Consider the following 56540-nt stretch of genomic DNA (forward strand, 5'->3'; position numbering starts at 1 on the left):
TCCTTGGCTGGACGACCGGCGAAGCACAGCAGGCGCGCGTCGTCGCCCAGGCCCAGCTGTTTCAGCAGCCACTGGCGGTCGCGACGTTCCGGCCGGAAGGTGTCGATCTCCACGCCCAGCGGCCGAATGACGATGTTGTTCACACCGGCCTCCTCCAGACGCCGCGCGATGAAGCGGCTGGGCGACACAACCCGGTCGAACTGGGAAAAGAGCTTGGCCCAGCGCTTCTCCACCGGCTTCTTGGCCCATTCACCGAAGTGCAGCGCCGCCAGCCCAGCCGGGTCGGAGTGGCAGAAACCGACGACCGGGCATCCGACTCGCTGCCCGGCCTCCAAAGCCCCCTGCCCCGGCGTGTAAGGGTCGCCGGCCTCGATGATTGACGGCTTCATCGCCGCCACCCAGGCGCTCCAGCGTTTGACTGAACTGGGCCAGCGATAGCCGTCGCCGAACGGCAGCTTGGTCGCCCGCAGTTGCACGATGCCGTCGGCCCTCGCCTTATGACGGGCGCCGGGCACGATCAGGGAGTGACTGACCCCCGGCCGATTGGCCTCGATCCACGCCTTCTTGGACAGGATATAGCGCTTCACCCCGCCCGAGCGCGGCGCATAGAGCATTGTGGTGTCCACCAGCCGGGGCCGCTCGTCCATCGCCGCCGCCTTCAGGGCCCGCAGCGTATCGGCGACTTCCACGTCCAGCCCCGGAATCAGTCGGAGTTCGCTTTCCTGGACGTCGAGGTCTGTCATGCTCATGGAGTGTTCTCGCCTGGTCTGGGCTGTCGAACGCCGGAGGGGTTCGATGGATGCGTCCACGGGACGCAGCCTCTAAGACCGTTCGACGCCCGTAAACCCGGGCGCGGCAAAGCTCAAGTGCACGCCGTCGCGATTTCCTCCGCATTCGGCCTATGAGGCATCGACGAGCGAACGCGGGTCGCATTACAGGATTACTTAAGGACCTTCGCGGCCTTGCATTCGCCTCAAATTCGATAAACTTGGAACGCTGGCGCGGACCCTGCTAAGGGGTCTCCCGTAACGTGACGCGTGACCACCAGGGGTTTCTACCGAATGCGTATTTTGCTCGCGACCGCCGTGGCGATCGCCCCCTTGATGGTCGCCACCGGATCCCAGGCCGAGATCGTCATCTCGAACGCCCAGACCACGCCGATCCAGACGTCCAATGCGACCGGCGCCGCCGCCGACAACATCCGCATCGCCAGCGGCGGCAGCGTCGCCGTCGCCTCGGGCGCGGCGGTTACGCTCAACAGCAACAACACGGTCGATCTGGACAGCGGCAGCTCGATCACGATGGACAAGTCGGCTGACGGCTCGACGGGTCTTCTGGTCAACGGGGGCAACACCGGCTCGGTGATCGTCGGCGGCTCGATCACGGTCAACGATACGCTGGAGACAGCGGACATCAAGGACACCGACGGCGACGGCGATTTGGACGGCCCGTTCGCCACCGGAACCGGTCGCTATGGCGTACGGGTCACCGGCGCCTCGCCCTTCACTGGCAACATCCTGGTCGAGGGCACGGGCGCGATCGCGGTCGAGGGCAACAACTCGTACGGCCTGTCCGTCGAATCCGCCTTGAACGGCAAGCTTCAGAGCCTGGGCACGGTGCGTGTGACCGGTAACGACAGCGCCGCCATCCGCACCACAGGCCCGATTTCCGGCAACGTTGACCTTGCCGGCTCCATCTCGGCGCTAGGCGCCAATGCGACGGGTGTGTCCATCGAGGGCGATGTCGGCGGTGCGCTCAAAATCCATTCCTCCGTGGTGGCCACGGGCTATCGCTACACCACCCCGCCGCCCGCGCGTCCGACGACCGGCACGTTTGACAACGCCACGACCCTGTTCCTCGACGAACTCGACGCCGACGATCTGCTGCAAGGCGGACCGGCCGTGCGCGTCGGCGCCAATGTCGCCGGCGGCGTGCTGCTGGACAAGGCGCTCGCCTATTCCGAGGCTGGCATCGAGGGCGACGACGACAAGGACGGCGTCAAGAACGGCGACGAGGACGATGACGGCGACGGCATCAAGAACCGCGACGATCCGGACCGTGACGGCGACGGCATCCCGGACGCCAGCGAGACAGCCGCCTCCATCACGTCATTGGGCGGCGCGCCTGCGCTGCTGATCGGTTCGACGACCAATACCGTGACCCTCGGCGCCGTCGGTACAGGCGATGCGGCCTATGGCTTGATCAACCGCGGCACCATTGTCGGCTCCGGCCTCTATTCCGGCGTGGAGTCGCGCGCCGTGCAACTCGGCGTGACCGGCGGCCAGGCCGTCAATGTCGTCGGCGGCGTGCGCAACGAGGGCGGCATCTCATCGACCGCCGTCGACGCCAACGCCACGGGTCTCTGGATCGGCTCGGGCGTGACCGCTCCGACGATCAACAACTCGGGCGCCATTCAGGCCGTCGCCTCGGGCAAGCAGGCCCAGAGCGCGACCGGCATTCTGATCGGCGCAGGCGCCAACGTCGGCTCACTGACCAACACCGGCAATCTGGTCGCCTCTTTCGGCGGCAATCAGGGTTCGGCCACCGTTATTCGTGACCAGTCCGGCAGCCTGACCCAGCTGAACAACGCCGGTTCGATCATCGGCTCGCTCACCCCTAACACCGACGATACAAATCCGGTCACGGGCAAGGTGACCGCCATCGACGTCTCGGCCAACACGACCGGCGTCACCCTGCGGCAGTACGGCATCGCCGCCGCTGCAGGCAGCACCGCGACGGACACGGACAAGGACGGCGTGCCGGACGCGAACGAGCCGGCCATCGTCGGCGCGATCAAGCTGGGCTCGGGCGCCGACACGCTCAATATCGAAAACGGCGTCGTCAACGGCGACATCGATTTCGGCGCTGGCGCCGACCGGCTGAACATTAGCGGCGGCGCGGTCGTGACCGGCGCCATCGCCAACAGCGACGGCCTGCTGGACATCAACGTGTCCAAGGGCACACTGGCCGCGACCCAGACCGGCGCCACGGCGATCTCCAACCTGAACATCGGCGCCGAAGGGACATTGCTGGTCAATCTTGACCCCGCCAACGACCGCGCTGGCGGCTTCAACGTCAACGGCAACGCGACCCTGGCGACCGGCTCTACCCTGGGCGTGCGCTTCTCGTCGCTGATCGATCAGCCTGAGCGGTTCAACGTCATCACCGCCGGCACGCTGAATGTGGGTCAGATCAACCAGACCCTGCTGTCGGACAACTCGCCCTATCTTTACGTCGTGCAGGGCGGCGTGGCCGGCAACACCGTCTATGTCGATGCGCGTCGCCGTACGGCCTCCGAGGCCGGGCTGATCCCGGTCGAGGCGTCCGCCTACGACGCCGTCTATGGCGCGCTGGGATCCAATGAGGCGCTGCGCAATCTGTTCCTGTCGCAGACGTCGCGCGACGGCTTCATCGACGCCTACGAGCAGATGCTGCCCGACCACTCGGGCGGCCCTCTGATGTCTCTGTCGGCCGGGGTGGACGCGGTCACTCGCGCACTGACCGGCCGCAACGCCGCCGCGGCGCCGGGTGAGACCAGCGCCTGGGTGCAGGAGATCAACTTCTACGCCGACAAGGACAAGACCGACTCCTACGGCTTCCGCTCGGAAGGCTTCGGCGTCGCTGGCGGCGTCGAAAAGGGCACCAGCCTGGGCGCCGTCGGCATCTCGGCCGCCTTCACCTCGTCCGACATCAAGGATCCCGAGGCCGAAGCAGAAGAGGTCCTGTCCGCCAACCTGCTGGAGTTGGGCCTCTACTGGCGTGCTCAGGGTCAGTACTGGACGACTTGGGCCCGTGCGGCTGGCGGTTACGCCTCCTTCAGCGCCGATCGCTCTCTGGTCGCCACGGGCGTCTATCTGAACAACAAGTCCGACTGGCACGGCTGGACGGCGGCGGTCGCCGGCGGCGCCTCGTATGAGCGAAACTTCGGCCGTCTGAACATCCGCCCCGAAATCTACGGCGAGTATTTCAGCCTGTCGGAAGGTTCGCGCAGCGAGAAGGGCGGCGGCGACGGCTTCGATCTCGACATCGATTCGCGCGACAGCCACATCTTCTCGGCGGTGGCGGCGATGAACGTCGGCTATGGCTTCGGCCGCAACGGTTGGATCCGTCCCGAACTGCGCGTCGGCTATCGTCAGAACATCTCGGTCGACGCCGGCGAAACCATCGCTCGCTTCGCCAGCGGCGGCCCGGACTTCATTCTGTCGCCGGACGCCATCGAAGGCGGCGGGCCGATCCTGGGCTTCCGCCTGAACTTCGGCAACGAACTGGGCATGCTGTCGCTGACCGGCGACGCGGAGCTGCTGGAAGACTACGTCCGCTACTCGCTGCTGCTGCGGGCCAGCTTCCGCTTCTGATCGCAGCTTGATCCAAACAACGAAAGGCCGCCGGAGCAATCCGGCGGCCTTTTTGTTTGGTAGGCGGCGACGGGTTCGAACCGCCGACCCTCTCGGTGTAAACGAGATGCTCTGACCAGCTGAGCTAGCCGCCCCCAAGGGCAGAGACGGGCTTATGCCCGTCGCGCCTCAACCGTTCAAGGCGCTTTTCAAACCTTCTCCCGGGCGAAAGCGCGCGGTGCGAGAGGCCGGGCGCGCGACGGCCGCGCCGGTCTGCGGATTGCGCGCAACGCCAGCCTTGCGGTCCACGGCGATGAAACTGCCGAAACCGATCAGCTTCACATCCGCGCCCCGCGTCAGCGACTCGGTCACGCCGTCCGTAAACGCCTCCAGCGCCGTTTTCGCTTGGTCGCGGCTGATGTTCGCCGCGCTGGCCATCCGGCCGATCAGTTCCGCCTTGGTCATCTGTCCCCCCCAGAACGAATCACTAAAGGACAGATCGGCGGTTGCGTCAAAAACGAAAACGCCGCCGGTGTGATCACCGGCGGCGCTCGCTGTTCACTCAGCTTTAGTGGCTGACCGCCGCCGCCGGTCCTTCCGGAGCGGCGACCGCGGCCGGCAGGGGTTCGGCAGCCTCGTCCCACTCCACTGGCGTCAGGGTGCCGACAAGCGCCCACTTCAGCGCCTCGTCCGCCGTAGAGATCGGCACGATCTCCAGCGCCGACTTCACATTGTCCGGCACGTCGGCGAGATCCTTCTCGTTCTCCTGCGGGATCAGCACCGTCTTGACGCCGGAGCGCAGGGCCGCGAGCAGCTTCTCCTTCAGGCCGCCGATGGCGGTGACCCGGCCGCGCAGGGTGATCTCGCCGGTCATGGCGATATCCTTGCGGATCGGAATGCCGGTCAGGACCGAGACCATCGCCACCGTCATGGCCACCCCGGCGGACGGACCGTCCTTGGGCGTGGCGCCATCCGGCACGTGGACGTGGATGTCAGTCTTCTCGAACACCGGCGGCTTGACGCCGAAGGCCAGGGCCCGCGACCGCACATAGGACGCCGCAGCCGAGATCGACTCCTTCATCACGTCTTTCAGGTTGCCGGTCACGGTCATGCGCCCGCGGCCCGGCATCTTGATCGCCTCTATGGTCAGGATGTCGCCGCCGAACTCGGTCCAGGCCAGACCGGTGACGATGCCGACCTGATCCTCCTCGTCCGTCTCGCCGTAGCGGAACTTCTTGACGCCCGCATAGTCGGCCAGCTTGGCCTCATCGACCGTGATCGACTTGGCGCCCGTCTTGGCCATCTCGCGCACGGCCTTGCGCGCCAGACCGCCCAGCGCGCGCTCCAGCGAACGCACCCCAGCCTCGCGGGTGTAATAGCGGATCAGATCGCGGATCGTGTCTTCCGGCACGATCAGCTCGCCGTCTTTCAGACCGTGGTCCGCCAGCTGCTTGGGCAGAACGTGGCGCTTGGCGATCTCGACCTTCTCGTCCTCGGTGTAGCCCGACACCCGAATGATCTCCATCCGGTCCATCAACGGCTGCGGCATGTTCAGGCTGTTCGCGGTCGTCACGAACATCACCTGGGACAGGTCGTAGTCCACCTCCAGATAGTGGTCGCCGAAGGTCGAGTTCTGGGCCGGGTCCAGCACCTCCAGCAGGGCCGACGACGGATCGCCGCGCCAGTCCGATCCCAGCTTGTCGATCTCGTCCAGCAGGACGAAGGCGTTGGTGGTCTTGGCCTTCTTCATCGACTGGATGATCTTGCCGGGCATGGAGCCGATATAGGTCCGGCGGTGACCGCGGATCTCGCTCTCGTCGCGCACGCCGCCCAGCGACATGCGAACGTATTCACGCCCCGTCGCCTTGGCGATGGATTTGGCCAGCGAGGTCTTGCCGACGCCGGGAGGGCCGACCAGGCACAGGATCGGACCCTTCAGGCTGCCGGTGCGGGCTTGGACGGCCAGATACTCGATGATCCGTTCCTTGACCTTTTCCAGGCCGAAGTGATCCTCTTCCAGGATGTCCTCGGCCTTGACCAGGTCGATCGGCTTCTGCTTGGCCTTGCCCCACGGCACGGACAGCAACCAGTCGAGATAGTTGCGCACGACCGTCGATTCGGCCGACATCGGGCTCATGTTGCGCAGCTTCTTGACCTCGGCCTCGGCCTTGGTCCGCGCCTCCTTGGACAGTCGCGTCTTACGGATGCGCTTTTCCAGATCCATGATCTCGTCGCGCGCGTCGTCGGTCTCGCCCAGCTCGCGCTGGATCGCCTTCATCTGCTCGTTCAGATAATATTCGCGCTGGGTCTTCTCCATCTGGCGCTTCACGCGCGAGCGGATCTTCTTCTCGACCTGGAGGACCGAGATCTCGCCTTCCATCAGCCCATAGACCTTCTCCAGCCGCTTGGGCACGTCGAAGGTTTCCAGCAGGCCCTGCTTGTCGGCGATCTTGACCGACAGGTGTGCGGCGACAGAGTCGGCCAGCTTGGAGGCGTCGGTGATCTGGGGGATGGAGCTGAGGGCCTCGGGCGGAACCTTCTTGTTCAGCTTCACATAGTTTTCGAACTGCTCGACCACGGCGCGCAGCATGGCCTCGGCCTGCGATGCGTCGCCGGCTTCGTCCTCGATCTCGACGGCCTCGGCCTCGAAATATTCCTCACGGTCGGTGAAGCGGGTCAGGCGCGCGCGACCCTTGCCCTCGACCAGCACCTTGACCGTGCCGTCGGGCAGTTTCAGCAGTTGCAGCACCGAGGCCAGCACGCCGATGGGATAGATTGCGTCCGGCGATGGGTCGTCGTCGACGCTGTTCTTCTGGGTCGCCAGCAGGATCTGCTTTTCGCCCTTCATGATCTCGTCCAGCGCCTTCACCGACTTCTCGCGCCCGACGAAGAGCGGCACGACCATGTGCGGGAAGACGACGATGTCTCTCAGCGGCAGGACGGGCAGGATTTTTGGTTCAGTCATGATGCGTACTCCTGGGCCATTGATCATCTCCGGCCCGCCGCCAGGGTCCGCCGGGCAAGAGGCCCGACCGGCGCATGGCGGCCCGTCGATTCCGACGGCGTTCGGATGAGTATGTGGTTTGAAAGACCCGCGGTTCAAGCGTGACCGCGGAATGGCCCACATCTGCGTGGCCACAAGCCCTTCCGATCACGTCGCTTTAGGTCCGCATTACGCCCGGCGGCGCTTTCGACATGGCCGCTTTACGGGGATCGGGCGTCTTGTGCGGCTCCAAGGAGATGACCATGAGCCGTTCCCACCTGCTGGCCGAGACCCTGAAACGTCCCGCCCCGGCGCCGACAACCCTTCAGATGGCGATGACCTTCATCGGCGCCCTATTCGGCGCCCCGATACGCAAGGACCGCGCGCGATGATGCAGGGCCATGTCGAAGGCGGCGTGACACGCGCCGCCCCTCCCCGACGATATCGGGTCGTGCCTCGCGCCAGCGGTTGGGCCGTGGCGGTCAACAACGCCTGCACCCGCCCCCTGCCCGATCGCATCTCGGCCGAACGTCTCGCCGCCCGACTTCAGGCCGAGGCCGACCGCCTGAACCGCGACCAACATCGCCAAACCCAATGATTACTACCCAAGCCTCCCTAGCCGCCGTCGAAACCCTAACAATCCAGCCTGTCGGCGATCGCTGGCGCATCACCTCAAGCGACGGCCTGTTCGAAGGCGTCTTCACCGACGCCAAAAGCGCCGTCCGTTGCGCCAAGGCCGAGGCCGACGCCCATCCGGGCCATGTCCTGATGCTGGCCGAGCCCGCCTGACGCCTCAAGTCAAGAAAAAGGCCGGAGCGAGATCGCTCCGGCCTTCGTCATTTCAGCATCTGTCGCCAGTTCAGGCGGCGCCGTCGGCCTTTTTCTTTGAGGCTTCCGAGTAGATCAGCAGGGGCTGGGCCTTGCCGTCGATGACCTCGGCGTTGACGACGACCTCTTCGACGCCTTCGAACGTCGGCAGTTCGAACATGGTCTCCAGCAGGATGCCTTCCAGGATCGAGCGCAGGCCGCGCGCCCCGGTCTTGCGGGTGATGGCCTTCTTGGCGACGGCGATCAGGGCGTCGTCGGTGAAGGTCAGTTCGACATTCTCCATCTCGAACAGACGCTTGTACTGCTTGACCAGGGCGTTCTTCGGCTCGGTCAGAATGGTGACCAGCGCCGTCTCGTCCAGGTCTTCCAACGTCGCCAGAACAGGCAGACGACCGATGAACTCGGGGATCAGGCCGAACCGCATCAAGTCGTCAGGCTCGACACCCTTCAGGATGTCGCCCGTGCGACGTTCGTCGATCTCCTTGACCTGGGCGCCGAAGCCGATCGAGGCGCCTGCCCCGCGCGCCGAGATGACCTTCTCCAACCCGGCGAAGGCGCCGCCGACGATGAACAGGATGTTGGCGGTGTCGACCTGCAGGAACTCCTGCTGCGGATGCTTGCGACCGCCTTGCGGAGGCACGGAGGCGACAGTGCCTTCCATGATCTTCAGCAGGGCCTGCTGCACGCCTTCACCCGACACGTCGCGCGTGATCGACGGGTTGTCCGACTTGCGCGAAATCTTGTCGATTTCGTCGATGTAGACGATGCCGCGCTGGGCCCGCTCGACGTTGTAGTCTGACGCCTGAAGCAGCTTCAGGATGATGTTCTCGACATCCTCGCCCACATAGCCGGCCTCGGTCAGGGTCGTGGCGTCGGCCATGGTGAAGGGCACGTCGATGATCCGCGCCAGCGTCTGGGCCAGCAGCGTCTTGCCCGAGCCGGTCGGACCGATCAGCATGATGTTCGACTTGGCCAGTTCGACGTCGTTGTTCTTCGTCGCGTGGTTCAGGCGCTTGTAGTGGTTGTGGACGGCGACCGAGAGCACCTTCTTGGCGTGCGCCTGGCCGATGACATAGTCGTCCAGCACGTCGCGGATTTCCTTGGGCGTGGGCACGCCGTCGGTCGTCTTCTTGAAGCCGATCTTGTGCTCTTCGCGGATGATGTCCATGCACAGTTCGACGCATTCATCGCAGATGAAGACGGTCGGACCCGCGATGAGCTTGCGGACCTCGTGCTGGCTCTTTCCGCAGAACGAGCAGTAGAGGGTGCTTTTGGCGTCGGTGCCGGCTGCTTTGGTCATAGACCCTTATCTCACTCCCGCGGGGCGGACCGAAATGGCCCGAAACGCGCTTCCCTCACATTGATTCCAGCACTCTGGATGCGAAGGTCTTCAAAAAATGACAATCACCCATCACACGTTCCTGAACAACCCCGAAGGCGGCAAGGGATTGTTGCAGTGCGTGGATGGATCAGTGTCGACGGGGATCAAGGCGAATGTCTGACATGGGTATTGTGCAGGAAATACGCCAGTCCACGGCAAATGGACGCACGATCGTCGCTTTCGATTTCGACGGCACGCTGACGATTCGCGACAGCTTTACCGAGTTCCTGCGCTGGCGCGCCGGTCCGGGCGCCTGGGCCTTGGGTTTGGTCAAGCTGGCTCCCGCGCTGGCCGTTTACGCCAAGGATCGCGACAGAGGACGCATCAAGGCGGCCTCCGTCAGGGAATTCCTGCTTGGCGTGAACCGCCAGACGCTGGAAGCGGAAGCCGCAGCCTTCGCCGAAGAAATCTGGCCCCGCTTCATGCGACCCGATGCGCTTAAGGCGTGGAACGACTGGGGCGAACAAGGCGCGCACCGCGTCATCGTGACCGCGTCGCCCACGACGACCGTCGCGCCGTTCGCGCGCAAGCTGGGGGCCGAGGCCCTGCTGGGCACCGCGTTCGTCTTCGATGCGGATGACCGAATCACCGGCGACTTCGGCGGCCCCAACTGTCGCGGTAAGGAAAAGGTGCGGCGGCTGAAGGCGGCCTATGGCGACGACATGACCCTGACTGCCGCCTACGGCGACACCTCAGGTGACACCGAGATGCTGGCGATGGCCCAGCAGCCGGGTTTCCGGGTCTTTCGGCAAAAGCCCTGAGGCTCAGTTGCCGTCGGCGTCCACGTCGAACACCATCGCCTTGCCGCGCGAGGCCGGATCCCAGCCCGCCTCGATCGCCGAGGCGATGGCGGTGCGGACGGCGTCGACATTGACGCGCTGCTTCTCCACGTCCGGCCGGCCGTTGGGCCGAAGCGGCGGCGGAAACTGCACGATCGCTTCGCGCTTGAAGTCCGCGTGACGAAGGGAGACGGCCATGCCTTCCCAGACGTTGCCGCCTTTGGGCTGAGGTTGGCGACGAAGCTCCCAGACGTAGCTTTCGCCATCGACATCGACCGTGCCGCTTTGATCTCGTGTGAACTGCATGGCCGTTCCGATAGCACAAAATGAAAAGGGCGCGCCGCAACGGGCGCGCCCTTTCGTCATTCGACGGCCGTCCTAGTTGCCGGGCGTCTTCACGCCGTCGGCGTCGGCCTGCTCGCGGCGATCATAGACGTGGTCCACGATGCCCCAGGCCTTGGCTTCCTCGGCCGACATGAAGTGGTCGCGGTCCAGCGTCTTTTCGACCTCCTCATAGGTGCGGCCGGTGTGATGGACGTAGATCTCGTTCAGACGACGCTTGGTGTAGCGGATGTCGGCGGCGTGCAGTTCGATGTCCGACGCCTGGCCGCGGAAACCGCCGGAGGGCTGGTGCACCATGACCCGCGCATTCGGCAGGGCGATGCGCTGGCCAGCAGCGCCCGCCGTCAGGATCAATGAGCCGGCCGAGGCCGCCATACCCATCACTACGGTCGAAACCGGGCTCTTGATGTATTGCATGGTGTCGTAGATCGCGAGCGCCGAGGTCACCTGACCGCCGGGGCTGTTGATATACATGCTGATTTCCTTCTTCGGGTTTTCCGATTCAAGGAACAACAGCTGGGCGCAGATCAGCGACGCCATACCGTCCTCGAACGGTCCTGTCAGGAAGATGATCCGCTCGCGCAGCAGACGCGAGAAGATGTCGAAGGAGCGCTCGCCGCGGCTGGATTGCTCCACCACCATCGGCACCAGGTTCATGTTCATCAGTTCGATCGGATCGCGCATTTAGCCTTCTCGGATGCAGTGGCGACGATTCAGCGTCGTCAGCCGGTTATGCTGCATATCGCGTTCGATGACACCCTGCGCAAGACGCACGGTTCAATCGGGCTGCGCGTCTTGCCGGTTCGCTGCGGCACGACGTCCCTTCTGCAGTCGTTCCGCGACCGCCGCCTCCTGCGCAGCGGCGGATGCGCGATCCGGCTCCGCTTCATAGAGAGCTTGTAGATAGGCGCGATCCCAATCCGTGAGGCCGGTCACATTCTGCGGATCGCCGAACAGGTTCAAAACCGTGGGCTGATCGGAATAGTCTGCGCGGGGATCGACCTGAGCCAAGACGACCATCGCAGCGTAGTCCATTAGAGCCGGCAAAAGCACGCCATCGGCCTTGGTCATGTCAATGACGACGGTCGCCGAGTTCAGGTCGTAACGCAGTGGCGACCTCATGCGGCTGACGTTCCGCGATCCAATCGAAGGCGGCTCTTCACCCGCGACACGGGCCGCCAGTTGGCCCGTGTCTGCTGAGACCGGCAGGGAAATATGCCACCATCGCACTGGCGCATCGTTGGTTTTGAACCGTTCCAGCGCCGCCAAACCCATGTTCGTGTTGTCGATCGGAGGACGGAAACGACGACGCCAACCTTCCACCAACGCCGATGCGACGCTGGGACCATCTTCCGTGGCGATGATGAGCACATTGGCCGAGCAGCCAGGCTCGCCCACGCGAATTTCAAGGTCATGAGCGATTTCGCCGATGCGATCTGCAAGCATCTGACCGTAGGGCGCCTTCAATCCGGCGACGCTGACGCACAGCGGCGTGTTCCAACGCCCAAGCCGCGCACCGGCGGGCGCGGTCGCAACACGCTGGACAAACTGGCGCGCAGCCTGCCGCGGCGACTGACCCTCGACCGTGATCTCCTCCAGATCTGTCGGGGGCGGCTGTCCCGGATCCTGCGCCTGCGCGCCTGTGGTGATGAGGGCGGCCAGAGCGACAGCGGAAAAAGACATTGACGGCATACCTGAAAAGCAAAATGGGCCCGCACTGCGGACCCATTCGACTTACAATCCAGACACCACAACCGCCAGTTACGGTCGTGTAATCGGGCGAAAAATCAGCCCTCGTCTTCGTCTTCCTTCAGCAGCTCTTCCTTGGTGATCGGCTTGTCGGTCACGTCGGCGACGCCCACGATCAGGTCGACGACCTTCTCTTCGTAGATGGGCGCGCGCATCTGGGCGGCGGCGTTGGGGTTCTGGCGGTAGAAGTTCAGCACGGCCTGCTCTTGGCCCGGATAATTGCGCGCTTCCTGCAGGATGGCAGCGTTCAGTTCCTGGTCGGTGACCTGGACGTTGTTGGCGCGACCGATTTCGGCCAGCACCAGGCCCAGACGCACGCGGCGTTCGGCGATCTTGCGGTATTCAGCTTTCAGATCTTCGTCCGACTTGGCGGCGTCTTCTTCCGGCAGACGACCAGCGGTCTTGTCGGCCTCGACCTGCTGCCAGATGCCGTCGAACTCGGCGTCCACCATCTTCGGCGGCAGCGGGAAGTCGTGGGCCTCATCCAGTTGGTCCAGCAGAGCGCGCTTCAGCTTGAAACGGGCGGCGCCGGCGTACTGCTGGTCCAGGTTGGACTTCAGCAGTTCCTTCAGCTTGTCCAGCGACTCCAGACCGATGCGGGTGGCGAAATCGTCGTCGATCTTGGATTCGGCTTCCGCCTTGATGGCCTTCACCTTGATGTCGAAGGTGGCCTTCTTGCCGGCCAGATGGGCGGCTTGATAGTTCTCGGGGAAGGTGACCTCGATGGTCTTCTCTTCGCCGACCTTGGCACCCGTCAGCTGCTCTTCGAAACCGGGGATAAAGCGGCCCGAGCCGATCACCAGGTCCGCGTCCTCGGCGGCGCCGCCTTCGAACGGCTCGCCGTCCAGCTTGCCCAGGAAGTCGATCGTCAGCTGGTCGCCCTCGGCGGCCTTGACGGTCTTGCCCTTCTTGTCTTCGTAGGTCTTGGCCTGACCGGCCAGTTCCGTCAGGGCCTCGTCCAGATCGGCGTCCGACGCTTCATAGGTCGGACGTTCCAGCTTCAGGGTCTTGGGATCGACCGGCTCGAAGTCCGGCATGATTTCCAGCGACATTTCGTAGGCCAGGTCTTCCTGACCGGCGATGACCTTGTCCATGTCCGAGGTCAGCTTCATCTCGGCCGGCGCGGCCGGACGGATCTTGGCTTCGTCGAGCGCCTTCTGGCTGGTTTCGTTCAGCTCGGCGTTGATGATCTCGCCCATGAACTCACGGCCGAAGGTCTTCTTGACGTGGGCGACCGGCACCTTGCCCGGGCGGAAGCCCTTCAGCTTCACCTGCGGGGCGACTTCCTTGACGCGGGCTTCGAGCTTTTCGTTCAGCTCCGCGACGGGAATGGTGACCGCGATCACGCGGCTGAGGCCTTCGTTCGACTTTTCGACGACTTGCATGGTCGGGATTCTGACGCTCTGGGGCGCATGAGCCATCGAGACGGCCGGCGCGGAATGGATAAAGCAAGAAGGCCGCCCCGTGTGGAGCGGCGCCTCGAAGCCCGCCCTTATGTCGAGAAGGGCCCGAAAGGTCAACGCGGGCGTGGTCAGAGCCGGTGGTTTCGCGGCCTCGGCGTGGCTATGTTGATGAAATGAGCCAACCCGCCTCCCCCATCGGCGTCTTCGTCACGCCCGTCACCCCCCTTCAACAGAACTGCACGACCGTCTGGTGCACCGCTACCAACAAGGCCGCGGTGATCGATCCGGGCGGTTCGGTCGATGCGGTGCTGGGCGAGGTCACGCGGCGCGGCCTGACGCTGGATCAGATCTGGATCACCCACGGCCATCTGGATCACGCGGGCGGTGCGGCCGAGTTGCAGGAAAAGACTGGCGTCCAGATCACCGGCCCTCAGAAGGCCGACCAGTTCTGGATCGACCGAATCGTAGAGAGCGGCCGGATGTACGGCCTGCCCGACGCTCGCCCCTTCAAGCCCGATCGCTGGCTGGAGGATGGCGATACGGTATCGTTGGGAGAAACGACTTGGGACGTGCGCCATTGCCCCGGCCATACGCCCGGGCACGTCATCTTCTTCAATCGCGCGGCCCGATTCGCTCAGGTCGGCGACGTTCTGTTCAAGGGTTCGGTCGGTCGCACCGACTTCCCGATGAGCGATCCGGCCGCCCTAATCCGCTCGGTGATCGAAAAGCTCTGGCCGCTGGGCGACGACGTCACCTTCGTGCCGGGCCACGGGCCGATCTCCACCTTTGGTGAAGAGCGACGGACCAATCCGTTCGTGTCTGACGCCGCAATGCGACAGGCCCCGATCCAGCGTGCGCCGTCGGGGCCTGCCTAAGCCAACTGATCGTGTGGCTTATCGGCGCAGGATCATGCCGATGATTACGCCGATGCCCAATGCGTAGAGCGTCGCCTTCATCGGATTGTCCTGAATGTCTTCCTGCACGCGATGGACGCGACCGGAAATCTTCTCGCGCACCAGGCCCGCATCTTCTCTGACGGCCTGACGGACAGAGGTGGTCTTGCCAAAGCTGCGGCTCTCGCCCTCGGCGAGAATGGCGTCCGCCTGTCGATCCAGACGTTGGGTCAGATCATCGTCCTCCAGGACGATGTCGTCGGGTGATGTCGCGCTGATTGGGGTGTTGGTCATGTCAATCTCCGTGGTTCGCTGAACAAACCGGCGTTGCGACCCATGGTTCCTTTTTGAACGCGGGCCACCACGGTGCGTTGGTTGAGCGCACAAGGAGCCGCCTATGACCTATATCGAACCCACCCCGACCGCGCCGCAACCCGAGATCCAGCCTGAACCGGCGCAGCAACCGGAAATACAGCCATCAGACACCCCCGACGAAGTTCCGCCAATGGAACCGGATGGTGGCGGTGAAGGTGATTCGCGGCCTTACGGCGCTGGGTAAAGTCAAACTCACGAGCGCTTGAGGATCGCGACAGTAAAACGGAGTTCCCGACGGAACCGTCACCGAGTCACTGGGTTCACTCAGCAAGCGCAACGGCAGCACTGAAAGGAACACGATGGACAGCCAACCCACACGACCCTCCGGCGTTTCCAAGCGAGGTTTCGCCTCCATGGATCCCGAACGTCAGCGCGAAATCGCGCGCAAAGGGGGCGCCAGCGTCCCCAGTGAAAAACGCAGCTTCTCCCAAGACCGCAGCCTCGCCGCACAGGCCGGCCGCAAGGGTGGCGAAGCGTCGCACGGAACCAAGAAAGATGCGGACGCAGCCGAAGGGCAGTAGTCGGCAAGACTAGATACAAACAGGGCGGCCCATCGATCGATGCGCCGCCCTTTTTCTTGTCCGCGATCAGACGCGCACTCGTCTCAGGCGCGCAGGACCGCCAAGGCCACGCTCGGCGCCGGAGAGGTATCGATGCGGACGACCGTCCAGCCGGAGGCGGCCGCCATGGCCTGAATCGATTCAGCCGTGAACTTGCGCGAGCTTTCGGTGTGGATCGTCTCGCCGGTCATGAAGCGGAATGTCCGCTCTCCGATGTGCGCGGCGGTCGGCGCAATCGCCTGCAGATGCATTTCCATGCGCGAGGCGTCCGGGTTCCACACGGCGCGGTGAACAAAGGCGTCCACGTCGAAATCAGCATCCAACTCATGGTTGGCGCGGACCAGAACATTGCGATTGAAAGCCGCCGTCACGCCCTGGCTGTCGTCATAGGCGGCGACCAGGATCGCAGGGTCTTTGACCAGATCGACGCCCAGAATGAACAACGCCCCCTCGCCCAGCATCCGACGCGCCGCCGCCAGGAAGGCTTCGGCCTCATCCGGTTGCAGATTGCCGATGGTCGAGCCGGGGAAGAAGCCGATCCGACGCCCCGACGGCAGGTCGTCAGGCAGCGGCGCCAAATGCTCGAAATCCCCCAGAACCGGCTGCACGAGTAGCTTCGGATAATCAGTGCGGACGCGCATGGCGGCGTCCGTCAGGGCGCTCTCGCTGATGTCGAGGGGGACGTAGGCGCCGAGGTCGGTGGCGGCGTCCAACAAAATCCGCGTTTTCTCGCTGGCGCCGGATCCGAACTCGACCAGCACGGCGTCAGGGCCGAAGTCGGCCGTCAACTCCGCTGCGCGATCGCGCAACAGCGCCATTTCCTGCCTGGTCGGATAGTATTCGGGCAGCACGGTGATGTCTTCGAACAGACGTGACCCGTCCGCGTCATAGAACCACTTCGGCGGCACCGCCTTTTGCGCGCGCGACAGCCCTTCGATCATATCCTTTCGAAAGGCGGCGGTTTGGGCGTCGTCCGCGGCGGCGTCTTGAGCCACGGTCCGATCTTCAGCCAGTCTCAAACCCATGAAGGCCCACCTCTGTTGGGGATAGAAGAAGTTGCGATAGGTGATGCGGTCATGGCCCGGCGGCGTGGCGAACGACCCGCCCCGCAGCACCATCTGATTGGCCATGAACTTGCCGTTGTATTCGGCGGCGGTGCCCGGCGTCGGCTGGAACCCGGGATAGGGGGCATAGGCGCTGGACGTCCACTGCCACACTTCGCCAGCCAGGTTCGAGAACGCATCAGGCGAAGTGGCGGCGGCATGTTCCCATTCCGCCTCGGACGGCAGCCGCTTGCCGGCCCAATGGGCGTAGGCGTCGGCCTCGTAAAAGCTGATGTGGCGAACCGGCGCGGCAGGATCGACAGGAATGCGCCCCGTCAGACCCATCACGGTCCAGTCGCCATCCACCTGACGCCAGTACAGCGGCGCGGCCCAGCCCTCGGCCTTGACCGTCGCCCAACCATCCGACAGCCATAGGTCGGAACGCGAATAGCCGCCATCCTGGATGAAGGCGATCCAGTCGCCGTTCGTCACCAGATCCGCAGCCAGAGCAAACGGCTCCAGCCAGACACGGTGCGCAGGCCCCTCATTGTCGAAGGCGAAGCCCGATTGGTCATGGCCAATCGTCACCAGCCCGCCGTCGAACGCCACCGTTCCACCGTGCGTATCTTGAAGCGTATCGCTCCTGGGCTCGATCTCATAGGCGGCGGGATCGAGCGGAGAGCGCGACATCAGGTTCAGCATATCCATCAGGAAAAGCTCCTGATGCTGCTGGTCGTGGTGCAGGCCCAGCTCAAACAGATAACGTTGATGGCCGCTGGTCTCGCCCTGCGCCAGCCAGGCGACCATCCGGCGGTCGATCTCGCGCCGATACGCCAGAACCTCATCGACGGACGGCCGGGTCATCAGCCCGCGCTGATCCCGCCTGACCCGCTCGCCCAGGGCCTCATAGTAGGAGTTGAACAGCTGCTGAAAACGCGGATCGACAGGATGGTAGTCGGGATCGGACGACAGGATCATCGCCTCGAAAAACCAGCTGGTGTGCGCCAGATGCCATTTCCCTGGGCTGCAATCCGCCATCGACTGAACTGACAGATCCTCGGCAGACAGACCTTCAGCCAGATCGATCATGCCTGCGCGAACAGCCTTGAACCGCGCCACGTCTGACGCAACCCGCGGGTCGGGTTCGGAGCGCGCATTCATGTCAGCTGTTCCGTCCGACACCAGCCCCAGCGCCTTGTCAGTACCGATCAAACGCACCAACAAAGCCAAGGTTCCTAGGGACTTGCCGTTCGGGATCGCCCATCAGCGCATCGGCCGCCCGCCATGTTTGGCGTATTCCAAGCGCGCGATAGTGCGATTGTGGACCTCGTCCGGGCCGTCGGCGATGCGCAGGGTGCGGACACCGGCGTAGAGTTCGGCCAAGGGCGTGTCGCCTGACACACCGGCGCCGCCGAACGCCTGAATGGCGTCGTCGATGATCTGCAAGGCCATCCTCGGCGCAGCGACCTTGATCTGGGCGATCTCGGAGCGGGCGTTCTTGGCCCCCGCCTGATCCATCATCCAGGCGGCCTTCAGCACCAAAAGACGGCACATCTCGATGTTGGTGCGCGCCTCCGCCACGCGCTGTTCCCAGACCGAATGCTCGGCCAACTGTTTCTTGAACGCGGTTCGGTTCAGCAGCCGCGTCACCATCAGCTCCAGCGCCCGCTCGGCCGCACCGATGGTGCGCATGCAGTGGTGAATGCGGCCCGGGCCAAGCCGCCCCTGAGCGATCTCGAAGCCCCTGCCCTCGCCCGCGATCAGGTTCTCGACCGGCACACGGACGTTCTCCAGCACGACCTCGGCATGGCCGATCGGCTTTTCGTCATAGCCGAACACCGACAGCATCCGCTCGACGCGGAATCCCGGCGTGTCGGCCGGCACGATGATCTGCGACTGCTGGGCGTGGGATGCGGCGTCAGGGTCGGTCTTGCCCATGACGATGGTCACGGCCAGATTCGGATGGCCCATATTGGTCGACCACCACTTGCGGCCGTTAATGACATAGTGATCGCCGTCCCGCTCAATCCGGGTCTGGATGTTGGTGGCGTCGGACGAGGCGACCTCAGGCTCGGTCATCAGGAAGGCCGAACGGATTTCGCCGGCCATCAGGGGCTTCAGCCAGCGCGCCTGCTGTTCGGCGTTCCCGTACATATGGAGCACCTCCATATTGCCGGTGTCGGGGGCGTTGCAGTTGAACACCTCGGCCGACCACAGATGCCGCCCCATCATCTCGGCCAGCGGCGCGTATTCCAGATTGGTCAGACCCGCCCCGTGTTCGCCGGGCAGGAACATATTCCACAGTCCGGCTTCCTTCGCGGCTGCCTTCATCGTCTCCATGACCGGCGGCTGACGGTTCGAATCCTCGCGCACCTGGGCGAAATATTCGGCTTCGCGCGGGATGACCTGCTCGTCCAGGAAGCGACGGACTCGGGCGTGCCAATCCAGGGCGCGGTCGGAATGTTTGAAGTCCATGTCGTTTCCTCTTTCCCGTTCGCGCTTCTATCGAGCGCTCGATACGAAAACGGCGCGGCCCCTGATCAGGAGCCGCGCCGCCATAACTGGTCGTTCAGACTGGCATCAACGCTTCAGCAGCGGCGCCAGCTTCTGGGCGATCATCATGTCGCCGGCGATCTTCAGCTTGCCTTGCATGAAGGCCATCATCGGGTCCAGCTTGCCATCCGACAGCGCCATGAAGTCATCCCACTTCATCGAGACGGTGGCGTCGGCGGGCTTGTCCTCGTTCGTCACCGTGTTCGGCGTGGAGGCGCCGTCGATGTAGATCTTGCCCTCCTCGCCGAGGTCGAGCTTGACGGTCTTGCCGAGGCCGGAGTTGTCGCCGACGGCGCCGCGGATGTGTTCGGTGACTTGTGCGAGATCGGGCATTGGGGGCGTCTCCCTGTTGGACGTTATGAACTACGGGTTAGCCCGCATCGGCGGGGGCGCCAAGATCACGTCGGGGAAAGGTCTGATCACTTCTCCGGATCGCCGTCGCGGAACCGCCATTTCATCGCCAGCACGCCGGACGCCATCACGAGGGCGCACGCGTTGGCGACCGTGACAGGCCAGGCCTGCGTCATGACGCCATAGACGACCCACAACACAAAACAGGTCACGGTCAGAGAATAGGTCTTCAGGCTGACCGATGACGCGTCGCGCTCCTTCCAGATCTTGACCGCTTGAGGCGCGAAGCTGGTGATCGAGCAGATCGCAGCCGCCGAGCCGACGATATTGGCGATCAGGTCGCTCATGCCGTGATCGTCGATGTGACGTTGAGGCTAAGTCTACACATGCCGCAGTCTCGGCGGCCGCCCAAGGGATGTCAGCGTCGAACGCCAGGCGGCGGCCGTCTGGCCTGGGTCACCTGTTCGAAGGCGTAACCCAGCGAAAGGATGCGCGCATCGTCCCACTTCCCGCCAAGGAAGCTGATTCCCACAGGCATTCCCCGATCAAAGCCCATCGGCACAGTCAGGTGTGGATAGCCGGCGACGGCGGCCAACTGGCTGGCCGATCCCTGCATGTCGTCGTCGTCCTTGGGATCGTTGGTCCAGGCCCGCGATGTGGTGGGCGCGATCAGGGCGACCACGCCATTCTCGCGCATCAGCCGATCTATGCCCTCCGGCCCCGCCAGCCTAAGCGAGTTCGCACGCGCCTCCAGATAGTCTGCGTCCGTCAAATCCCCCATCGCCTGGGCGCGCTCGAAGATGTCCTGACCGAACAGCACCGTCTCGCGTGGTTCGGCGGCGTTGAAGGCGATGACCTCGGCCAGGGTGCGGGTGCGGACCTGCTGCGGGTCGGTCGAGGCCAGATAGGCGTTCAGATCGTGCTTCAGCTCATAGAGCAGCACCTTGAACTCGGCCCCGCCTATGACCCGGCCGTCCGGTCCCTCTGACAGGTCGACCAGAACGGCGCCGGCATCGCGCAAGGCCTTCAGGTTCTGCTCGAACACCGCCTGCGTTTCGGGCGAATAGCCTTTCAGGAACCGCATCACCCCGATTCGCGCGCCGCGCAGCGCATTGGCGTCAAGCCCAGCGGCATAGTCGACCTTGCGCGCATCGGCCTCGACCGTCGCCGGATCGGCCGGATCGGACCCGGCGATGACGGTCAGCACCTTGGCCGCATCCCTGACGGTGGTCGCCATCGGCCCGGCCGTGTCCTGCGAATGGCTGATCGGCACGATGTGGGTGCGCGAGACCAGGCCCACGGTCGGTTTGAACCCAACCACGCCGTTGACCGACGCCGGGCAGGTGATCGACCCGTCCGTCTCCGTTCCGATGGCGACCGGCGTCAGCCCCAGCGCCACCGCCGCCCCGCTGCCGGACGATGATCCACAAGGCGTGCGCGCGGGATCATAGGGGTTGAGGGTCTGGCCGCCGACGGCGCTCCAGCCGCTGATCGAATCCGACGACCGGATATTGGCCCACTCCGACAGGTTGGTCTTGCCGACGATCACGGCCCCGGCGGCGCGCAGTCGCCCGACCAGCGGCGCGTCCCGTCCCGGCGCATTGGCGGCCAGCGCCAGCGATCCGGCCGTCGTCGGCATGTCCGCCGTCTCGATATTGTCCTTCAGCAGGATCGGCATGCCGGAAATCGCCGACACGCCCCGAGATGGCGGTGTCGCGGTCCAGACTAGCACCGAATGGGCGCTGTCATTCGCCCGCCCCGCCGCGACCACGGCGGATGCAGTTGGATAGGCGCCCTGCCCGGTCGCGCAGCCCGCAAGGGCCAGCGCGACCGCAGCCGCCAGAATCAGTCGGCCTTGGGTTCGGCCCGCTTGCCGATCGTGCTGTCCAGGAAGTCGAGATAGGTGCGCCATTGTTGCAGTTGCCTCGGATCGCCGCGGACGCCGTGCCGCTGGCCGGGATAGAGCATCATCTCGAACGGTACGCTCTTGGCCTGCAAGGCGTCGATGACGCGCGTCGCATTGCCGAAGATGACGTTGTCGTCGGCCATGCCGTGCAGCAGCAGCAGCCGCCCCGTCATGTCATCCAGCCGCGGCAGCACGTCGGTGGCGGCATAGCCCTCCGGATTGGCCTGGGGCGTGGACATATACCGTTCAGTGTAGTGGGTGTCGTACAGGCTCCATTCCGTCGGCGCCGCGCCCGCCAGGGCCGAGGCCAGGCCGGCGTCCTTGTCCGTCAGGGTCAGCAGGCTGAGGAAGCCGCCGAAGCTCCAGCCCATCACCGCAATATGGTCGCCATCGACGTAAGGCAGGGTCTTCAGCCATTGCGCGGCCTGGGCCTGATCCTCGACCGCCGGAATGCCCAGACGGCGATAGATGCTGGTCTCGAACGCCTGCGACCGGTCGCCTTCGCCGCGATTGTCGACGCGGAAGACGATGTAGCCTGCCTCGGTCAGCAGTTGGTTGGTCAGGGGCTGCCAGCTCTTCTGCACGCCCGCCCCAGTGCCGGGGCCGCCATAGACCTGCATCACCACCGGATATTTCTTCGACGGATCGAAGTCGGGCGGCGTGGTCATGCGCCACACCAGGGTCTGGCCGTGGCTCTGCATCGTGCCGAACTCGGGCGTGCGCAGGCGCGAGACGTAAGGTGCGAACGGATGGCTGGCGTCGAGCTTGTTCTCTTCGATCCAGCGCACGCGCGTGCCGTCGATGCGGTACAGCGCCGACTGCGCCGGGGTCGCCGGGTCCGAATAGTTGCCGACATAGGCCGTCGCCGGCCCGTTCACCGACACCGTCCACCAGCCGCCGCCCGGCGTCACCGCCACCGGATCGACCGTGCGGTTCAGGTTGGCGCGGAACATCTGCTGCTCGATCGGCAGTTCCTTGCCGTCGCGCATCGAGGCGGTGAAATAGACCTCGCCGGTCTGTTCGTTGACGCCGTCCAGATGTTTGACAGGATAGTCGCCGCGCGTGATGGCCCGCAGGCGTCGCCCGTTGCGGTCGTACAGATACAGGTGCCGCCAACCCGAGTCCTCATTGGACCAGATGAACCGGCCATCCGACAGGACGCGGAAGTCGTCGTTCAGATCGACCCAGGCTTGCGCCTTCTGGCTCAGGATCACGCGTGACGCGCCGGTCGTCGGATCGACGCTCAGCAGGTCCAGCGTCTTCTGGTCGCGCGACTGGCGCTGGACATACAAGGTCTTACCGTCGCCGGACCAGTTCACCCGCGCCAGATAGATGTCTGTGTTCGAGCCCAGGTCGACCTTGACCCGTCCCCCGCCTTGCAGGTCGCGCACATACAGTTCGACCACCGCATTGGGTCGGCCCGCGCGAGGATAGCGTTGCTCGACCATCGTCGCGCCGCCGCCGGTGATCTCGAAGCGTGGCACGATATCGACAGGGCTCTCGTCCACCCGCGTCATGGCGATGTAGCGCTCGTCCGGGCTCCACCAGTATCCGGTGTCGCGATCCATCTCCTCCTGGGCGATGAACTCGGCCGTGGCCCAGGTGATCAGACCCGCGCCGTCGTCGGTGATCGGGGTCTCCTTGCCGCTCGCCAAATCATAGACGACCAGATTCTGATCGCGGACATAGGAGACGTAGCTGCCCTTCGGCGACACCTTGGCGTCGATCTCGTCGGCGGGCGTCTCGGTCAGACGGCGCACCTTGCCGTCCGCCCGGTTCGCCAGGAAGACGTCGCCTTCCAGCGGCGCCAGGATGTAGCGGCCCTGCTGGTCCCACGAATATTCGACCACGCCCCGCGCGCTGATCCGCATCCGCTCGCGCCGGGCCTTTTCGGCCTCCGACAGTTCGCCCGCGTCGGGAACCAGCGCCCGTGCGTCGATCAGCTTATAGGGTTCGCCCTCACCCGTCGGCGCGGCCCACAGGTCCTGCACATCCACATTGTCCTCTCGCGAGCGCAGGAAGGCGACCAACTGCCCGTCCGGCGACAGGCTGACCCCCTTGGCCACCGGTCCGTTCAGGCTGGGGCTGGAAAACACCCGCTCGGGCGTCAGGATGTTGGAGGGCGTCTCCTGAGCGAGCGCCGAACTGGCGGACAGGAGGATGGTCGAGGCGAGAAGGACGGTGCGCATGGTCGGTGACGCTAGCGGCGCTTCTGCAAGCCGTCACGAGGAAATGTCGTCGCCGGGTGAAAGGCTTGTCCTTCCCTGCGAGGGGTTCTCAGATTAGAGAGACGCTCGATGACAGACGCCGCCCTCTCCCCCGCCCCCGTGAAAGCCAGTCCGTTTAACGAGCTGGAGGTTATGTGGGTGCGCCACTGGACCGACAGCCTGTTCAGCTTCGGCGTCAAACGGCCCGAGGATTTCCGCTTCCGCTCGGGCGAGTTTGTGATGATCGGCCTGCCGGGCGAAGACGGCGGAAAGCCTGTCCTGCGGGCCTATTCCATCGCCAGCCCTTGCTGGGCCGAAGAGCTGGAGTTTTTCTCGATCAAGGTCGCCGACGGCCCCCTGACCTCGCGCCTGCAGAAGATCCAGCCCGGCGACACGGTCCTGATGGGCAAGAAGCCGACCGGCACCCTGGTTTTGGACGCCCTGACTGGCGGCGAACGCCTGTTTCTGATCGGCACCGGCACGGGCCTGGCGCCCTGGCTCAGCGTCGCACGCGATCCCGAGACCTATTCCCGCTTCGGCCATGTCTATGTGATCCACACGGTTCGCAGCGTCGCCGACCTGGCCTACCGCGACTTCTTCACCCGCGAGATCCACGACGATCCTCTGATCGGCGACGAGGCCAAGGCCCAGCTGACCTACTATCCCACCGTGACCCGCGAGGATTTCGAAACGCCCAGCCTGTTGAAGAAGGGCCGCATCACCGACCGCATCAAGTCCGGTGACTTCTTCCGCGACCTGGGCCTGCCCGAAGGGTTCGACCCCGCCCGCGACCGCGCCATGCTGTGCGGCTCCATGGCCATGATCAAGGAAGCCGGCGAACTGCTGGAGACCTATGGCCTGAAGGAAGGCTCCAACGCCGAACCGGCGGACTATGTGCTGGAGCGGGCCTTCGTCGGTTGACGGCCTTGGCTTGGGCCGCCTGACCCGCTAACCCGACGCCCATGTCAAAGCCTGCCCCCGTCGCTGTACAAGTCGCCGTCGATGCGCGCGTCGATCCGTCCGAATGCCAGTCGATGGCCGAGGTCCGTCAGGGCGTCGACGCCCTGGACCGCGCCCTGGTCACCCTGCTGGCCGAGCGCCAGCGCTACATGGAGGCCGCCGCCCGCATCAAGCCCGACCGCGACGCCGTCTTCGACCAGGCCCGGATCGACGACGTGGTCGCCAAGGTTCTGGTCTCGGCCGAGGCCCACGATCTGTCGCCCGACATCGCCGAACCCGTCTGGCGTCTGCTCATCGACCGCTGCATCGCCCACGAGTTCTCGACATATGACCGGACTCGCAGCTAGCACGGCGCACGCCTGCCATCCTAAACGCGCAAAAAGTTCGACCGAGTTTCAACCAACTAGGTCGCAGCAGCGTCAATCACCCTGCCGCTCTTTCAGGGCGCCGTATAATGGGCGTCCGGTCTTTGAAATCGCGACGCGCCTCGCCTGCTGAAATTGCACTCTCTTGCACTTTGCACGCGTTTTCGGAGTGCAGTGCAATTTCATCCGCTTCGCCTCAGCCCTTGAGACCGCGCAGCATCAGTTCGTGCCGATACGCCGCCACATCGGCCAGCGCCGCCTCCAGCGCATCGCGGACCCGTTCCACCGCCGGCGCGGCCAGCTTCTGATCCACCGCTTCCGCCTCGGCGCAGATCGACGCAAGGTCGCGCGCGCCGATGCCGGCAGCGGCGCCCCGGATCGTATGGACCCCGTCGCGCCAGCCCTCGACCATGGGATCCAGCATGACGGACCACAGGCCGGCCTGATTGACGAACAGGCCCAACACTTCCTCGTTGATAGCGTCGTCCCCGCCCGTCATGCCGTTCAGCACGTCGAAATCGACCGCGCCCGTCAGATCGCGCAAAGCCATCAGGCCGCCGTCTCTTCGCCCTTGGCGAGGCGCGAGTTCCGCGACGACCAGAGCAGATAGATCGCAATACCGATCACATTCCAGACGACGAAGCCGATCTGCGTCACCGGCTTCAGGCTCAGGAAGAAGACGATACATCCGATCACGCTGACCGCTCCGACCACCGGCCAAAGCGGGGCCTTGAACACCCGCTTGCGACCCGGCTCGCGGATGCGCAACACGATCAGGCACACGCCGACCGAGCAGAAGGCCGCCAGCGTCCCTGCATTGGCCAGCGACGCCAACTCATCCAGCGGCAGCAATCCCGCCAGGATCGCCACCACGATGGCGGTGAACACCGTCACCACCGCCGGCACGCCCCGGCTCGACACCTTGGCCAGACGGCGCGGCAACAGGCCATCGCGCGCCATGCCCAGGAAGATGCGGCTCTGGCCGAACAGGAAGGCCAGCAGCACGGTCGGAAGCGCGATCACCGCCGCCGCCGCGATCCACTGGGCCGCCGTCCCCTGCCCCATCTGGCGCAGGATCAGGGCCAGCGGCTCGGGGCTGCTGGCGAAGGTCGCGACCGGCCGCGCGCCGATGGCTGCGGCCGCGACCACCAGATACAGCGCCGTGCAGACCAGCATGGAGCCGACGATGCCAATGGCCAGGTCACGCTCGGGCTTCTTGGTTTCCTCCGCCGCCGTCGAGATCGCGTCGAAACCATAGAAGGCGAAGAAGATGATCGCCGCCGCCGCCATCACCCCGGTCTGGACGAAGGGCGCGCCGAAGCCGTTGGGCATGAAGGGCGTGAAATGCTCGGGCTTGAACGCCGGCAGGGCGATGGCGACGAACACCACCAAGGCCGCGATCTTGATCAGAACCAGCACCGCGTTCAGCGTCGCGCTCTCCTTGGTGCCCAGCAAAAGCAGGCCCGTCACCACCCCGATGATGGCCACGGCCGGCAGGTTGATGATCCCCCCGGCATGCGGCCCCGCGACCAGCGCCGTCGGCAGGTCGATCCCCAGCCCGCTCAGGAAACCGACGGCATAGCCGGACCAGCCCACCGCCACGGCGCTGACGACCAGCGAATATTCCAGGATCAGGCTCCACCCCACGACCCACGCGATCAACTCGCCCAGCACGGCATAGGAATAGGTATAGGCGCTGCCCGCCGTCGGCATCATGGTCGAAAGCTCGGCATAAGCCAGGGCCGCGCAGGCGCAGACCAGGCCCGCTAGCCCAAAGCTGATCAAGACCGCCGGGCCCGCCAACCCCGCCCCAACCCCGATCAGCGTCAGGATGCCGGTGCCGACGATGGCCCCCACGCCCAGGGCCAGCAGATGCGGCCAGCTCAACGTCGGCTTCAGCCGCGGTCCGTCGTGCGGCGCCATCATCGCGTCGATCGATCGACGCCGGTTCCAGAAGGCCATGATGTTCGCTCCCCCGCCGCTTGCCGCGGCTGATTCCACGGGACCATACTCCGTCGCAGAAAGTTTGCGAAAGCGCTTGCCAACCCCCGAACCTCTGGGTAGTAGGAGCGCCCTTCGGCGATGGCGTTCGCCCCGCCGAAGACACGACGATCGGTGTGGGTGATTAGCTCAGTCGGTAGAGCAGCTGACTCTTAATCAGCGGGTCCACAGTTCGAACCTGTGATCACCCACCATCGTCTCCTCCCCAAAAAAACAGACGTTCAACCGTCACGCATTGCGGTGGGCTAGGCCGCAGTTCCGCCCCCTTGGTTTCGCAGCCTCACAAAACGCGGATCGACAACTCGGCCAGTTCGCGCGACTGATCGCACACGCCGCAGCCCTGGCCCGATCACTCCGAATCTTCACCAGTTACGCCCGATGATCCCTGCCCCGCTGAAACGCATTCTGATTGTCGGAGGCGGCACGGCCGGCTGGATGGCGGCCGCCGCACTGGCGCACGTCACGCGCGGCACGATCAAGATCGAACTGGTCGAGTCCGAGGTTATCGGCACGGTCGGCGTCGGCGAGGCCACCATTCCGCCGATCCTGTTGTTCAACCAACTGCTGGGCATCGACGAGAACGAATTCATTCGCGCCACCCAGGCGACCTACAAGCTCGGCATCCAATTCCATGACTGGTTTCAGAAGGGCCGGAGCTATTTCCACCCGTTCGGAACCTATGGCACACGCATCGACGCCGCCGCTTTCCACCAATATTGGCTGCGGCTGAACAAGGCGGGGCTGGACGACGATCTGGACGCCTATTCCGTCACGACCATGGCGGCGCGCATGGGCCGGTTCACCAGTCCCGACACCGACCCGCGCGGCGCGGGCTCGCAGATGACCTACGCCTTCCATTTCGACGCCGGCCTGTACGCCAGGTTTCTTCGTCAACGCGCCGAAGCGAACGGCGTCGTGCGGCATGAGGGCAAGATCGCCGACGTGCGCCTGCGCGACGGCGACGGCTTCATTCAGTCGGTGCGGCTGGATGACGGACGCGAACTTGAGGCGGACTTCTTCATCGACTGTTCGGGCTTCCGCGGCCTGCTGATCGAAGGCGCGCTCAAGACGGGCTACGAGGATTGGACCCACTGGCTGCCGGCCGACCGTGCTGTGGCCATGCCCTGCACCCGGGTCGGCGATCCGACGCCCTACACCCAATCGACGGCCCTTGAGGCGGGGTGGCGCTGGCGCATTCCACTGCAGCACCGCACCGGCAACGGCTATGTCTATTGCAGCCCCTTTATCTCGGACGACGAGGCCCAGGCCAGGCTGGGCGCCTCCCTGGACGGCGAGGCGATGGCGGAACCCAACTTCCTGCGCTTCACCACCGGTCGCCGCAAGAAGACTTGGAACAAGAACTGTCTGGCTTTGGGCCTGGCGTCGGGCTTCCTGGAACCGCTGGAGTCGACCTCCATCCATCTGGTGCAGTCGGGCATATCCAAACTACTGCTGCACTTCCCCGACACCGGCTTCGCCCAGGCCGATATCGACAACTACAACCGCATGATGCGGCTGGAGACCGAGCGCATCCGCGACTTTATCATCCTGCACTATCATGCCACGGCCCGCGACGACTCGGCTCTGTGGCGCCACGTGCGGGCCATGCAGATTCCCGAGACGCTCAAGCAGAAAATGGATCAGTTCCGCAGCCGGGGCCGCATCTTCCGCTATGAGGACGAACTGTTTCAGGAGACGAGCTGGATCGCCGTCCTGCTCGGCCAGGGCGTCATCCCCGAGCGGCACGATCCGATCACGGAAACCATCCCTCTGGAGCAGGTCCAGCAATGGTTGCAGAAGATGAAGGCGATGATCCAGCAGGGCGTGGCGCGAATGCCGACCCACGACGCCTTCATCAACGCCAACTGCAAGGCGCCGCCGCTCAGCCAAGGCTGACAGCGCGACCAACCTGATTAGGTCCGAGCAAGTCGTTGAGCTCTTGGATTTCGCGCGGCGTGGCTTAAATGCCGATGCCTGCCGCTGAACGGAATCCGACCTATGGCCGACTACGACTACGACCTCTTCGTCATCGGCGCCGGTTCGGGCGGGGTGCGGGCGGCGCGGCTGACTGCGCTGGACGGCAAGAAGGTCGCGGTCGCCGAGGAATATCGGGTCGGCGGCACCTGCGTCATCCGCGGCTGCGTGCCCAAGAAGTTCATGGTCATGGCCTCCGAGGTCAGCCACGCGCTCGAGATCGCCGAGGGCTACGGCTGGTCGTTCGACAACGCCAAGTTCGACTGGCCCACCTTCCTTGAAGCCAAGGACGTCGAGATCGCGCGCCTGTCTGGCATCTACGCCGCCAATCTGGGCAAGGCGGGCGTCGAACTGGTCCACGGGCGTGCGGTTCTGAAAGACGCCCACACGGTCGAGATCGTCGGCAAGGATCGCACCATCACCGCCGAGAAGATCCTGATCGCCACGGGCGGCCGCCCCTGGAAGCCGGACGAACTACCGGGGATCGAGCACGCCATCACGTCCGAAGAAGCCTTCCACCTTCCGGAATTGCCCAAGCGGATCCTGATCGCAGGCGGCGGCTATATCGCGGTGGAGTTCGCCGGCATCTTCGCGGGCCTGGGCGTGGAGACGACGCTGATCTACCGCGGCCCCAATATCCTGCGCGGCTTCGACGACGACGTGCGTGCGCACCTGGCCGGAGAGATCGAAAAGCGCGGCATAAAGGTCATTCTGGGCTGCCAGCACGAGAAGATCGAAAAAACTGACACCGGCCTGGTCAACCACCTCGAAAACGGCATGAAGCTGGAGACGGACGTGGTCATGTTCGCCACCGGCCGCATCCCTTACGTCAAGGATCTGGGGCTGGAAAACGCAGGGGTCGAGCTGAATGAGGCGGGCGCCATCAAGGTCGATCCCTATTCCAGGACGACGGCGGATAACATCTGGGCCATTGGCGACGTCACAGACCGGATGAACCTGACGCCCGTCGCTATCCGCGAGGCCGTCGCCTTCCATCAGACCGTCTATCGCGACAATCCCCAGCATTTCGACTACGAGGCCGTGGCCACCGCCGTCTTCAGCCAGCCGCCGGTCGGGGTCGTGGGCCTCAGCGAGGCGGAGGCCCGCCGCTCCTGTTCGAACGGCGTCCATGTCTACGTCACTCGGTTCCGGCCGATGAAATACGCCTTCACCGGGTCTGATGAGCGGGTGCTGATGAAGCTGGTGGTCGACGCCGACAGCCAGCGCGTGGTCGGCGTCCATATCGTCGGCCCCGACAGCCCCGAGATGATCCAGCTGGCCGCCATCGCGGTGAAGGCCGGCCTGACCAAAGCGCAGTGGGACGCCACCTGCGCCGTCCACCCCACCATGGCCGAAGAGCTGGTCACGCTGAAGGAGAAGCAGTCGGGCGCGACCTCCGCCGGCTGACGCTTGCGCTCAGGGCCGCGGCCGCTCGCGGAACCGTTCGAGCAGGTCCAGCCGGGCGCTGAACGGCACGGGCGTGACGGTCGGCCCCGGGTTGACGAAGTTCATCAGCCGGGTGTCCCTCAATGTCGCCGTGGGCCAGCGTGGCCGTCCGACGCCGTTCGGATCACCCGAGCGCGCGAAAGCTGTCCAGTAGCCCATCATGGCCTCCGACGCCTTCCGGTCCCGATCCTCGACCGGATACGGCAGGGTGTTCAACGTGCCGAACACATAGGGCCGCTCGATCGCATGGGTCGCGCCGCCATGCGGCTCCGGATTCTGCGGCGAGGAGATATCGAACCGATAGAGCCAGATCGGATGGCCCGCCCTGGTATGCAGCCGCGCCAGCATGCGGGCCGGCTCCGAAAACACCAGATCCGTGATCGCCAGCTTGTCGAACGCCTCCAGCCCGCCATAGGCCTGAACGGCGTCGGCGCGCTCGAGCCAGGTCATGTCGTCGTCGATCTGACCATAGCCGTTGCGATCCGTCGGCCGCATCCACCAGAACTCGGCGCTGTTGCTGCCGATGATGAAGGGCACCGGGGCCTGCCGCCCCGCCTTGAAGGCCGCCTCCACCGTGGACGGTACGATCCGCCCGTCGATCAGCGTCAGGTCGCCGTTGGCGAAGACCGGCGGCGGCGTCAGGAACAGATCGGCCGGCGCCGCGCGCAAATCCGCCGCCGTGCGCAATCCTGCGCCATAGGCCCAGACCTCGCCGCGCTCCCGCGCTGAGGGCGCGCCATAGGCGCCCTTGCGGTCCAGCGGCGTCTGCAACTCCCGGCCAAGGCCGGACTGAACGATCGCTCGGTCGAACAGACCGCGCGCCGGCGGCGAGATCATCAGACGCGTGACGATCGCCCCGCCCGCCGATTCGCCGAAGATGGTGACGTTCTCGGGGTCGCCGCCAAAGGCCGCGATATTGGCGCGCACCCATTTCAGCGCCGCCGTCACGTCCATCAGGCCGTAGTTGCCCGCCGCCTCGCCCGCCGGCCGCTCGGCCGCCAGCGCCGGATGATCGAAGAAGCCCAGCCGCCCCAGTCGATAGTTCAGCGTCACCACGACCATGCCGCGCTTGGCCAGGCTCGTTCCATCATAGAGCGGCGCGGTTCCCGACCCGTTCACCAGTCCGCCGCCGTGAATCCAGACCATGACCGGCGCGGGTTGCGTCGCGCCGATCGGCCGCCAGACGTTCAGGTTCAGACAGTCTTCGCTCATCGGCAAGGGACCGACGCCAGGGTCGCCATTCGGCGGCGCCTGGATGCACAGCGGACCATAGGCCGAGGCGTCGCGCTGGCCTTGCCAGGTCGGCGCGGGGCCGGGCGGTCGCCAACGCCGCTCGGCCGTCGGCGGGGCGGCATAGGGAATGTTCTTGAACGCAGCCACTTCGGCATCGGCGCGTCCGTTCAGGACGCCCTGCGGAATGCGGACGGTGGGCTGGTCGGCTGCGGGCGCCATCATGAGCGAGAGGGTGGCGAAAACGCCGGCGATTGTCATGCGCGCTGATTAGCAAATTACGGCGGCGCGCCAATAATCTTGCGATCACAGTTCACGACAGCGAAGCCAGAGAACCGATTTCGATGTCGCGCGTTATCCCCAAGCTGTGCGGGGTAAGCGTTGAACGAAGCGGCAGAATCCGGAGATCCGACCATTAACTTGGGTGCGGCTTTCGAGGCCTCGCCCAATCCCTATGTGCTGCTCACGCCTGACCTGCGGATCGCCGAGGTCAATCAGGCCTATATGGATGTCACGGGCGCCAAGCGCAGCGATGTGCTGGGTCAGCCGCTCTTTGCCGCCTTTGACTCCGGCCCCGGATCCGAAGCCCCTGAGAATGTTCGACAGGTCCGCGCCTCGCTGGAAAAAGCGCGAGACACGCGACAACGCGATCATCTCGCAGTCGTGCGCTTTTCGATGCCTCGACTGCTGGATGACGGCACCGAAGGCTTCGAGGAACGTCTCTGGAGCGCCACCCATACGCCCATCCTGCACGCCGACGGCGAAGTGGTCATGCTGCTTCAGCACACCACGGATGTGACGGATCTGGCGCCCGTCATCCGCTCGGACGAACCCACAACGGCGCTGGACGCCATTGTCGGCGGCTCTGTTCTGCGTCGGGCTCAATCCGTGCAGGAAGACAATCGTCGCTTGGAGACTGAGCGCAATCGTCTCGTTGAAATGTTCATGCAGGCGCCCGGCTTCGTCGCCATCCTGTCCGGGCCGGATCATCGTTTCCAGATGCACAACGACGCCTACAGCCAGCTCATCGGTCGCAGGGATATCGCCGGCAAGCCCGTCAGGCAGGCCCTGCCGGAGCTGGAAGGCCAAGGCTTCTACGAGTTTCTCGACAGCGTCTTCGCTACGGGCGAACCCTATGAAGGCCGCGAGAGCGCGGCCCAGCTGCAGCGCAAGCCCGACGGGCTGCTTGAAACCGTCTATCTCAACTTCATCTATCAACCGATCCGCGACGACGCGGGCGCGGTCGTGGGCATCTTCGTTCAGGGCCATGACATCACCGAAAACGTCCTGGCCGCCCAGCGCCAGAAGCTGATGATCGACGAACTGAACCACCGCGTGAAGAACACATTGGCCACGGTGCAGTCCATCGCCATTCAGACGGCCCGCTCCAACACCGACCCGGCCAGCTTTGCCGAGACCTTCCAGTCCCGGATCATGGCGCTGTCGCACACACACAATCTGCTGACTCAAAGCCATTGGGAGGGCGCCGACCTGCGCGCCATTCTGGAGCACGAGACTGAAGCCTACGGGCCGACCCGCATCAGCCTGAACGGACCGCTGGTGTCGCTGGAGCCGGCCGTCGTCCTATCACTGGGCATGATCTTCCATGAGCTTGCGACAAATGCCGCCAAATACGGCGCTCTGCATACGCCGGACGGTCGCATCCTCATCGACTGGGGTCTGGCGGATCAGCGCGACAGGAAACTGAAGCTGAGCTGGCGCGAAATCGGCGGTCCCAAAGTTACGGTTCCGGACAGAAGAGGCTTCGGTAGCCGTCTGATTGAACGAAACATTCGACATGATCTGGCGGGCGAGATCGATCTGGTCTACGCCCCCGATGGATTGATCGCGGAACTGACGGTTCCACTGGACAGGACGGCCGCACAATGACTCAACCTCTGACCGGTCGCCGTGTCCTCGTGGTCGAAGACGAGTCGCTCGTCGCCATGCTTCTGGAAACCATTCTGGAAGACATGGAATGCGTGCCGATCGGTCCTGCCTCCAATGTCGACGAGGGTCAGAGGCTGGCCCGTGATACGGAAAATCTGGACGCCGCCTTGCTGGACGTGAACGTCGCCGGCCGTCAGGTCTTTCCCGTCGCCGAGGCGTTGAAGGAACGCGGCGTGCCGTTCGTCTTTTCAACCGGCTATGGTGAAGGCGGTCTGCCCGACGAATGGCGCGGCCAACCCACGATCCAGAAACCCTTCACCGAATCCGCCATCCGCGACGCCCTGATGAAGGCCATAGGCGTCGCCGAGGCCTGAGCCCTAACCCGGCATCCGCCGCGGCGCGAACCACCCGGCGTCCGTTCGGTAGATGCTGCCGGCGGCTGTTAGAATATCCAGAGTGTGTCGTAGGCTTTCAGCGACGGCTTTCGCGCCTTTGGGAATTTCGAGACAGGATTCGAGATGTTCGACGTCCACCGGTCGCCCCTCCCCGCGCATCACCTCCAACACGGTCATAATCCGCGCGATTTCGTCAGACGGTAAGATCGGGCGAGAAGTGGGCGCCTCCTTCTGCATCGATGGGTGTGATTTGCGGGATTTGGGAGGGTCGACTGTCTGGTAGCTAGTTCGGAGATAACGGATCTGTCCCGCGTCTTCCTCCGCTTCTCGGCTTTGGTTGAGCGCCACCAGATGTGAAATGATGGCCTCGTCACCGATATCTGAGGGCCATCCATAAGCTTGCAGCACCAGCGCATCCAAACGCTGGCTCATGTGCAAAAGCAGGTCCACGCACCCTGCCTGCCGGATAACTCGATCATGCTCGGTGAGCGCGACCCCGGCCAAGACCTTCGCCATCACGTTATACAGACCTGTCATTGACAGGTCCGGATTCTGGGCCAGCACGCGCGATCTAAGATCGTCCAAGCTCTCAGCAAAGGTAGCGATTTCCTCACGCAGCAATGGACTTGGGTCGGGGAAGGGAAAGCGATCGAAACACATCCCCTTGGCATAGACAGGTCGATCTTCAAGTTTTCCACCGACGGCAAGCGCCCACGCCCGATGTACGCTGGACGACAGCACGCCCAGCACGAAGGGATCGTCAGACGCGATGCAGACCAGTCGATTATCCGGCAATATTGGGGCGTCCAGAAACCGGAACCAGCGGTGTTTGGACGTCTCTACCGTCACAATAAACCGCGGCAATCCTTTCAAGGCCCGACGAAGTTCTGTTCTCGGCTCGCCGAAAATCCACCAGTTTTCACGATAAGACGCTCTCTTGTTACCGTCCCGATCCGGTTTTACGGTTTCCATCAAATGCTGCATGAAACCGGGATGCTGTCGGATGGCCTCGTCTTGTGACCATCCGTACAGATCGATGGCCTGCAGATTACGCGAGCGGTCCGTCAAATCCTTGCCGTTGCGGTAGGACCTAAGGGGCGCCGTCTGTGGGTCAACCGACTGGTTCGCCAATGCAGCGGCTTTCTTCGAAGCAACGAGAAAGCCGTCTCCCATCAACTGCACGCCTCGGTGAGCCAAAGTGGCGTTGGCCTTCAATCGCACAGTGCGTTCGACCCCGCGCCCTAGCGTAAGATCACTGCCGATATCGCCTCTGGCTTCTGAGTAGGTCACGCCTTCTGCGCTCTCCCGCGCGACCGTCAACAGCCTTCCCTGCCCATTGGGAGGCCCAGTTTATGCGACCAGCATCGCCACCCTGACCGCTGCAGCACCCTTACCCTTGGTCCAGGGATGATCAGCAATGGCGAACGTCAATCGGATCGGCACGTCGCCCTGAAGCCTCTCCTCAATGACGCGGCGTGAGAACGTTTGAGTGATTGAGTTCGTCGTCACAATACCGAAACGCTGCAATGCAGGCGCAGGCTTGGACTGCGTTTTAAGAGAACCAGAGAGGTCATCGAACGGACCCGGGTGCGCGGCATCTTGGATTAGAATTTCCGCCGCTCGATCCCACCAAACTGTGACGATATCGGCAGACCGAAACCGCTTTCCTCGAGACGCCCAGAGCGCCTCGGCGTAGGCTGAGCCCAGTTCGTCGCGAAGATTCTTCCCCGCGATAAAGGGGGGATTTCCGATGATGAAATGGGCTTTTGGCCATGTCGGCGCGAAGGGCTCAATATGTCGTATGCCCCCCTTTGATGACGAACAGGGGATTTCAGTCGTCTTCAAGATCGCATCACCCTGTTCGATGACGCAGTAATCCTTCAAAACTGGATTAGACGTAAGTACTTGGCCCGAGAGCCGGTAATGCCACTGGAGATGGCCGATCCACATGACGACGGTGGCGATCCAGGCGGCCTGAGGATTTTTTTCGATAACCATGAACTGACGTGGGCCGACCGACAATCCATCGGTCTCCAGCACGCGTTGCGAAACACCCAGCGACGCCAGCCGCTCAATAACCTCGCCCTCAAGGCCCTTCATCCTATCCATGGCGATGTAGAGGAAATTGCCCGTGCCACAGGCAGGATCAAGCACGGCGATGTGGCACAAGGCGTTGTGAAAAGAGTTCGCCAGCTCGCAGGCCTTGCGGAGATCTCCCTCCCGCTCAAACTTATCGATTTGTACGCTGGTTGCTTCCCACTCGTTCTGCAGTACATCCATGATGGTCGCCTGCACCAACGTCTCGACCATGGCTTTTGGGGTGTAATGCGCTCCAAGTTCGCCCCTCTCCTCGGCGGACAGGGCATTTTCCATGAGCGCGCCGAAGATCGCAGGCTCGACCTTCGCCCAGTCGCAGGCCGCAGCCTGACAAAGAATATCCAGCTCGCTTTCCGAAACCGCGATCGCCGCGTCTTCGGCATACAAGCCGCCGTTGTACCAGAGCATGTCGCATCGAAGGACCGGGCAGTAACCCCCTGTATCCATCGTGCGAAACACCTGACCGACCGCATTGCTGAAATTCTTAGCAGCCCCCCGATAGCTTTTCAGAAACTCGCCAAAGGCTCGGTCAGGGATCAGTTGAACGCTATCGGCAAACATGGCGAAAACGCATTGCATGACAAAGACGGCCACGCGCCGTTCCCATGCTGCACGATGAACCGGATCGTTCGCCGCCCCCGCCTCGCGCGAAAAGCGTTTTCGGAAGGATTGAACCAGGCGTCCCAGAAGCGCAGCGATTTCTGTCGTTGCCTCCTCCACACGCCTTGCAGGGTCCAGCGACATGGGATCGTTCCACACGGCCGGCAGGCGCTCCCTGACCTTGGGATCGCGCAGATCCGAAAGCGCGATCCGGTAGTTTTCGCGATCGGGATACTGGAGGTAGGTCTTTCCCATTCGGCTAAAGTCGGACCAGAGTTCAATGGTCCGCCCGACGTCGACCATGATGAGAAACGGCGGCCACTCGTCCAGCGCTCGTGCGTAGCCTTTCGCTTGGGCCCTAGCCTTCTCCATCTTACGTTCGACAACGTCGGGCCCGACCAGCTTCATCTGCTGCTTGTCGGGGCTGTTAGCCAACTGCTTGGCTGTCTGTTTCGCTTCAAGCACGAAACATCCGCGACGATAGCAGTCGATGTAGCCCCAATGGGAGCTGAGGTCGTCGTGACGGAACCTTACGATCCGTTCGAACCCGTAATCGGGGTCGCCGACCTTTTCGTCGTTAGGAGCGGCGACGCCGAGAACCCTGCAGAGTTGAATGACGAAGGACTGTGCTGTCTGCCGCTCTGAAGCCGATGCGTTCGTCCAAATCCTGATGAAGTCGTCCACATCCATAAGTCGCACCCCAGAACAGGAATGCGTCTTTAGCGTGTGTTTCAGCCGGCCACAACCAGTGATTACGTTCGGCTGAGAAGCATCGGCTTTCCTAACCAGTAGGACAGTTCAGCAGGTCGCGAGATGTCCCAGATCGCGAAGTCAGCGGCTTTGCCACTTTCCAACGTGCCGATCTCACCCAACAGACCCAGCGCCCGCGCCGCCTCTCGCGTCGCGCCGGCCAAAGCCTCTTCCGGGGTCAGGCGGAATTGGACGCAGGCGAGGTTCAGCGCGGCGGTTATGGAAGCGACCGGCGAGGTGCCGGGGTTGCAGTCGGTGGCGACGGCCATCCGGACGCGGTGGCGGCGCAGTCGATCGATGGGCGGCACCTGGGTCTCGCGCAGCATCAGATAGGCGCCGGGCAACAGGACGGCGACCACGCCGGCTGCGGCCATGGCGGCGACGCCTTCCTCGGTCGCATGTTCGATGTGATCGGCGGACAGAGCCTTGTATCGCGCCGCGAGGGCCGCACCGCCGCCGTTCGACAACTGGTCGGCATGCAGCTTGACCGGTAGCCCCAGCGCGCGCGCCTTGTCGAAAAGGCGCGACACTTCTTCGGTCGAGAAGGCGATGGGCTCGCAATAGGCGTCGACCGCATCGACCAGACCTTCGGCATGGGCGGCGGGCAGGATGTGGTCGATAGCCAGATCGACATAGGCGGCCCGGTCGTCGCGATACTCAGGCGGCACGGCATGCAGGCCCAGATAGCTGGTGCGGACACGCACCCCGCCCTCGCGCCCGATCCTGCGCGCGACGCGCAGCATCTTCAGCTCGGTCTCGAGATCCAGACCATAGCCGGACTTGATCTCGACGGTGGTGACTCCGGTGGCCTTCAGCCCCGCCAGACGCGTCATGGCGGAGACGAACAGGTCATCCTCCGACGCGGCGCGCGTGGCCTTCACGGACGAGACGATACCGCCGCCGGACCGCGCGATCTCTTCATAGGTCGCGCCACCTAGCCGCTGTTCGAACTCGGCCGAACGGTCGCCGCCGAACACCAGATGGGTGTGGCAGTCGATCAGACCCGGCGTGATCCATCGTCCGTCCAGCCGGTGGGTTTCAGCCGCTTCTACGGCCGGCAGGTCGGCGCGTGGCCCCACCCAGGCAATGCGGCCATCGGCGGCGACCACGGCGGCGTCCTGAATCGCGCCATAAGGGACCGGTCCCTCGACCATGGTGGCGACATGACAGTCGATCAGCAAACGGTCGGCCTTCATCGGCGAGGCTCCTTGGCCAGAACGGGTGAATGGGCTGACGAGAAGCGCGCGACCAGATCGTAGCGGTCGCCAGGAAAAGTCTGCCAGACCCGCGTTACCCCCTGCCCGTCGCGCCATGTCCGCCGCTCGACGCACAGACAGGCGGCGCCGGGCTTGAGCTCCAGCAGGCGCGCAGCGCGGGCGTCCGCCGCGATCGCTGAAATGCGGTTCTCAGCCTCGGTCCAGGGCGCGGAGTCCAAGAGCCAGCTTCCCGGCGGAACTGTATGAAAATCTACGTTTATCGCTTGAGGCGCCGCGCCTAGGGCGATGAGCCGATGTTCCAACGCCAGGGGCGCGTTGTCAGCGCTGTGCAGGCAGGTCAGATCCAGCAGAAGGCCACCCGACGCCAGTTCGATTTCCTCCTCACCTTCCGGCTCGCGTTCGATCCGGTTCAGCAGGACATAGCCGTAAGTCTGCCCGCGCTCGATCACCTCGGCCCGCAGATCGGGAATAGCCAGGACGGCGGCGTGGGCCTTGGGCTGGGCGACGAAGGTGCCGGCGCGACGTCGGCGCGTCACCAGCCCCCGCCCCGCCAGTTCCGAGATGGCCTTGGACACCGTCATGCGCGAACAGCCGTAGCGTTCGGTCAGCTCATGTTCGAACGGAATGCGGTCGCCGGGCGATAGCTCGCCGGACAGGATAAGCCCTTCCAGATCCGCGTAGATGCGGCGATGCAGGCTCACCCCAACACCGCCGACAAGGCTTTGCGATAACGCGCCTCAATGCCGTCCCGCGCGATGTGGCGGCCGTCTCTCACGACCTCCCGCCCCTCGCGCCAAACCGACGCAATCGAGCCCGTCGGCGCGCCGAATATCCAGCTGTCCAGCACCGCATCGCCCGACCGTCCCGCAAAGGCGACGCCGCTCGTATCCAGCGATACGATGTCCGCCGACGCGCCGATACTTAGCCCCGACGCCGCGCCCGTCGCCTGGACGCCGCCCGCCAACGCGCGATCAAACAAGGCGCGGCCCGTCGAGCGTTCAGGGTCCGCCATGACGGCGCGACCGCGCAGCGTCAGCCGCTGGCTGTATTCGAGCATCCGCAGTTCGTCGGCCACGCCGATCTGCACGTTGGAATCGGTTCCGATACCAAACCGGCCGCCGGCGCGCGTGAAATCGACCGCCGGGAAGACGCCGTCGCCCAGATTGGCCTCCGTGATCGGGCACAGACCGACGACGGCGCCGCGCGCGAAGAGGCCGCGCCACTCCGCCTCAGTCACATGGGTGGAGTGGATCAGGCACCAGCGCGGATCGACCGGCGCATTGGCCAAGAGCCATTCGACCGGCCGAGCGCCAGACCAGGCCAGGCAGTCCGCGACCTCCTTGGTCTGCTCGGCGACATGGATATGAATCGGCCCGTCGCCCGCAAGCGCAGGCATGGCCGTCAGTTCATCCGGGCTGACGGCGCGCAGGCTGTGCGGCGCCGCGCCGACCACCGCTTCGGGCAGATCGGCGGTCAGGGTCCGGCATCGCGCGACCAGATCGGCGAACCCGTCCAGATCGTTGATGAAGCGCCGCTGGCCATACGACGGCGGCTGTCCGCCGAACCCGGCATGAGCGTAGAAGACCGGCAGCAGGGTCAGGGCGATGCCCGTCGCCTGCGCCGCCGCCACGATCCGCGCGGCGATCTCCGCCCGGTCCGAATAGGCCGCGCCCGACGGGTCGTTGTGTAGATAATGGAACTCGGCGACGCGGGTGAAGCCGCCTTCCAGCATCTCCATGAAGGCCAGGGCCGTGATCGCCTCGATCTCTTCCGGACCGCCCCGATCAAGGAAGCGGTACATCAGCTCGCGCCACGTCCAGAAGTCGTCGTCCGAAGGCCCCCTCGCCTCGGTGAGGCCAGCCATGGCGCGCTGAAAGGCGTGGCTGTGGACATTGGCGACGCCCGGCAAGGCGACACCGCCTCCCTCGTCCGCCGGGCTGCGCGCCACATCTACTTCAAGACTGACGATCCGCCTGCCCGAGATGCCGATGCGGACATCGCGCCCCCAGCCGTCCGGCAGCAGGGCCGCCTCGAACCATAGGGTGCGATCCACAGGCTGCGGCTGAAGGGTCACTGGACAGGTCCGTGTCGTTGAGATCAATATGTCTAGACATACCACGGTGGATCGATTTGGCGAGGGAGGCCGAACGGATGCAGGACTGGCTGACCATCCACGAAGGTTCGGCGCCGCTGGTGATCGGCCTGCCGCACACGGGGACCGAGATTCCGGCCGCCATCGAGGCGCGGATGGCCTCGCCTTGGCTCGCGCGCAAGGATGCGGACTGGTGGGTGGATCGGCTGTACGACTTCGCGATCGACATGGGCGCGACCCTGGTGCGAACGGGCGTGTCCCGCAGCGTCATCGACGTAAATCGCGATCCGTCAGGCGTCTCGCTTTATCCCGGCATGACCACGACCGGCCTGTGCCCGACCGAGACTTTCGACGGCGAGCCGCTGTATCAGGCTGGCCAGGAACCCGACACGGCCGAAATCGCCGAGCGACGCACGGTCTGGTTCGATCCCTATCACGCCGCCCTGCAAGCCCAGCTAGAGCGACTGCGGAACCAAGGTCCGGTCGTTCTCTACGACGCCCATTCGATCCGGTCTGTCGTGCCACGCCTGTTCAAGGGGGAACTGCCTCAATTCAATATCGGCGACAACGACGGCGCCACGTGCGCTGGCGAGCTGACGCAGGCTGTCGAAGAAGCCTGTGCGATCAGCGGCGAGAGCGTGGTCGTCAACGGCCGCTTCAAGGGCGGCTGGACCACGCGCCATTACGGTCAACCCGACACAGGTGTTCACGCCATCCAGATGGAACTGGCGGACCGGGGCTACATCCTCGATCCCGCCGGCCCGGTGTCGCCCGACAACTGGCCGAGCCCCTATGAGCCGGACCGCGCCGAGGCGATGCGCGGCCATCTGCGCCGCGTTCTGACCGCCTGCATCGCCTTCGCCGAGAGCCAACGATGAACACGCCCAACGCCCGGATCGTCCGCAGCCCACGCGGCCCGGAAAAGACCGCCAAGACCTGGGCCGCCGAAGCGGCCATGCGTATGCTTATGAACAATCTCGATCCCGAGGTGGCCGAGCGGCCCCAGGACCTCGTCGTCTATGGCGGCATTGGCAAGGCGGCGCGGGATTGGGCGGCGTTCGACAGGATCGTCGAAACCCTGCAGGCGCTCGAGGCCGACGAGACCCTGCTGGTGCAATCCGGCAAGCCGGTCGGCGTCTTCCGCACCCATGCCGACGCCCCGCGCGTGCTGATCGCCAACTCAAACCTGGTGCCGAAATGGGCGACCTGGGAGCATTTCACCGAACTCGATCGCAAGGGCTTGGCCATGTATGGCCAGATGACTGCCGGCTCGTGGATCTACATCGGCACGCAAGGCATCGTCCAAGGCACCTACGAAACCTTCATGGAGGCCGGCCGCCAGCACTACGGCGGCGACTGGTCGGGCAAGTGGATCCTGACCGCAGGCCTGGGCGGCATGGGCGGGGCCCAGCCTCTGGCCGCGACCATGGCGGGCGCATCCTGCATCACGATCGAATGCCAACGCAGCCGCATCGAGTTCCGTCTGCGGACGCGCTACGTCGACGTCATGGCCGAAACCCTGGACGAGGCCCTGGCGCTGCTGGAGCAATCGTTCCGGGACAAGAAACCCTTGTCGATCGGCCTGTTGGGCAATGCAGCCGATCTGTTGCCTGAAATGGTTCGTCGCGGCGTGCGGCCCGATCTGGTCACCGACCAGACCAGCGCGCACGATCTGATCAACGGCTACCTCCCCGCCGGCTGGACCGTCGCGGAGTGGGAAGACAAGCGCGTCAGTGATCCCGACAGCGTCGCCGCCGCCGCGCGCACCTCCATCGTCACTCACGTGAAGGCCATGCTCGACTTCCAGGCGATGGGCGTGCCGACCACCGACTACGGCAACAACATCCGTCAGGTCGCCTTCGACGCGGGCGTGACGAACGCTTTCGACTTCCCCGGCTTCGTGCCCGCCTACATCCGTCCGCTGTTCTGTCGGGGCATCGGGCCGTTCCGCTGGGCGGCCCTGACCGGCGATCCGGAAGATATCAGAAAGACAGACGCGGCGATGAAGCGCCTGTTCCCCGACAATACGGGTTTGCACCGCTGGCTCGACATGGCGGGCGACCGCATTGCTTTTCAAGGGCTTCCGGCGCGTATTTGCTGGATCGGATTGGGTGATCGGCACCGCGCTGGCCTGATGTTCAACGACATGGTGGCGTCGGGCGAACTATCCGGCCCCATCGTCATCGGCCGCGATCATCTGGACAGCGGCTCGGTCGCCAGCCCGAACCGCGAGACCGAGGCCATGATGGACGGCTCGGACGCCGTTTCCGACTGGCCTCTGTTGAACGCCCTGCTGAACACGGCCTCGGGCGCCAGCTGGGTGTCGCTGCACCACGGCGGCGGCGTCGGCATGGGCTATTCCCAGCACTCGGGCGTCGTCATCGTCGCGGACGGCACGCCGGAAGCCGCCCGACGGCTCGAGCAGGTGCTGTGGAACGACCCCGCTACGGGCGTCATGCGTCACGCTGACGCCGGCTATGAGATCGCCCGCGCCGCCGCGCGCGAGCACGAACTGAACCTTTCGAGCCTGAAGGCCTGAACCATGACCGCGATCACTCTCGGCCAGTCGCCTCTCACGCTTACTCAGCTTCGTGCGGTGCTGGAGGGCCCTGCTATCGTCTCACTGACGCCCGCCGCCTGGGCCGATGTGGAAAGGGGCGCAGCGACCATCGCCGCCATCGTGGCCGAGGGGCGCACCGTCTATGGCGTCAACACCGGCTTCGGCCTGCTGGCCAACACGTCCATCGCGCCTGAAGATCTGGAGACGCTGCAGCGTAATCTGGTTCTCAGCCACGCCTGTGGCGTCGGGCCGCTGCTGCCGGATGCGGTGACCCGTCTTTTGATGGTGCTGAAGATCGCCAGTCTGTCGCGCGGCGCCTCGGGCATTCGGCGCGAGACGCTGGAGGCCCTGATCGCCCTGGTCAACGCGGACGTCCTGCCCTGCATTCCATCCAAGGGATCGGTCGGCGCCTCGGGCGACCTGGCGCCCCTTGCTCATATGTCCTGCGTCCTGATCGGCGTGGGCGAGGCGCGGCTGAACGGCGAGACTTTAGAGGCCGAAACGGCTCTGGCGAAGGTCGGCCTCACTCCCCTGACGCTCGGCCCGAAGGAAGGCTTGGCCCTGCTGAACGGCACCCAGTGTTCGACGGCCCTGGCCTTGGCGGGTCTGTTCGCGGCAGAGGCGGCGTTCGCCGCCGGGATCGCCGCCGGGGCCTTGTCGGTCGATGCGCTTAAAGGGTCCGACGCGCCCTTTGATCATCGCATCCACGCCCTGCGCGGCCAGCCCGGCCAAATCGCCGTCGCCGCCCGCCTGCGCGAGCTGATGGCCGGCTCCGCCATCCGCGACAGTCACCGCGACGACTGCTCCAAGGTCCAGGACCCCTACTCCCTGCGCTGCCAGCCCCAGGTCATGGGCGCGGTCCTCGATGTGTTGACCAGCGCCGCCGCCACGCTTGCGCGCGAGGCGAACGCCGTGACCGACAATCCGCTGGTCTTCATCGAGGATGGCGACGTCATTTCGGGCGGCAACTTTCACGCCGAACCCGTTGCTTTCGCTGCCGATCAGATCGCCATGGCGCTCTGCGAGATCGGCAATATCTCCGAACGCCGCACCTCGATCCTGGTCGATCCCAAGATGAGCGAACTGCCGGCCTTCTTGGTCAGGGAAAGCGGGCTGAACTCCGGCTTCATGATCGCCCAGGTGACGGCTGCGGCCCTGATTGCCGAGAACCGCATGGTCGCTCATCCGTGCAGCGTAGACACCGTTCCCACCAGCGCCAATCAGGAAGATCACGTCAGCATGGCCACCCACGGCGCGCGCCGCCTGCTGGACATGGCCGAGAACACGGCGACGGTGGTCGGCATCGAGCTGCTAGCGGCGGCGCAGGGACTGGAGTTCCATCGGCCGCTCACCAGCTCGCCGGCGTTGGAACAGGTCTTCGCCATCGTCCGCGAGGCCGCCGCCCCCTATGCCAGCGACCAGTATTTCGCCCCTGACATCGCCCGTGCGACCGACGCCGTGCGCACAGGTCGTTACCGGACCTTTGCGGCGGACCTTCTGCCTTCGGCCTGATCCGGCTCAGCCGCCGAGAACACCCAGGTGTTCCAGCAGGATGGCCGTGCCCAGACCGATCAGGGCCACGCCGCCGATGATCTCGGCCGTCTTGCCGAAGCGCGTGCCAACGGCCTTGCCGATCAACATGCCGATGGTGGTCAACACGAAGGTGGTGAAGCCGATCGAGGCGGCGATCACCCAGATATTGGCTCCGATGAAGGCCAGCCCCACGCCGACGGCCGCGGCGTCGATGCTGGTGCCGACCGCCGTCGCCACGAGCGCCCAGGGGCCCGACCGGCGCGGCGCCTCATCCTCGGCCGCGCCCCGCGGTTGAACGCCTTCCCAGATCATCTTGCCGCCGACGATCAGCAGCAGGGTGAAGGCGATCCAGTGATCCACCTTCTCGACCAGACCGGCGGCGATGATGCCCAATCCCCAGCCGATCAGGGGGGTGATCGCTTCGATCACGCCGAAGACCAGACCGGCCTTGACGGCGTCCTTGACGGCAGGTCGATGCGACGCCCCGCGTCCGACGGCGGCCGCAAAGGCGTCCGTGGACATGCTGAGCGAGAGAATGGCGATGGCGCCTGGGGTCATGAAACAGCACTCGACCGGACGCGTGACAGCGGTCCTGCACCGGCCGGTCGCGGCATCAGGACACGCTGGTCTCGCTAGGCGGTGATAGTCCGCTGATCGCGCCACGCGCCGAAGCGCGAGTATGTTGACGCGATCCCGACGACGAACGCCGGAAGCTACTCCCCAACAGGAGGCGGCTCTCTACACGCCGCTTCCCGCGCTTGGCAACCTCACAGGTCGATCAGCCGCCCGACTTGGGCGCCATCGCGGCGGGCGCATCATCGCGCGCCGAGGTCGATGCGCCGGCCGGTTGGCGCTCGACAGTCAGGGCATAGGCGCCCATCTGATTGGCCCCATAGGCGCGGGCGCGCACGACGTACCAGCCGTCGTCCGTCGCGGTCCAATCCAGCTTGGCGTGCGCGTCGGACAGGCTGTCGTCATCGGTGGCCAGGCTGGTGAAATCGCCGTCCTCATCCTGCTTGCCCAAGTCGATGAAGGAGTCGAAGGCGTTGGACACCATCGTCAGACGCAGCTTTTCATCCTTCTTGGCCTGGAAGCGATAGGCGTCGAAGAAGGCGCCTTCGTCGCTAAGCGCGGCGCTGTTCGACAGGGTTCCGCGCACGGTCGACCCGATCAGCAGGCTGCCGGGCTTGGGCTCTGGCCCCCGATCCAGCAACTCCAGCGAATACAGGCCCTTACCTTCCGCATCCAGCGGCATGGCGCGGACCACATAGTTACCGTCCGAAGGCAGGGTGAAGTTCAGCCTTGAGTCCGTGCCCTCGGCCAGGCCGTCGTCATCGCTGGCCAGGGCTTCGAACTCACCGTCGGCCTTGCCGATCTCCAGATAGGCGTCGAAGTCGCCGGACCGCAGGATCGCCTGCACACGCTGACCCTCCGTTCCGGCAAAGACATAGGCGTCATAGCGTTTGCCGTCGTCGCCCTGGGGATCTTCGTCGGTGATCTCGCCCTCCACGGTTTGACCCAGGGTCGCCGTGGTCGGCGGCGGCGGCGGCGCGGTTTGGGTCAGCTTCAGCGTATAGTCGCCCTCAGCCTCGTCGCTGAATCCTCGCGCCTCAATGATATAGTCGCCGTCGGCGTCCAAGGTGCGAGCGATGCGGGCGTCGGTGCCCGAGCCGGCGCCGTCATCATCCTCCGCAAGGACAGTATCGTCCGAAGCACGGCGAAGCGTCAGATAGGCGTCGAAGTCGCTCGACTTCATCTCGATGGCGACGCGCTGGCCGTTCGTCCCGGTGAAGCGATAGGTTTCCGCGCGCTGGCCGCCGTCGTTCGTGGCGCTGTCCGAGCCCAGTTCACCCTTGATCTCGTCACCGATCGCGATCGGCTTTGACGGCGGCGCGGGCGGCGCCTCGGCCAGGCCCAGCTCGTAGCGACCCAGCCCGTCTTCCAGCGACGTAGCCCGGATCACAAATTCGCCCGCGGTCGGCGCCGTGAAGGTCAACCGCGAATTCAGCCCGCCGCCGGGCGCATCGTCGTTCGAACTGATCTCGACGAAATCGGGACCGTTCATCCGCCCCACCCGCACCAGGGGATCGAAGGCCTCGGAATACAGCGTCACCACGAAACGATCGCCGGCGTTGGCGCGGAAGGCGTAGGCGTCATAGCGGCCGCCGTCTTCCTGCTCAGGATCGCGAGCCGTCAGTTCGCCGCTCTGGGTCGCCCCGACCCGAATGCCGCCGGGTCGCGGCGCACGCGGCGGCGCCGGGCGTTCCTGCAACGATAGACGATAGTCGCCGCCGTCCAGTCCGCTCAGCGTCCGGGCCCTCAGAACATAGGTCCCCGCCTGCTCCGGCGTGAACCGCAGCCGCGCATTGGTGCCGTCCCCCAACCCGTCGTCGTCGGACGCCAGCGGCTCGCCCGCTGCGGCGTCGTCGTAGACTTCCAGATAGGCGTCGAAAGCGTCCGATCTCAGCGTAGCTTCCAGCCGCTGCCCCGCCCGCGCCACGATCCGATAGTCGTCGTAGCGATATTCGTCATCCGCCGCCTGAGCGTCGCCGTCCGTCAGGGCGCCGTTCACATTGGCGCCGATGCGCAGCGACTGCGCGTCCTGGGCCACGGCCGGCGCGACCGCCCACAACAGGGCCATGGTGCTGACAGCGGCGGCGAGCGACGGACGGTTCATGAATTCCTCCAGCATAGGCTGCGGATCATAGACGCCGAACCGTGACGGCTGTAAATCGCCGCCATCCTGATTTCCCGCCAGACGGAGCTGCCATGTCGGCCCAATCCACGCCTGCGACCCTGATCGACGGCAAGGCCTTCTCGGCCACCCTGGTGGACCGCGTCGGCGCTGCCGTCGCCCGGTTGGAGGCCGCGCACGGCGTCAAACCCGGTCTGGCCGTCGTCATCGTCGGCGAGGACCCCGCCAGCCAGATCTACGTCCGCAACAAGGGCGAGACGACCCTGCGCGCCGGCATGCGCTCCGACACCCACCGCCTGGCCGAATCGACCCGCCAGGACGAGCTGCTGGCCCTCATCACCCAGTTGAATGCGGATGCCGGCATCCACGGCATCTTGGTCCAGCTGCCCCTGCCCGCCCACATCGACGCGACGGTGGTTCTGGACGCCATTTCGCCGGACAAGGATGTGGACGGCTTTCACGTCGTGAACGCCGGTCGTCTAGCCGTCGGCCTGCCGGGTCTGGTCCCCTGCACCCCCTTGGGCTGTCTGATGCTGCTGAAGGATCAGCTCGGCGATCTGTCAGGCCTGAACGCCGTCATCGTCGGCCGTTCCAACATCGTCGGCAAGCCGATGGCGCAACTACTGCTGGGCGAAAGCTGCACGGTCACCGTCGCCCATTCACGCACGCGGGACCTGCCCGACGTCTGCCGCCGCGCCGACATTCTGGTCGCCGCCGTCGGTCGGCCCGAGATGATCAAGGGCGACTGGATCAAACCGGGCGCCACAGTCATCGACGTGGGCATCAACCGCGTCCCCTCGGCCGATCCCGTCAAGGCCGCCGAGGGCAAGACCCGCGTTGCTGGCGACGTGGCCTTCAAAGAGGCGGTCGAGGTCGCCGGCCGCATCACCCCGGTGCCGGGCGGCGTGGGACCCATGACCATCGCCTGTCTGCTGGCCAACACCTACTCGGCCGCCTGCCGCCTCAACAATATCCAACCGGAGCCATTGGACGCTTGATGCATTCATTGGGCCGGTGAATAGTCCCGCTCAACGGCGCTATCGCCGAACGGGAGATGTCATGGTCCGCTTCAACGCTCGCGCCGTCGCTCTGACCGGCGCTCTGATGATCGTCCCCGCCGTGGCGGGCTGCGGCTACAACACCATTCCAACCAAGCAGGAACGCGCCGAGGCGGCCTGGGCCGATGTGCAGAGCCAGTATCAGCGCCGCGCCGACCTGATCCCCAATCTGGTCGCGACAGTTCAAGGCGCCGCGATCCAGGAACGCACGACCCTGACGGACGTCATCAACGCCCGCGCCCGCGCCACCTCGGTCAACGTCTCGGCCGACGACCTCGATAATCCGCAGGCCTTCCAGCAGTATCAAGAGGCCCAGGGCCAACTGTCCGGCGCCCTGTCACGCCTGCTGGTCACGGTCGAGGCCTATCCGCAACTTCAGGCCAATCAGAACTTCCTGACCCTTCAGTCGCAACTGGAAGGGACTGAAAACCGCATTCAGATCGCGCGCCGCGACTACAATGAGGCCGTTCGCGACTACAACACGACGCTTCGCACGTTCCCGCAGGTGATCTGGGCCAAGACCCTGCATGGCGGGTCGCAGCCGATGCAGTTGTTCACCGCCACCGCCGCCGCCCAGTCGGCGCCGCAAGTCAACTTCAACCTGAACGCCCCGACCGCCAACGCTTCGGCGCCTGGCGGCGGCGCACCGGCCGTGGCGCCGGGCGCGACCCCGCCCGCCCAGTGACAAACCTTCAAGCGGCGGCGCGGCGTTCGCCGGGCGTCGCCGCCCTCCTTTTCAGCCTTGTCGTCGCCTTGCTGCTGGTTCTGCCGGCGGCGGCGCAGAGCAAGATCGACTTCCCGCCCCTGACCGGCCGCGTGGTCGATCAGGCCAATCTGATCGATCCGGCGACGGAACAGGCCCTGACCGAAAAGCTCGCGGCGTTGGAAGCCAGTTCGACCGACCAGTTGGTCGTCGTGACGGTCAACAGCCTTCAGGATCAGGAGATCGAGGACTACGGCTATCAGTTGGGTCGCGCCTGGGGCATCGGCCAGAAGGAAAACGACAACGGCGCCCTGCTGATCGTCGCGCCGAATGAACGCAAGGTCCGCGTCGAGGTCGGCTATGGGCTGGAGCCCATTCTGACCGACGCCTTCTCGTCCCAGGTCATTCGCAACGCCATCTTGCCGTCCTTCCGCGACGGCGACTACCAAGCCGGCGTGATCAAGGGCGTGGACGCCCTGATCGCCCAGTTGTCGCTCGACCCGGTGGAGGCGCAGGCGCGCGCCCAGGCCGCCGCAGCCGAGCAAGCCGACACCAAGGGCGACTCTATCATTCCGCTGGTCATCATCGCTGGGCTTTTCTTGTTCATCTTCTTGATCGCCATGCGGTCCGGAAGCGGACGACGCAGCAATGTCAGCTCGGTCCTGCTGTGGGCGGCGTCAGAGGCGCTGCGGAACTCCGGCAGAGGCGGCGGCGGTTGGGGCGGCGGCGGCGGCTTTGGCGGTGGCGGGTTCGGCGGCGGAGGCGGCAGTTTCGGCGGCGGCGGCGCGTCGGGGGGATGGTGATGCAGATCACGGACAACGACCGCACCCGCATCGCCGAAGCCATAGCAGCGGCCGAGCGTCAGACGTCAGGTGAAATCTTCTGCGTCGTCGCGCGTCGTGTCTCGACCTATGTGGACGTCAGCCTGGCCTGGGCGGCGGCGATGGCGCTTTTGGCCCCAATCGTCTTCGTTCCGGTCGTGCTGGATCTTCGCTGGCCCAGCGATGGCTGGGAGGCGGCTCACCAGGCGGCGCAGGACGCCACGACGGCGCAGGCCCTGGGCCTCTACGCCCTGTCGCAGGCCGTCGTCTTCGTTGCTGTCTTTCTACTGACCCGTATCCCAGCCGTGCGCCGGCTCGTGACGCCCGCCGGCGTCAGGCGCGGCCGCGTCAGGGAGGCGGCCTTGCAGCAGTTCCTGGCCCAAGGCGTCCATGTCACGCAGGAGCGCACGGGCGTGCTGATCTTCGCGGCGATGGACGATCATCAGGTCGAACTGATCGCCGATGAGGGCATCTACGCCAAGGTCGATGAGGACGCCTGGGCTCAGGCCGTCGCCGTCCTCACCCGCGAACTGCGCGCCGACCACCCCGTTGATGGCTTCGCCGCCGCCATCGGTCTGTGCGGCGAGGTTCTGGCCCGCCACTTTCCACCGCGCGCCGACAATCGCAACGAGTTGCCCGATCATCTGATCCTGCTCTGATCGTCGCATCGGGGTCGCATTCGCGCGCCAGAAGGCCTAGCCCACGGTCAACGTTCAAACAGCCGCCAGCTCATGCCTCGCCTTCTTACCTACAATGTCCACCGCTGCGTCGGCACGGATCGCCGTCTGGATGTCGGCCGGATCGTCGCCGTCATCGCCGAGTTCGAGCCGGACATCGTCTGCCTGCAGGAACTGGACGTGGGCCGCGCGCGCACGGGCGGGGTCGATCAGGCTGAGGCGATCGCCGACGGTCTGGCCATGACCTCGCGCTTTCACCCGGCGATGCGCGTCGAATCCGAACAGTACGGCGACGCCATCCTGACCCCGCATCCAGAACGGCTGATCCGCGCCGGCGCCCTGCCGACCGTGAGCGGCATTCCGGGCCTGGAGCCGCGCGGCGCGATCTGGTCGGAAATCGAGATCGACGGCACGGCCGTCAACGTCATGAACACCCACCTGGGCCTCGTCCCGCGCGAGCAGCGGCTTCAGGCCGCCGCTCTGGCCGGATCCGGCTGGGTCGGCGGATGCGAGGGACCGATCCTGCTGGCCGGCGATTTCAACGCAACTTCGATCACCCGCCCCTATCAGACCCTGTGCCGCAGCCTGCAGGACTGCCAGCGTCAGTTGGGCCAGAGGCCTAGCGTAAAGACCTTCCCGTCGGCCTTCCCCGCCATTCGTATCGACCACTGTTTCGTCAGCCCGCATATCCGCATCCGCGCGGTGCGATCCGCCTTCTCGCCTTTGGCCCGCGTCGCCTCGGACCACCTGCCGCTGATCGTCGATTTCGAGGTCGTTCAACCCGGCGCGTGACCGCCCTCGGACGCCGGTCGCGTGCGTTGCGAACGGTTCAGGCGCTTCCAAGGCCGCCAGGCGTCGCTGGACGACGTCGGGTCGCCCAACTGCCATTCCGCAAACATCCGCTGGATACGCGTCGGCGGCTCTGAGCCCAGCGGCTTCAGCCGATCGGTTTCGAAGTTGCAGATCGCCTGCCCCGCCGAGCCGAAGACGCCCTCGACCGCGGCATAGTCCTCCGTCGCGACGCCCAGCCAATGGGCGATCGTCCGGTGACGGTACGCCGTAATGAAGGCCCGACCGGCCGCATCGACAGGCTCGGCGGCGATGTCGCATTCTGTATCCAGGCCCATCGACCGGTTGTTCAGATTGGTGGACCCGATCCGGAGCAGCCGATCATCAATGATGGTCACCTTGGCATGGACGATGATCCGGTCGCCGTCGGCGGTCAGCGGGGCGAAGGCGAAGAAGCGGTTGTACTTGTCCGCCTGCTCCAGCCGGTGCAGCACCTCGGCCCGCGCCGTGTCCATCGTCATGCTGTCGAACCAGCTCGGGCTCTTGGCGGTCGAGATGACGATGACCTGCGGCCCCTCCACCTCGGCCAGTCGTTCGGCCAGAGCGGCGGCGATGACGGGCGAGGTAAAATACTGGTTCTCGATATAGATCAGCCGCTTGGCGCGCCGGATTGATTCCAGGTGCAAGGCTTCGCTCTCGCGCACCTCATGCCGCCCCGACCATTTCGGCTCTGTGCGGGCGATGCCGACGGGCACGTCGGTCATCTGCACTGGCACGCCGTCGGGCCAGGGATCGTCCTCGACCTCGTCCGGGATGGTGCGCTCCCACGTCGCCTTGAACCAGCGCTCGCGCGCCATATCGCCCAGCGCACGCGCCGCAGGGCCGTCCATCACGCTCATCACCTCATGACGCGCCTTGCAGATCAGGCCGCTAGGAAGGGCGCGGCGCGGGTCGCCGTCCAGATGTTCGTCTGAATCCCAGCGATCGGTCGAGATGTCGCCGCCGCCGCAGAAGGCCACCTTGTCGTCGATGACCACCACCTTTTGGTGATGGCAGGCGCCGATAGGACCGGGTGAATCGAGCCGGAACTCCACCATCCGCTTACGGAACCAGCGCTGCGCCTTGTGCGGATAGAAGCCTTGCGACGCGGCGATCAGCAGCGGCGATTTCCAGATGAGCAGTCGCACATCCAGATCCGGCTTCTTCTTGACCAGCATCCGCAGCTGGCGACCGATCTCGGCCGATTTGTCGCCGGGCCGCGTCTCCGGATCCAGATGAGTGCGCGGATCGAACTGCCATCCCAGCAGCACAATGGACCGTTGGGCCTTGTGGATCGCAGACGACAGGGCGTCGAAATAGGCCTCGTTTTCCATCAGCACCGAAAAACGGTGCGCGACGGCGGACGTCCACAGGGCGGGCCCCGGCTCAAGCAGACTGCCTTCGTAACTGTCGCCGGCTAAAGTCATGCGACCTATCTGTCTGATTCGCGTGACATGGTGTCGAAGCGCCTGCATCCTCCGTTTCACGCGCGTGTCCCTCGGTCAATCTTTCAGGGCGGGATTGTGACGTTCGCCGATTTGGCGCATAAAGAGCGTAGCCATGCAGGCTGCGAGGGAGGGTAGAATGCAGGCGCTTGTCGAACTGATCGCTGGCTTCATCGCCCTGCTGGCCGCCGCCGTCCTGACGCAGTTCGGGGTCGACACCCACAACCCCAACCACGGCGACCGCGAAGTGCGCCGTGTGGTGGAGTGCCGTGACACCGGCTCCAACACCACGCTGCTTTCCGAATCCAAGCGCGACTGCTGAACGCTGCGGCGCTTTGCGCGCTGCATGACGCGGTTCATCGACAGGTTGCGGGCTTGAGTCGGTTTCGTCCGCATCGATCATGCTCTAGGGTTTCCTCGGCGCTGTCGGACGCCCGCGTAGAGATCGAGTTTTTGAGCTTATGAAGTCTCCCAAACGGCCGCCGCTGAAGCTGACCGATGACGAGGCCGTCGCGCCGGTCGAGCTTTCGACCTCAGACGAAATGCCGGTTGATGAGGCGACACCGTCGCTCGACCCGATCCCCGAGCCTGATTTCGAAATCGTGCAGCCGACGTTCGAGCCCCCGATGTCGGAGCGTCGTCGCCGTCGCCTGCTGGAAGAGCAACGGCTGGCTGAGGAACGCGCCTTGGCCGCCGCCTCCGTCGACAGGAAACCGACGCCAGAAGCTTCCGTCGACATGGCCGTCACCGCCGGTCAGCCGCCCTCGCCGTTCGTGCCGTCCAAACCGCCTGCTGTGAAAACCGTTCACGCCAAGGCCCAGGCCGAGCCGTCAGGGCGCCACGCCTATGTGATCGCAGGCGTCGCCTCCGCCCTGTGGATCGGCGGCGTCGCGTCCTGGGCCGCTTATGAGTTCGGCGCCGGCGGGGCGGAACTGGACCCGCTGCGGATCGCCATATACGCCCTGATCGCCTTGGCCCCTGCGGGCCTGGCCATCATGCTGGCCCATGCCGTCCGACAGGGCGCCGGTCTGGCCGCAGAGACGCGCCGCGCCCGCCAACTGGCCGAGGCCCTGGTGGCCCCGACCGCCCTGGCCGCCCAGCAGACCGGCGAGGTGCTTCAGTCCCTGCGTTCCGACATCGATCACGCCACTTTGGCGGCGGAACGCGCACGCAACGACATGGCCCTGCTCCGAGAGGCGCTGGCCCAGGAGACAACGCGCCTGAACGAGGCGGCCGAGAACGCCGGCCGCACCGCGCGTCGGCTGACCGAGAACCTGGGCCGCGAGCGAGACCAAATGCAGACGCTGGGCATCCATCTGGATACGCAGGCGTCGGGCGTCATCGACGCGGTCGAGCGGCAGTCGCGCATGGTCGCCGATGCCTCCGATTTGGCCCAGGCGCAACTCCGTGAAGCTGAAGCCGCCCTCGCCGCGCGCGCCGCCGACCTCGCCGCCGCTGCCGGAGAAGCCCAGGACGCCGCCCGCGTGGCCTCCGAGGATCTGGCGCGCCAGACCATCCGACTTGAGAACGCGGGTTCGGGCGTCGCCGAACAGATCCACTCCGTCGAAGAAGGCCTCAGCCAACAGCGCGCCGCCCTGGTCACCGCCGCCTACGCCCTGCGCACCGATCAGGAGGACTTCTCCGCCCAGGTCGAAAGCCAGCGCGCTCAGTTGATCGAACATCTGTCCGCTACGCGCAGCGCCGCAGGCGATCTGGATCGCAGCACCCAGACCTCGGTCGAGTCCATGCGCGATCTGGTCGAGGCGGCCACCGATCAGTTCCGCGCTCTCGTCGACATGTCGCAACGCGAGGCCGATGGTTTCGATTCCGCCACAAAGCTCGCCCTGGATCGCTTCGAAGCCCTGGCGGCCGAGGCGCGCGACGCTTTGATGGAGGAGACACGCCGAGCCCTGGAGCAGATGCGCGCGACGGCCGAGGATTCCCGCGCCGCCGCCGCCGACGCCGCCGAACAGGCGCGTCTGCGCACCGACCGCCTGGGCGAATCCTTGTTCGACGCGGCCCAAAAGGCAGACAACGCCGCCGACGCCCGCATTGCCGATGCCCGCCGCATCGTCACCGAAACGTCCGGCCTGGTCGAAGAAACCGGCGAGCGGATGGTCAGCCGGCTGGAAACCCTGGTCGCACGTCTGAACAGCGCATTGTCGGAAATCGACACCGCCGTCGCCGACATCGACGAACGCGCCGCGCGCCTGCCTCAAGAAGCTCGCGCCCGCGCCGACGCCGTGCGCGCCACGGTCGAGGAAGGCCTGGCGTCCCTCTCCGCCGCCTCACGCAAGGCGGCCGAGGACACCGAGGCGCTGGATGTCGGCTTCCAGGATCGCGTGCGCCGGAACTACGACATGCTGACCGAGGCCGTGCGTCTGATGGGCGTGGTGTCGGGCGATACGACGCCGGCGCGTCGTCGCGAGCCGGCCGCAGAGATCGAAGCCCGTCCCGAACCCCGTTCCGAGCGCCGGATCGATCGCCCGACGCCTCCCGCCTCGCCGCCCGCCGAAGAGCGCCGGTTTGGTCTGCGCAGCCGCCTGCGCCTCGAGCCCGCTGAGACGCCGCCGCCGTCTGCGGACAAGGGCCTGGACTGGAGCGATCTGATCGACGGCGACGACGACAACGAGGCCCCGCTGGAGCTGGACACGCCCTCCCCTTCGCCTGCCGAGGCCGAAGCCCTGTCCGACCGGGTCGCCGCGGCGATCCGGCGCATGGGGGTCGATCCCAACGCCCTCCTGCCCCGCTCGCGAGTCGAAGAGGCCGCCCGCGCCTTCAGCAGCGGCGACCCCGACGCCGCGCGTCAGATCGTGCGTCGAGTCGCCCCGGCCGCTGTGCGCAGCGTGTCTCGCCGCGTCCTCAGCGACGCCGAACTGCGCGCTGACGCCGAACGCTATGTCCGCAACTTCGCGGTCATGCTGAACGCTTCGGCGCGCGCCGGAGACAGCGCGGCGGTGCAGTCCAGCCTGGCGTCCGACAGCGGTCGCGCCTTCATGTTGCTGGATGCGGCGGTCGGCGACCTGGGCTAAGACTTTTGCGGACTTGACGGCGTCGGGAAGTTACAGCCACTTGCACGTCACCGAACTGTCATGGATGGGGCTATGACTGGCACGATGAACGAAATCGGCAGTCGAACGAGCGGCGATCGCCGCCCTGGCATCATCATATGCGCCTATGACGGCGATGATGACGGGTGGGACCTGGTCGAGGATCTGTCGGGCGAAATCTGGAGCCCCAGCGGGGCCCGCGCTGTGCCTATCGCCGCCGCCGATCCCGACGAACTGGCCTCGACCCTGGCCGCCCGTCTCGGCAGCGGGGAATGCCGGGCCGTCCTTCTGGTCGGACGCACGCAAAAGGGCGCAGGCTTCCGGGTCCAGATGCGCGCTGAAAACCGCACTCTCGACTACAAGCACCGCCTGTCCAGCACCGGGCCGGGCGTGGCCCGCACCACGGCGCCCGTCGCCGACATGGTCCGCGCCCTGACCGCCGCCGGGCTGCAGGCCGACGCCTCGT

At 65.2% G+C, this 56540-nt stretch carries 51 protein-coding genes, 2 tRNA genes and 1 riboswitch (2 of these 54 cut by a window edge); of the genes, 26 read left to right on the forward strand and 27 right to left on the reverse strand.

Annotated elements, in window-relative coordinates; all coding sequences use genetic code 11:
- Window positions 1-749, reverse strand: partial view of a glycosyltransferase gene (locus HNP47_RS03640; RefSeq protein ID WP_184278370.1) — the 5' portion only. The gene continues 502 nt to the left of window position 1, outside the view; 749 of the gene's 1251 nt are visible here — the first part of the coding sequence; its start codon is at window positions 747-749; the stop codon falls past the left edge of the window.
- Between the two features lie 312 nt (window positions 750-1061).
- Between HNP47_RS03640 and HNP47_RS03645 the strand changes: the two genes are divergently transcribed.
- A complete protein-coding gene (locus tag HNP47_RS03645) occupies window positions 1062-4355 on the forward strand; it encodes an autotransporter outer membrane beta-barrel domain-containing protein (RefSeq protein ID WP_184278371.1) in 3294 nt (1097 codons plus the stop codon).
- A gap of 57 nt (window positions 4356-4412) precedes the next feature.
- Here the strand turns inward: HNP47_RS03645 and HNP47_RS03650 are convergent.
- The 3 genes from HNP47_RS03650 to lon form a co-directional block, all read right to left on the reverse strand.
- Window positions 4413-4489, reverse strand: a tRNA-Val gene (locus HNP47_RS03650).
- Between the two features lie 34 nt (window positions 4490-4523).
- Window positions 4524-4799 (reverse strand): HU family DNA-binding protein, encoded by a 276-nt coding sequence (locus tag HNP47_RS03655; protein ID WP_184278372.1) that lies wholly within the window; start codon window positions 4797-4799, stop codon window positions 4524-4526.
- 103 nt (window positions 4800-4902) lie between these two features.
- Window positions 4903-7299 (reverse strand): endopeptidase La, encoded by a 2397-nt coding sequence (gene lon, locus HNP47_RS03660; protein WP_184278373.1) that lies wholly within the window; start codon window positions 7297-7299, stop codon window positions 4903-4905.
- Between the two features lie 281 nt (window positions 7300-7580).
- On the opposite strand from lon, the gene HNP47_RS16265 reads away from it, so the two are divergent.
- The 3 genes from HNP47_RS16265 to HNP47_RS03670 are packed head-to-tail and all read left to right on the forward strand — an operon-like array spanning window position 7581 to window position 8106.
- On the forward strand, window positions 7581-7709 hold the full coding sequence (locus tag HNP47_RS16265; RefSeq protein WP_260394579.1) for a hypothetical protein: 129 nt from the start codon (window positions 7581-7583) through the stop codon (window positions 7707-7709).
- A complete protein-coding gene (locus HNP47_RS03665; protein WP_184278374.1) occupies window positions 7706-7915 on the forward strand; it encodes a hypothetical protein in 210 nt (69 codons plus the stop codon). The genes HNP47_RS16265 and HNP47_RS03665 overlap by 4 nt, the downstream gene beginning before the upstream one ends.
- Window positions 7912-8106 (forward strand): hypothetical protein, encoded by a 195-nt coding sequence (locus HNP47_RS03670; protein ID WP_184278375.1) that lies wholly within the window; start codon window positions 7912-7914, stop codon window positions 8104-8106. Before HNP47_RS03665 ends, HNP47_RS03670 begins: the two co-directional genes overlap by 4 nt.
- 70 nt (window positions 8107-8176) lie before the next feature.
- Here the strand turns inward: HNP47_RS03670 and clpX are convergent, their stop codons facing one another.
- Window positions 8177-9445: an ATP-dependent Clp protease ATP-binding subunit ClpX gene (gene clpX, locus HNP47_RS03675; RefSeq protein WP_055755232.1), complete on the reverse strand. Its 1269-nt coding sequence runs from the start codon at window positions 9443-9445 to the stop codon at window positions 8177-8179.
- Between the two features lie 194 nt (window positions 9446-9639).
- On the opposite strand from clpX, the gene HNP47_RS03680 reads away from it, so the two are divergent.
- Window positions 9640-10287, forward strand: a complete 648-nt coding sequence (locus tag HNP47_RS03680) for an HAD-IB family hydrolase (RefSeq protein ID WP_221414902.1) — start codon at window positions 9640-9642, stop codon at window positions 10285-10287.
- A 3-nt stretch (window positions 10288-10290) separates the two neighbouring features.
- Here HNP47_RS03680 and HNP47_RS03685 read toward each other — a convergent pair whose 3' ends face one another.
- The 4 genes from HNP47_RS03685 to tig form a co-directional block, all read right to left on the reverse strand.
- A complete protein-coding gene (locus tag HNP47_RS03685; RefSeq protein WP_066625462.1) occupies window positions 10291-10611 on the reverse strand; it encodes a hypothetical protein in 321 nt (106 codons plus the stop codon).
- A 72-nt stretch (window positions 10612-10683) separates the two neighbouring features.
- The gene (locus HNP47_RS03690; protein ID WP_017506180.1) at window positions 10684-11331 is read right to left on the reverse strand and encodes an ATP-dependent Clp protease proteolytic subunit; all 648 of its coding nucleotides are present in this window, start codon (window positions 11329-11331) and stop codon (window positions 10684-10686) included.
- Between the two features lie 93 nt (window positions 11332-11424).
- Entirely contained in the window at window positions 11425-12330 is a 906-nt protein-coding gene (locus HNP47_RS03695) for a hypothetical protein (protein ID WP_184278376.1), read from the reverse strand.
- Between the two features lie 104 nt (window positions 12331-12434).
- The gene (gene tig, locus HNP47_RS03700) at window positions 12435-13781 is read right to left on the reverse strand and encodes a trigger factor (protein ID WP_082854088.1); all 1347 of its coding nucleotides are present in this window, start codon (window positions 13779-13781) and stop codon (window positions 12435-12437) included.
- 191 nt (window positions 13782-13972) lie between these two features.
- Here tig and HNP47_RS03705 point away from each other — a divergent pair, with 191 nt between their 5' ends.
- Window positions 13973-14674: an MBL fold metallo-hydrolase gene (locus HNP47_RS03705; protein ID WP_221414903.1), complete on the forward strand. Its 702-nt coding sequence runs from the start codon at window positions 13973-13975 to the stop codon at window positions 14672-14674.
- Window positions 14675-14692: 18 nt separating this feature from the next.
- Here HNP47_RS03705 and HNP47_RS03710 read toward each other — a convergent pair whose 3' ends face one another.
- Window positions 14693-14986 (reverse strand): hypothetical protein, encoded by a 294-nt coding sequence (locus HNP47_RS03710; RefSeq protein WP_184278377.1) that lies wholly within the window; start codon window positions 14984-14986, stop codon window positions 14693-14695.
- Between the two features lie 103 nt (window positions 14987-15089).
- Between HNP47_RS03710 and HNP47_RS03715 the strand changes: the two genes are divergently transcribed.
- Together HNP47_RS03715 and HNP47_RS03720 are read left to right on the forward strand one after the other, a co-directional pair.
- Window positions 15090-15251 carry a hypothetical protein gene (locus tag HNP47_RS03715; RefSeq protein ID WP_184278378.1) on the forward strand — a complete coding sequence of 54 codons (162 nt, stop codon included), beginning with the start codon at window positions 15090-15092 and terminating at the stop codon, window positions 15249-15251.
- A 115-nt stretch (window positions 15252-15366) separates the two neighbouring features.
- A complete protein-coding gene (locus HNP47_RS03720) occupies window positions 15367-15588 on the forward strand; it encodes a general stress protein (RefSeq protein WP_112861859.1) in 222 nt (73 codons plus the stop codon).
- An 83-nt stretch (window positions 15589-15671) separates the two neighbouring features.
- On the opposite strand, the gene egtB is transcribed toward HNP47_RS03720, so the two are convergent.
- The 6 genes from egtB to HNP47_RS03750 form a co-directional block, all read right to left on the reverse strand.
- Window positions 15672-17831 (reverse strand): ergothioneine biosynthesis protein EgtB, encoded by a 2160-nt coding sequence (gene egtB, locus HNP47_RS03725; protein ID WP_184279091.1) that lies wholly within the window; start codon window positions 17829-17831, stop codon window positions 15672-15674.
- Window positions 17832-17933: 102 nt separating this feature from the next.
- Window positions 17934-19145, reverse strand: a complete 1212-nt coding sequence (locus HNP47_RS03730) for an acyl-CoA dehydrogenase family protein (RefSeq protein ID WP_184278379.1) — start codon at window positions 19143-19145, stop codon at window positions 17934-17936.
- 105 nt (window positions 19146-19250) lie between these two features.
- A complete protein-coding gene (locus tag HNP47_RS03735; protein ID WP_184278380.1) occupies window positions 19251-19556 on the reverse strand; it encodes an SCP2 sterol-binding domain-containing protein in 306 nt (101 codons plus the stop codon).
- Window positions 19557-19642: 86 nt separating this feature from the next.
- Window positions 19643-19921 (reverse strand): SemiSWEET family sugar transporter, encoded by a 279-nt coding sequence (locus tag HNP47_RS03740; RefSeq protein WP_184278381.1) that lies wholly within the window; start codon window positions 19919-19921, stop codon window positions 19643-19645.
- A 71-nt stretch (window positions 19922-19992) separates the two neighbouring features.
- Complete coding sequence (locus tag HNP47_RS03745; protein WP_184278382.1) at window positions 19993-21486, reverse strand: amidase; 1494 nt, start codon at window positions 21484-21486, stop codon at window positions 19993-19995.
- A complete protein-coding gene (locus HNP47_RS03750; protein WP_184278383.1) occupies window positions 21420-23669 on the reverse strand; it encodes a DPP IV N-terminal domain-containing protein in 2250 nt (749 codons plus the stop codon). The genes HNP47_RS03745 and HNP47_RS03750 overlap by 67 nt, the downstream gene beginning before the upstream one ends.
- 108 nt (window positions 23670-23777) lie before the next feature.
- Here HNP47_RS03750 and HNP47_RS03755 point away from each other — a divergent pair, with 108 nt between their 5' ends.
- Both HNP47_RS03755 and HNP47_RS03760 read left to right on the forward strand, forming a co-directional pair.
- Complete coding sequence (locus HNP47_RS03755; RefSeq protein WP_184278384.1) at window positions 23778-24608, forward strand: ferredoxin--NADP reductase; 831 nt, start codon at window positions 23778-23780, stop codon at window positions 24606-24608.
- 41 nt (window positions 24609-24649) lie between these two features.
- Window positions 24650-24994 carry a chorismate mutase gene (locus tag HNP47_RS03760; protein WP_184278385.1) on the forward strand — a complete coding sequence of 115 codons (345 nt, stop codon included), beginning with the start codon at window positions 24650-24652 and terminating at the stop codon, window positions 24992-24994.
- A 214-nt stretch (window positions 24995-25208) separates the two neighbouring features.
- Here the strand turns inward: HNP47_RS03760 and HNP47_RS03765 are convergent, their stop codons facing one another.
- Together HNP47_RS03765 and HNP47_RS03770 are read right to left on the reverse strand one after the other, a co-directional pair.
- Window positions 25209-25562: an Hpt domain-containing protein gene (locus HNP47_RS03765; protein ID WP_184278386.1), complete on the reverse strand. Its 354-nt coding sequence runs from the start codon at window positions 25560-25562 to the stop codon at window positions 25209-25211.
- Complete coding sequence (locus HNP47_RS03770; protein WP_184278387.1) at window positions 25562-26974, reverse strand: amino acid permease; 1413 nt, start codon at window positions 26972-26974, stop codon at window positions 25562-25564. Before HNP47_RS03770 ends, HNP47_RS03765 begins: the two co-directional genes overlap by 1 nt.
- Window positions 26975-27131: 157 nt before the next feature.
- On the opposite strand from HNP47_RS03770, the gene HNP47_RS03775 reads away from it, so the two are divergent.
- The 3 genes from HNP47_RS03775 to gor all read left to right on the forward strand — a co-directional run bounded on the left by HNP47_RS03775 (window position 27132) and on the right by gor (window position 30394).
- A tRNA-Lys gene (locus HNP47_RS03775) sits at window positions 27132-27207 on the forward strand.
- Window positions 27208-27391: 184 nt separating this feature from the next.
- Window positions 27392-28909: a tryptophan halogenase family protein gene (locus HNP47_RS03780; RefSeq protein WP_184278388.1), complete on the forward strand. Its 1518-nt coding sequence runs from the start codon at window positions 27392-27394 to the stop codon at window positions 28907-28909.
- 102 nt (window positions 28910-29011) lie between these two features.
- Window positions 29012-30394 (forward strand): glutathione-disulfide reductase, encoded by a 1383-nt coding sequence (gor, locus tag HNP47_RS03785; protein ID WP_184278389.1) that lies wholly within the window; start codon window positions 29012-29014, stop codon window positions 30392-30394.
- A gap of 9 nt (window positions 30395-30403) precedes the next feature.
- Here gor and HNP47_RS03790 read toward each other — a convergent pair whose 3' ends face one another.
- Window positions 30404-31924: a carboxylesterase/lipase family protein gene (locus HNP47_RS03790; RefSeq protein WP_184278390.1), complete on the reverse strand. Its 1521-nt coding sequence runs from the start codon at window positions 31922-31924 to the stop codon at window positions 30404-30406.
- 159 nt (window positions 31925-32083) lie between these two features.
- Here HNP47_RS03790 and HNP47_RS03795 point away from each other — a divergent pair, with 159 nt between their 5' ends.
- A complete protein-coding gene (locus HNP47_RS03795) occupies window positions 32084-33553 on the forward strand; it encodes a sensor histidine kinase (protein WP_221414904.1) in 1470 nt (489 codons plus the stop codon).
- Window positions 33550-33927 carry a response regulator gene (locus tag HNP47_RS03800; protein ID WP_184278392.1) on the forward strand — a complete coding sequence of 126 codons (378 nt, stop codon included), beginning with the start codon at window positions 33550-33552 and terminating at the stop codon, window positions 33925-33927. The genes HNP47_RS03795 and HNP47_RS03800 overlap by 4 nt, the downstream gene beginning before the upstream one ends.
- A 3-nt stretch (window positions 33928-33930) precedes the next feature.
- On the opposite strand, the gene HNP47_RS16160 is transcribed toward HNP47_RS03800, so the two are convergent.
- The 5 genes from HNP47_RS16160 to HNP47_RS03820 form a co-directional block, all read right to left on the reverse strand.
- On the reverse strand, window positions 33931-35268 hold the full coding sequence (locus HNP47_RS16160) for a type IIL restriction-modification enzyme MmeI (protein WP_221414905.1): 1338 nt from the start codon (window positions 35266-35268) through the stop codon (window positions 33931-33933).
- A gap of 30 nt (window positions 35269-35298) precedes the next feature.
- The gene (locus tag HNP47_RS16165; protein ID WP_221414906.1) at window positions 35299-37329 is read right to left on the reverse strand and encodes a DNA methyltransferase; all 2031 of its coding nucleotides are present in this window, start codon (window positions 37327-37329) and stop codon (window positions 35299-35301) included.
- A 68-nt stretch (window positions 37330-37397) separates the two neighbouring features.
- The gene (hutI, locus tag HNP47_RS03810) at window positions 37398-38591 is read right to left on the reverse strand and encodes an imidazolonepropionase (protein ID WP_184278393.1); all 1194 of its coding nucleotides are present in this window, start codon (window positions 38589-38591) and stop codon (window positions 37398-37400) included.
- Entirely contained in the window at window positions 38588-39313 is a 726-nt protein-coding gene (hutC, locus tag HNP47_RS03815; RefSeq protein WP_184278394.1) for a histidine utilization repressor, read from the reverse strand. The genes hutI and hutC overlap by 4 nt, the downstream gene beginning before the upstream one ends.
- Complete coding sequence (locus HNP47_RS03820; RefSeq protein ID WP_311770017.1) at window positions 39310-40686, reverse strand: formimidoylglutamate deiminase; 1377 nt, start codon at window positions 40684-40686, stop codon at window positions 39310-39312. Before HNP47_RS03820 ends, hutC begins: the two co-directional genes overlap by 4 nt.
- A gap of 77 nt (window positions 40687-40763) precedes the next feature.
- Between HNP47_RS03820 and hutG the strand changes: the two genes are divergently transcribed.
- From hutG to hutH, 3 genes are read left to right on the forward strand one after another with little or no spacing between them, the layout of a single operon-like run.
- Window positions 40764-41582 (forward strand): N-formylglutamate deformylase, encoded by an 819-nt coding sequence (gene hutG, locus HNP47_RS03825; RefSeq protein ID WP_184278395.1) that lies wholly within the window; start codon window positions 40764-40766, stop codon window positions 41580-41582.
- On the forward strand, window positions 41579-43243 hold the full coding sequence (gene hutU / locus HNP47_RS03830; protein ID WP_184278396.1) for a urocanate hydratase: 1665 nt from the start codon (window positions 41579-41581) through the stop codon (window positions 43241-43243). The genes hutG and hutU overlap by 4 nt, the downstream gene beginning before the upstream one ends.
- A 3-nt stretch (window positions 43244-43246) precedes the next feature.
- Window positions 43247-44776: a histidine ammonia-lyase gene (gene hutH / locus HNP47_RS03835; protein ID WP_184278397.1), complete on the forward strand. Its 1530-nt coding sequence runs from the start codon at window positions 43247-43249 to the stop codon at window positions 44774-44776.
- A gap of 6 nt (window positions 44777-44782) precedes the next feature.
- On the opposite strand, the gene HNP47_RS03840 is transcribed toward hutH, so the two are convergent.
- Window positions 44783-45355, reverse strand: a complete 573-nt coding sequence (locus HNP47_RS03840; protein WP_184278398.1) for a manganese efflux pump MntP family protein — start codon at window positions 45353-45355, stop codon at window positions 44783-44785.
- A gap of 27 nt (window positions 45356-45382) precedes the next feature.
- Window positions 45383-45528, reverse strand: a riboswitch (yybP-ykoY riboswitch).
- A 47-nt stretch (window positions 45529-45575) separates the two neighbouring features.
- Window positions 45576-47474 (reverse strand): PPC domain-containing protein, encoded by a 1899-nt coding sequence (locus HNP47_RS03845; protein WP_260394585.1) that lies wholly within the window; start codon window positions 47472-47474, stop codon window positions 45576-45578.
- Window positions 47475-47566: 92 nt separating this feature from the next.
- Between HNP47_RS03845 and HNP47_RS03850 the strand changes: the two genes are divergently transcribed.
- The 5 genes from HNP47_RS03850 (at window position 47567) to HNP47_RS03870 (ending at window position 51543) form a co-directional block, all read left to right on the forward strand.
- Window positions 47567-48490 (forward strand): bifunctional methylenetetrahydrofolate dehydrogenase/methenyltetrahydrofolate cyclohydrolase, encoded by a 924-nt coding sequence (locus tag HNP47_RS03850; protein ID WP_184278399.1) that lies wholly within the window; start codon window positions 47567-47569, stop codon window positions 48488-48490.
- Window positions 48491-48551: 61 nt separating this feature from the next.
- A complete protein-coding gene (locus HNP47_RS03855; protein WP_184278400.1) occupies window positions 48552-49235 on the forward strand; it encodes a LemA family protein in 684 nt (227 codons plus the stop codon).
- Window positions 49232-50056 (forward strand): TPM domain-containing protein, encoded by an 825-nt coding sequence (locus tag HNP47_RS03860; protein ID WP_184278401.1) that lies wholly within the window; start codon window positions 49232-49234, stop codon window positions 50054-50056. Before HNP47_RS03855 ends, HNP47_RS03860 begins: the two co-directional genes overlap by 4 nt.
- Entirely contained in the window at window positions 50056-50733 is a 678-nt protein-coding gene (locus HNP47_RS03865; protein ID WP_260394586.1) for a TPM domain-containing protein, read from the forward strand. Before HNP47_RS03860 ends, HNP47_RS03865 begins: the two co-directional genes overlap by 1 nt.
- Before the next feature lie 72 nt (window positions 50734-50805).
- Complete coding sequence (locus HNP47_RS03870; protein WP_184278403.1) at window positions 50806-51543, forward strand: endonuclease/exonuclease/phosphatase family protein; 738 nt, start codon at window positions 50806-50808, stop codon at window positions 51541-51543.
- Here the strand turns inward: HNP47_RS03870 and HNP47_RS03875 are convergent.
- Complete coding sequence (locus HNP47_RS03875) at window positions 51528-53006, reverse strand: phospholipase D-like domain-containing protein (RefSeq protein ID WP_184278404.1); 1479 nt, start codon at window positions 53004-53006, stop codon at window positions 51528-51530. The two genes, HNP47_RS03870 and HNP47_RS03875, sit on opposite strands and share 16 nt — an antisense overlap.
- Window positions 53007-53163: 157 nt before the next feature.
- Between HNP47_RS03875 and HNP47_RS03880 the strand changes: the two genes are divergently transcribed.
- The 3 genes from HNP47_RS03880 to HNP47_RS03890 all read left to right on the forward strand — a co-directional run.
- Entirely contained in the window at window positions 53164-53346 is a 183-nt protein-coding gene (locus HNP47_RS03880) for a hypothetical protein (RefSeq protein WP_184278405.1), read from the forward strand.
- A gap of 139 nt (window positions 53347-53485) precedes the next feature.
- Entirely contained in the window at window positions 53486-56056 is a 2571-nt protein-coding gene (locus HNP47_RS03885) for a tipN (RefSeq protein WP_184278406.1), read from the forward strand.
- 72 nt (window positions 56057-56128) lie between these two features.
- Window positions 56129-56540, forward strand: the 5' portion of a protein-coding gene (locus tag HNP47_RS03890; RefSeq protein WP_184278407.1) for a hypothetical protein. Its footprint extends 194 nt past the window's final position; the window shows 412 of its 606 coding nt (coding positions 1-412); the start codon lies at window positions 56129-56131; its stop codon lies off the right edge, out of view.

It is taken from the genome of Brevundimonas vesicularis (genome assembly GCF_014204545.1).
Taxonomy (GTDB): domain Bacteria; phylum Pseudomonadota; class Alphaproteobacteria; order Caulobacterales; family Caulobacteraceae; genus Brevundimonas; species Brevundimonas vesicularis_B.

What these genes read in the sequence shown, in the direction of transcription:
- HNP47_RS03645 (WP_184278371.1), top strand. Translation starts at nt 1,062, where the DNA reads ATGCGTATTTTGCTCGCGACCGCCGTGGCGATCGCCCCCTTGATGGTC.
- HNP47_RS03655 (WP_184278372.1), bottom strand. Translation starts at nt 4,799, where the DNA reads ATGACCAAGGCGGAACTGATCGGCCGGATGGCCAGCGCGGCGAACATC.
- lon (WP_184278373.1), bottom strand. Translation starts at nt 7,299, where the DNA reads ATGACTGAACCAAAAATCCTGCCCGTCCTGCCGCTGAGAGACATCGTC.
- HNP47_RS16265 (WP_260394579.1), top strand. Translation starts at nt 7,581, where the DNA reads ATGAGCCGTTCCCACCTGCTGGCCGAGACCCTGAAACGTCCCGCCCCG.
- HNP47_RS03665 (WP_184278374.1), top strand. Translation starts at nt 7,706, where the DNA reads ATGATGCAGGGCCATGTCGAAGGCGGCGTGACACGCGCCGCCCCTCCC.
- HNP47_RS03670 (WP_184278375.1), top strand. Translation starts at nt 7,912, where the DNA reads ATGATTACTACCCAAGCCTCCCTAGCCGCCGTCGAAACCCTAACAATC.
- clpX (WP_055755232.1), bottom strand. Translation starts at nt 9,445, where the DNA reads ATGACCAAAGCAGCCGGCACCGACGCCAAAAGCACCCTCTACTGCTCG.
- HNP47_RS03680 (WP_221414902.1), top strand. Translation starts at nt 9,640, where the DNA reads ATGTCTGACATGGGTATTGTGCAGGAAATACGCCAGTCCACGGCAAAT.
- HNP47_RS03685 (WP_066625462.1), bottom strand. Translation starts at nt 10,611, where the DNA reads ATGCAGTTCACACGAGATCAAAGCGGCACGGTCGATGTCGATGGCGAA.
- HNP47_RS03690 (WP_017506180.1), bottom strand. Translation starts at nt 11,331, where the DNA reads ATGCGCGATCCGATCGAACTGATGAACATGAACCTGGTGCCGATGGTG.
- HNP47_RS03695 (WP_184278376.1), bottom strand. Translation starts at nt 12,330, where the DNA reads ATGTCTTTTTCCGCTGTCGCTCTGGCCGCCCTCATCACCACAGGCGCG.
- tig (WP_082854088.1), bottom strand. Translation starts at nt 13,781, where the DNA reads ATGCAAGTCGTCGAAAAGTCGAACGAAGGCCTCAGCCGCGTGATCGCG.
- HNP47_RS03705 (WP_221414903.1), top strand. Translation starts at nt 13,973, where the DNA reads ATGAGCCAACCCGCCTCCCCCATCGGCGTCTTCGTCACGCCCGTCACC.
- HNP47_RS03710 (WP_184278377.1), bottom strand. Translation starts at nt 14,986, where the DNA reads ATGACCAACACCCCAATCAGCGCGACATCACCCGACGACATCGTCCTG.
- HNP47_RS03715 (WP_184278378.1), top strand. Translation starts at nt 15,090, where the DNA reads ATGACCTATATCGAACCCACCCCGACCGCGCCGCAACCCGAGATCCAG.
- HNP47_RS03720 (WP_112861859.1), top strand. Translation starts at nt 15,367, where the DNA reads ATGGACAGCCAACCCACACGACCCTCCGGCGTTTCCAAGCGAGGTTTC.
- egtB (WP_184279091.1), bottom strand. Translation starts at nt 17,831, where the DNA reads ATGAATGCGCGCTCCGAACCCGACCCGCGGGTTGCGTCAGACGTGGCG.
- HNP47_RS03730 (WP_184278379.1), bottom strand. Translation starts at nt 19,145, where the DNA reads ATGGACTTCAAACATTCCGACCGCGCCCTGGATTGGCACGCCCGAGTC.
- HNP47_RS03735 (WP_184278380.1), bottom strand. Translation starts at nt 19,556, where the DNA reads ATGCCCGATCTCGCACAAGTCACCGAACACATCCGCGGCGCCGTCGGC.
- HNP47_RS03740 (WP_184278381.1), bottom strand. Translation starts at nt 19,921, where the DNA reads ATGAGCGACCTGATCGCCAATATCGTCGGCTCGGCGGCTGCGATCTGC.
- HNP47_RS03745 (WP_184278382.1), bottom strand. Translation starts at nt 21,486, where the DNA reads ATGGCGCACCTATCTCGACTTCCTGGACAGCACGATCGGCAAGCGGGC.
- HNP47_RS03750 (WP_184278383.1), bottom strand. Translation starts at nt 23,669, where the DNA reads ATGCGCACCGTCCTTCTCGCCTCGACCATCCTCCTGTCCGCCAGTTCG.
- HNP47_RS03755 (WP_184278384.1), top strand. Translation starts at nt 23,778, where the DNA reads ATGACAGACGCCGCCCTCTCCCCCGCCCCCGTGAAAGCCAGTCCGTTT.
- HNP47_RS03760 (WP_184278385.1), top strand. Translation starts at nt 24,650, where the DNA reads ATGTCAAAGCCTGCCCCCGTCGCTGTACAAGTCGCCGTCGATGCGCGC.
- HNP47_RS03765 (WP_184278386.1), bottom strand. Translation starts at nt 25,562, where the DNA reads ATGGCTTTGCGCGATCTGACGGGCGCGGTCGATTTCGACGTGCTGAAC.
- HNP47_RS03770 (WP_184278387.1), bottom strand. Translation starts at nt 26,974, where the DNA reads ATGGCCTTCTGGAACCGGCGTCGATCGATCGACGCGATGATGGCGCCG.
- HNP47_RS03780 (WP_184278388.1), top strand. Translation starts at nt 27,392, where the DNA reads ATGATCCCTGCCCCGCTGAAACGCATTCTGATTGTCGGAGGCGGCACG.
- gor (WP_184278389.1), top strand. Translation starts at nt 29,012, where the DNA reads ATGGCCGACTACGACTACGACCTCTTCGTCATCGGCGCCGGTTCGGGC.
- HNP47_RS03790 (WP_184278390.1), bottom strand. Translation starts at nt 31,924, where the DNA reads ATGACAATCGCCGGCGTTTTCGCCACCCTCTCGCTCATGATGGCGCCC.
- HNP47_RS03800 (WP_184278392.1), top strand. Translation starts at nt 33,550, where the DNA reads ATGACTCAACCTCTGACCGGTCGCCGTGTCCTCGTGGTCGAAGACGAG.
- hutI (WP_184278393.1), bottom strand. Translation starts at nt 38,591, where the DNA reads ATGAAGGCCGACCGTTTGCTGATCGACTGTCATGTCGCCACCATGGTC.
- hutG (WP_184278395.1), top strand. Translation starts at nt 40,764, where the DNA reads ATGCAGGACTGGCTGACCATCCACGAAGGTTCGGCGCCGCTGGTGATC.
- hutU (WP_184278396.1), top strand. Translation starts at nt 41,579, where the DNA reads ATGAACACGCCCAACGCCCGGATCGTCCGCAGCCCACGCGGCCCGGAA.
- hutH (WP_184278397.1), top strand. Translation starts at nt 43,247, where the DNA reads ATGACCGCGATCACTCTCGGCCAGTCGCCTCTCACGCTTACTCAGCTT.
- HNP47_RS03840 (WP_184278398.1), bottom strand. Translation starts at nt 45,355, where the DNA reads ATGACCCCAGGCGCCATCGCCATTCTCTCGCTCAGCATGTCCACGGAC.
- HNP47_RS03845 (WP_260394585.1), bottom strand. Translation starts at nt 47,474, where the DNA reads ATGAACCGTCCGTCGCTCGCCGCCGCTGTCAGCACCATGGCCCTGTTG.
- HNP47_RS03850 (WP_184278399.1), top strand. Translation starts at nt 47,567, where the DNA reads ATGTCGGCCCAATCCACGCCTGCGACCCTGATCGACGGCAAGGCCTTC.
- HNP47_RS03855 (WP_184278400.1), top strand. Translation starts at nt 48,552, where the DNA reads ATGGTCCGCTTCAACGCTCGCGCCGTCGCTCTGACCGGCGCTCTGATG.
- HNP47_RS03865 (WP_260394586.1), top strand. Translation starts at nt 50,056, where the DNA reads ATGCAGATCACGGACAACGACCGCACCCGCATCGCCGAAGCCATAGCA.
- HNP47_RS03870 (WP_184278403.1), top strand. Translation starts at nt 50,806, where the DNA reads ATGCCTCGCCTTCTTACCTACAATGTCCACCGCTGCGTCGGCACGGAT.
- HNP47_RS03875 (WP_184278404.1), bottom strand. Translation starts at nt 53,006, where the DNA reads ATGACTTTAGCCGGCGACAGTTACGAAGGCAGTCTGCTTGAGCCGGGG.
- HNP47_RS03880 (WP_184278405.1), top strand. Translation starts at nt 53,164, where the DNA reads ATGCAGGCGCTTGTCGAACTGATCGCTGGCTTCATCGCCCTGCTGGCC.
- HNP47_RS03885 (WP_184278406.1), top strand. Translation starts at nt 53,486, where the DNA reads ATGAAGTCTCCCAAACGGCCGCCGCTGAAGCTGACCGATGACGAGGCC.